Source organism: Mesorhizobium sp. BHbdii (assembly GCF_053848045.1).
Window position 1 is genome coordinate 1 of record NZ_JBSPKX010000003.1, and the last position, 57,540, is coordinate 57,540.

Annotated in this window: 50 protein-coding genes (1 of these 50 only partly in view); 26 read left to right on the forward strand and 24 right to left on the reverse strand. The window is 62.3% G+C overall.

Features of this window, described 5'->3' with window-relative positions; all coding sequences use genetic code 11:
* On the forward strand, positions 1-316 hold a 316-nt coding region (locus tag ACWTU8_RS17045; RefSeq protein WP_455849090.1), incomplete at its 5' end, for a porin.
* Positions 317-714: 398 nt separating this feature from the next.
* Here ACWTU8_RS17045 and ACWTU8_RS17050 read toward each other — a convergent pair.
* Positions 715-2,394: a tetratricopeptide repeat-containing sulfotransferase family protein gene (locus ACWTU8_RS17050; RefSeq protein ID WP_455849091.1), complete on the reverse strand. Its 1,680-nt coding sequence runs from the start codon at positions 2,392-2,394 to the stop codon at positions 715-717.
* Between the two features lie 143 nt (positions 2,395-2,537).
* On the opposite strand from ACWTU8_RS17050, the gene ACWTU8_RS17055 reads away from it, so the two are divergent.
* The 8 genes from ACWTU8_RS17055 to ACWTU8_RS17090 all read left to right on the forward strand — a co-directional run bounded on the left by ACWTU8_RS17055 (position 2,538) and on the right by ACWTU8_RS17090 (position 11,365).
* The gene (locus ACWTU8_RS17055; RefSeq protein WP_455849092.1) at positions 2,538-3,650 is read left to right on the forward strand and encodes a pyridoxal phosphate-dependent aminotransferase; all 1,113 of its coding nucleotides are present in this window, start codon (positions 2,538-2,540) and stop codon (positions 3,648-3,650) included.
* Between the two features lie 294 nt (positions 3,651-3,944).
* The gene (locus ACWTU8_RS17060; RefSeq protein WP_455849093.1) at positions 3,945-4,598 is read left to right on the forward strand and encodes a TetR/AcrR family transcriptional regulator; all 654 of its coding nucleotides are present in this window, start codon (positions 3,945-3,947) and stop codon (positions 4,596-4,598) included.
* A gap of 72 nt (positions 4,599-4,670) precedes the next feature.
* Positions 4,671-5,834 carry an isovaleryl-CoA dehydrogenase gene (locus ACWTU8_RS17065; protein WP_455849094.1) on the forward strand — a complete coding sequence of 388 codons (1,164 nt, stop codon included), beginning with the start codon at positions 4,671-4,673 and terminating at the stop codon, positions 5,832-5,834.
* 1 nt (position 5,835) lies between these two features.
* Entirely contained in the window at positions 5,836-7,443 is a 1,608-nt protein-coding gene (locus ACWTU8_RS17070) for a carboxyl transferase domain-containing protein (RefSeq protein WP_455849095.1), read from the forward strand.
* Position 7,444: 1 nt separating this feature from the next.
* Positions 7,445-7,975 carry an O-acetyl-ADP-ribose deacetylase gene (locus ACWTU8_RS17075; protein WP_455849096.1) on the forward strand — a complete coding sequence of 177 codons (531 nt, stop codon included), beginning with the start codon at positions 7,445-7,447 and terminating at the stop codon, positions 7,973-7,975.
* Positions 7,976-8,499: 524 nt separating this feature from the next.
* Positions 8,500-8,874 carry a hypothetical protein gene (locus tag ACWTU8_RS17080; protein WP_455849097.1) on the forward strand — a complete coding sequence of 125 codons (375 nt, stop codon included), beginning with the start codon at positions 8,500-8,502 and terminating at the stop codon, positions 8,872-8,874.
* Between the two features lie 104 nt (positions 8,875-8,978).
* Entirely contained in the window at positions 8,979-9,284 is a 306-nt protein-coding gene (locus tag ACWTU8_RS17085) for a hypothetical protein (RefSeq protein WP_455849098.1), read from the forward strand.
* A gap of 116 nt (positions 9,285-9,400) precedes the next feature.
* On the forward strand, positions 9,401-11,365 hold the full coding sequence (locus ACWTU8_RS17090; protein ID WP_455849099.1) for an acetyl/propionyl/methylcrotonyl-CoA carboxylase subunit alpha: 1,965 nt from the start codon (positions 9,401-9,403) through the stop codon (positions 11,363-11,365).
* 203 nt (positions 11,366-11,568) lie between these two features.
* Here ACWTU8_RS17090 and ACWTU8_RS17095 read toward each other — a convergent pair whose 3' ends face one another.
* Both ACWTU8_RS17095 and ACWTU8_RS17100 read right to left on the reverse strand, forming a co-directional pair.
* On the reverse strand, positions 11,569-12,690 hold the full coding sequence (locus tag ACWTU8_RS17095) for a branched-chain amino acid ABC transporter substrate-binding protein (RefSeq protein WP_455849100.1): 1,122 nt from the start codon (positions 12,688-12,690) through the stop codon (positions 11,569-11,571).
* Positions 12,691-13,128: 438 nt separating this feature from the next.
* Complete coding sequence (locus tag ACWTU8_RS17100; RefSeq protein ID WP_027152750.1) at positions 13,129-13,395, reverse strand: SEL1-like repeat protein; 267 nt, start codon at positions 13,393-13,395, stop codon at positions 13,129-13,131.
* Positions 13,396-13,866: 471 nt separating this feature from the next.
* Here ACWTU8_RS17100 and ACWTU8_RS17105 point away from each other — a divergent pair, with 471 nt between their 5' ends.
* The 5 genes from ACWTU8_RS17105 to ACWTU8_RS17125 all read left to right on the forward strand — a co-directional run bounded on the left by ACWTU8_RS17105 (position 13,867) and on the right by ACWTU8_RS17125 (position 17,657).
* A complete protein-coding gene (locus tag ACWTU8_RS17105) occupies positions 13,867-14,211 on the forward strand; it encodes a DUF2147 domain-containing protein (RefSeq protein ID WP_455849101.1) in 345 nt (114 codons plus the stop codon).
* 302 nt (positions 14,212-14,513) lie between these two features.
* The gene (locus tag ACWTU8_RS17110) at positions 14,514-14,666 is read left to right on the forward strand and encodes a hypothetical protein (protein WP_165778487.1); all 153 of its coding nucleotides are present in this window, start codon (positions 14,514-14,516) and stop codon (positions 14,664-14,666) included.
* Positions 14,667-14,699: 33 nt separating this feature from the next.
* A complete protein-coding gene (locus ACWTU8_RS17115; RefSeq protein ID WP_455849102.1) occupies positions 14,700-14,888 on the forward strand; it encodes a hypothetical protein in 189 nt (62 codons plus the stop codon).
* A gap of 128 nt (positions 14,889-15,016) precedes the next feature.
* Positions 15,017-16,477 carry an AMP nucleosidase gene (locus ACWTU8_RS17120; RefSeq protein WP_240992499.1) on the forward strand — a complete coding sequence of 487 codons (1,461 nt, stop codon included), beginning with the start codon at positions 15,017-15,019 and terminating at the stop codon, positions 16,475-16,477.
* A gap of 100 nt (positions 16,478-16,577) precedes the next feature.
* Positions 16,578-17,657 (forward strand): endonuclease/exonuclease/phosphatase family protein, encoded by a 1,080-nt coding sequence (locus ACWTU8_RS17125; protein ID WP_455849103.1) that lies wholly within the window; start codon positions 16,578-16,580, stop codon positions 17,655-17,657.
* Between the two features lie 4 nt (positions 17,658-17,661).
* On the opposite strand, the gene ACWTU8_RS17130 is transcribed toward ACWTU8_RS17125, so the two are convergent.
* Positions 17,662-18,267, reverse strand: a complete 606-nt coding sequence (locus tag ACWTU8_RS17130; protein WP_455849104.1) for a DUF922 domain-containing protein — start codon at positions 18,265-18,267, stop codon at positions 17,662-17,664.
* Between the two features lie 306 nt (positions 18,268-18,573).
* Entirely contained in the window at positions 18,574-19,620 is a 1,047-nt protein-coding gene (locus tag ACWTU8_RS17135) for a LacI family DNA-binding transcriptional regulator (RefSeq protein ID WP_455849105.1), read from the reverse strand.
* A gap of 135 nt (positions 19,621-19,755) precedes the next feature.
* Here ACWTU8_RS17135 and ACWTU8_RS17140 point away from each other — a divergent pair, with 135 nt between their 5' ends.
* Positions 19,756-19,998, forward strand: coding sequence for a MoaF-related domain-containing protein (locus ACWTU8_RS17140; protein WP_455849106.1), 243 nt, complete (start codon positions 19,756-19,758; stop codon positions 19,996-19,998).
* Positions 19,999-20,109: 111 nt separating this feature from the next.
* Positions 20,110-21,105 (forward strand): VOC family protein, encoded by a 996-nt coding sequence (locus tag ACWTU8_RS17145; RefSeq protein WP_455849107.1) that lies wholly within the window; start codon positions 20,110-20,112, stop codon positions 21,103-21,105.
* 153 nt (positions 21,106-21,258) lie between these two features.
* On the opposite strand, the gene ACWTU8_RS17150 is transcribed toward ACWTU8_RS17145, so the two are convergent.
* Positions 21,259-22,938: an electron transfer flavoprotein-ubiquinone oxidoreductase gene (locus ACWTU8_RS17150; protein WP_455849108.1), complete on the reverse strand. Its 1,680-nt coding sequence runs from the start codon at positions 22,936-22,938 to the stop codon at positions 21,259-21,261.
* Between the two features lie 248 nt (positions 22,939-23,186).
* Here ACWTU8_RS17150 and ACWTU8_RS17155 point away from each other — a divergent pair, with 248 nt between their 5' ends.
* From ACWTU8_RS17155 to ACWTU8_RS17165, 3 genes are all read left to right on the forward strand, one after another.
* The gene (locus ACWTU8_RS17155) at positions 23,187-23,831 is read left to right on the forward strand and encodes a hypothetical protein (RefSeq protein WP_029354563.1); all 645 of its coding nucleotides are present in this window, start codon (positions 23,187-23,189) and stop codon (positions 23,829-23,831) included.
* Positions 23,832-23,948: 117 nt separating this feature from the next.
* Entirely contained in the window at positions 23,949-24,836 is an 888-nt protein-coding gene (locus ACWTU8_RS17160) for a uracil-DNA glycosylase (protein ID WP_455849109.1), read from the forward strand.
* 95 nt (positions 24,837-24,931) lie between these two features.
* Entirely contained in the window at positions 24,932-25,744 is an 813-nt protein-coding gene (locus tag ACWTU8_RS17165) for a helix-turn-helix domain-containing protein (protein WP_455849110.1), read from the forward strand.
* Here the strand turns inward: ACWTU8_RS17165 and ACWTU8_RS17170 are convergent, their stop codons facing one another.
* Complete coding sequence (locus ACWTU8_RS17170; RefSeq protein WP_455849604.1) at positions 25,745-26,647, reverse strand: DMT family transporter; 903 nt, start codon at positions 26,645-26,647, stop codon at positions 25,745-25,747. It lies immediately after the preceding gene.
* 44 nt (positions 26,648-26,691) lie between these two features.
* Positions 26,692-28,998 (reverse strand): xanthine dehydrogenase family protein molybdopterin-binding subunit, encoded by a 2,307-nt coding sequence (locus ACWTU8_RS17175; protein WP_455849111.1) that lies wholly within the window; start codon positions 28,996-28,998, stop codon positions 26,692-26,694.
* A 155-nt stretch (positions 28,999-29,153) separates the two neighbouring features.
* Here ACWTU8_RS17175 and pepN point away from each other — a divergent pair, with 155 nt between their 5' ends.
* The gene (gene pepN, locus ACWTU8_RS17180; protein ID WP_455849112.1) at positions 29,154-31,799 is read left to right on the forward strand and encodes an aminopeptidase N; all 2,646 of its coding nucleotides are present in this window, start codon (positions 29,154-29,156) and stop codon (positions 31,797-31,799) included.
* Between the two features lie 179 nt (positions 31,800-31,978).
* Positions 31,979-34,306, forward strand: coding sequence for a PAS domain-containing sensor histidine kinase (locus ACWTU8_RS17185; protein ID WP_455849113.1), 2,328 nt, complete (start codon positions 31,979-31,981; stop codon positions 34,304-34,306).
* Positions 34,307-34,399: 93 nt separating this feature from the next.
* Here ACWTU8_RS17185 and ACWTU8_RS17190 read toward each other — a convergent pair whose 3' ends face one another.
* From ACWTU8_RS17190 to ACWTU8_RS17265, 16 genes are all read right to left on the reverse strand, one after another.
* On the reverse strand, positions 34,400-37,360 hold the full coding sequence (locus ACWTU8_RS17190; protein WP_455849114.1) for a bifunctional [glutamine synthetase] adenylyltransferase/[glutamine synthetase]-adenylyl-L-tyrosine phosphorylase: 2,961 nt from the start codon (positions 37,358-37,360) through the stop codon (positions 34,400-34,402).
* Positions 37,360-38,829, reverse strand: a complete 1,470-nt coding sequence (locus ACWTU8_RS17195; RefSeq protein ID WP_455849115.1) for an ATP-binding protein — start codon at positions 38,827-38,829, stop codon at positions 37,360-37,362. The genes ACWTU8_RS17190 and ACWTU8_RS17195 overlap by 1 nt, the downstream gene beginning before the upstream one ends.
* A gap of 1 nt (position 38,830) precedes the next feature.
* Entirely contained in the window at positions 38,831-39,505 is a 675-nt protein-coding gene (locus ACWTU8_RS17200; protein ID WP_455849116.1) for a winged helix-turn-helix domain-containing protein, read from the reverse strand.
* 354 nt (positions 39,506-39,859) lie between these two features.
* Complete coding sequence (locus ACWTU8_RS17205; RefSeq protein WP_455849117.1) at positions 39,860-41,389, reverse strand: DegQ family serine endoprotease; 1,530 nt, start codon at positions 41,387-41,389, stop codon at positions 39,860-39,862.
* Positions 41,390-41,519: 130 nt separating this feature from the next.
* Entirely contained in the window at positions 41,520-41,987 is a 468-nt protein-coding gene (locus ACWTU8_RS17210) for a cytochrome c-type biogenesis protein (RefSeq protein WP_029354584.1), read from the reverse strand.
* Positions 41,984-43,975 (reverse strand): heme lyase CcmF/NrfE family subunit, encoded by a 1,992-nt coding sequence (locus ACWTU8_RS17215; protein ID WP_455849118.1) that lies wholly within the window; start codon positions 43,973-43,975, stop codon positions 41,984-41,986. Before ACWTU8_RS17215 ends, ACWTU8_RS17210 begins: the two co-directional genes overlap by 4 nt.
* A gap of 74 nt (positions 43,976-44,049) precedes the next feature.
* The gene (gene ccmE / locus ACWTU8_RS17220; protein WP_455849119.1) at positions 44,050-44,493 is read right to left on the reverse strand and encodes a cytochrome c maturation protein CcmE; all 444 of its coding nucleotides are present in this window, start codon (positions 44,491-44,493) and stop codon (positions 44,050-44,052) included.
* A gap of 3 nt (positions 44,494-44,496) precedes the next feature.
* Entirely contained in the window at positions 44,497-45,630 is a 1,134-nt protein-coding gene (gene ccmI, locus ACWTU8_RS17225) for a c-type cytochrome biogenesis protein CcmI (RefSeq protein WP_455849120.1), read from the reverse strand.
* A 115-nt stretch (positions 45,631-45,745) separates the two neighbouring features.
* Positions 45,746-46,186, reverse strand: a complete 441-nt coding sequence (locus tag ACWTU8_RS17230) for a hypothetical protein (RefSeq protein WP_029354590.1) — start codon at positions 46,184-46,186, stop codon at positions 45,746-45,748.
* A gap of 177 nt (positions 46,187-46,363) precedes the next feature.
* A complete protein-coding gene (locus ACWTU8_RS17235) occupies positions 46,364-47,815 on the reverse strand; it encodes an ATP-binding protein (RefSeq protein WP_455849121.1) in 1,452 nt (483 codons plus the stop codon).
* Positions 47,799-48,464, reverse strand: coding sequence for a response regulator transcription factor (locus ACWTU8_RS17240; RefSeq protein WP_455849122.1), 666 nt, complete (start codon positions 48,462-48,464; stop codon positions 47,799-47,801). The genes ACWTU8_RS17235 and ACWTU8_RS17240 overlap by 17 nt, the downstream gene beginning before the upstream one ends.
* A 121-nt stretch (positions 48,465-48,585) precedes the next feature.
* Positions 48,586-48,885, reverse strand: coding sequence for a hypothetical protein (locus tag ACWTU8_RS17245; protein WP_455849123.1), 300 nt, complete (start codon positions 48,883-48,885; stop codon positions 48,586-48,588).
* Positions 48,886-49,061: 176 nt separating this feature from the next.
* Positions 49,062-49,472: a DUF3168 domain-containing protein gene (locus tag ACWTU8_RS17250; protein WP_455849124.1), complete on the reverse strand. Its 411-nt coding sequence runs from the start codon at positions 49,470-49,472 to the stop codon at positions 49,062-49,064.
* Positions 49,473-49,607: 135 nt separating this feature from the next.
* Positions 49,608-49,874, reverse strand: a complete 267-nt coding sequence (locus tag ACWTU8_RS17255; protein ID WP_455849125.1) for a DUF1488 domain-containing protein — start codon at positions 49,872-49,874, stop codon at positions 49,608-49,610.
* 13 nt (positions 49,875-49,887) lie between these two features.
* Positions 49,888-50,136, reverse strand: coding sequence for a hypothetical protein (locus ACWTU8_RS17260; protein WP_127313588.1), 249 nt, complete (start codon positions 50,134-50,136; stop codon positions 49,888-49,890).
* 256 nt (positions 50,137-50,392) lie between these two features.
* Positions 50,393-51,946 (reverse strand): trimethylamine methyltransferase family protein, encoded by a 1,554-nt coding sequence (locus ACWTU8_RS17265; protein WP_455849126.1) that lies wholly within the window; start codon positions 51,944-51,946, stop codon positions 50,393-50,395.
* A gap of 181 nt (positions 51,947-52,127) precedes the next feature.
* On the opposite strand from ACWTU8_RS17265, the gene ACWTU8_RS17270 reads away from it, so the two are divergent.
* The 5 genes from ACWTU8_RS17270 to ACWTU8_RS17290 form a co-directional block, all read left to right on the forward strand.
* Positions 52,128-52,766 carry a TetR/AcrR family transcriptional regulator gene (locus ACWTU8_RS17270; protein WP_287112959.1) on the forward strand — a complete coding sequence of 213 codons (639 nt, stop codon included), beginning with the start codon at positions 52,128-52,130 and terminating at the stop codon, positions 52,764-52,766.
* Positions 52,767-52,944: 178 nt separating this feature from the next.
* Positions 52,945-55,104: a transglycosylase domain-containing protein gene (locus ACWTU8_RS17275; protein WP_455849127.1), complete on the forward strand. Its 2,160-nt coding sequence runs from the start codon at positions 52,945-52,947 to the stop codon at positions 55,102-55,104.
* A gap of 113 nt (positions 55,105-55,217) precedes the next feature.
* The gene (locus tag ACWTU8_RS17280) at positions 55,218-55,802 is read left to right on the forward strand and encodes a DUF1214 domain-containing protein (protein ID WP_128344419.1); all 585 of its coding nucleotides are present in this window, start codon (positions 55,218-55,220) and stop codon (positions 55,800-55,802) included.
* Positions 55,795-56,343, forward strand: a complete 549-nt coding sequence (locus tag ACWTU8_RS17285; protein ID WP_128344420.1) for a DUF1254 domain-containing protein — start codon at positions 55,795-55,797, stop codon at positions 56,341-56,343. Before ACWTU8_RS17280 ends, ACWTU8_RS17285 begins: the two co-directional genes overlap by 8 nt.
* A 628-nt stretch (positions 56,344-56,971) precedes the next feature.
* Positions 56,972-57,540 carry the 5' portion of a hypothetical protein gene (locus tag ACWTU8_RS17290; protein WP_455849128.1) on the forward strand. 451 nt of this gene lie beyond the right edge of the window, so 569 of the gene's 1,020 nt are visible here — the first part of the coding sequence; the start codon lies at positions 56,972-56,974; its stop codon lies beyond the right edge, outside the window.

Genomic DNA, 57,540 nt, shown 5'->3' on the forward strand with positions numbered 1-57,540 from the left:
CAACTACACGGATGGCGGCTTCGCAATCCCCGCCGCCGGCCGCGGCATGTACAAGCTGTGGAGCGGCAATTGGGCAGTCTGGGGCGGTGGCACCTACACCATCAACGAGAAGACCTCGTTCAACACCCAGATCTCGTATGACGAGGGCGAGAATCTCGGCGTCGTGGCGAACATCGCCTACGATATCGTCCCCGGCCTGACGATCACGGCTGAAGCCTCCTACTTCCATCTTGGTGATGAGAGCGTCAGCAACTGGACCGGTGCCGATGACGACGACAACTTCGGCGGCCAGCTCCGCTTCCAGCGCTCGTTCTAATCAGCAGTGTTTGACTGAAATCGAACCCGGCGGGCAACCGCCGGGTTTTCTCGTATCGGCGTGGCTGTCAAGGGCGGAATGTATGGCGCGGCCGATGCCGGCCATGGTCGTTCTGTGCTGGATTTTGGTCTGTGATTTCTAATAGGTTGGAAGCCGATCGGCTGCGCACAATGAAAGCAGCAGCGATCCTTCGCGCCCCCTCTGTCCCTCTCGAAAGAATCTGCACCGCAGCAGCGCTTGCCAAGGAACAGAATAGGGAGTTCGTTCCCGCCCTTTTGGGGGAAGACGGCTAGTGGCATTTAGCTGTTCGTTGGGATTGGCGGCTGAAGGTCGGTTGGGAGCAAGCCTATGCGCTTGCCACCCTCGCGGTCCACGCAATGTGGATTGCCGACCTCAAGTCAAATCTCTGCAAGATCGCCCAACGACTGTATAAGCGGCTGAATTTCGTTTTCATAATTCTTCCAGCGCTTGACCGATGATTTGTAAATCGGCTGACGAACCTGCCAGCGACTGGGCGTGTTGACCGAACCATTCCTATCGAAAAAGCGCAGGCAGGCGTCATCCCAAGGCAGCCCGAGATAATCTATGAGGCGGCGTGACTGCGCTTCCTGGTCCTCGACCAGCGTTTCGTAGCGATTTTCGAAGATAAGGCCTGGAAAAACCTTGTTCCAATGCTGCATCAGGCGGTCATACTCGCGATAGTACAGGCCTAGTGTTTTCAGGTCGGTATTGTAGCTGTGCCCCTCGCTAAAATTGAGGACAAAGCAGGAGACGCAATTGTCGATGGCGTCACGACGGCAATGAATGATGCGTGCGTTGGGGAAGAGAAGCCCGACAAGGCCGATCAGTTCAAAATTGTGCGGCATCTTATCCACGACGCGAAGTGCGGCAGGCGCCCGCTCCCGCAAATAGGACAGATGCTCTTCGGCCAGCGTTCTGGACAGGTCTTCCGTGATCGACATGACTGGCTGGTGCAAATCTCCAGCCGATGATGTCTTCAGACCGATCGCATTCGCGACCCGCCTTAGTTTGCTAAGCTCCCCTGCACCATGGACATCGGGATGGCTGGCGCAGATCTGCTCCGTGAGCGTCGTTCCCGAGCGGGGCATGCCAACCACGAACACAGGCACTTCGGAAGGATTTCCATAGCCGGCCCGGGCGGCCAAAAAGTCCGGTGTGAAGGTTTCAATCATCGAATCGATCCACCGACGATACAAGTCGATGTCGAACTTGTAGCCGGAGGCCTGTTTCGCCCTGTTGAAATGATCGAATGCCTCATCATAGCGCTTGATGTCGTTTAGCACCTTGCCGGCGGCGAGATGGAGTTGCTGCGCGGCTTCCGAACCAAGTTTCGGATTACCGAGTTCGCGAAGGATGGATTGGAGCTCCTCTGGCTCCTCGGTGAACTTACGTGTCTGTACAAGGTCGTTGTAGGCAGCCGGCACCCCAATACGGCGATCGATCGCTTCTTTCAGATAGTCGGCGGCTTCATCCATACGCCCTAAGCCGCTGAGCGCGCCGGCCAGCCCGGCTCGCACCTTGGGATGATCGCGGTTGATTTTCAGCGCCTTCTCGTAAAGCGGCAAAGCCATGTCGGGTTTGTCAAACGCCGTGTAGGTGCGGCCCAATGCGCAAAGTGCTTCGATAAGGCCGGGCTGCAGTTCCAAGGCGTACTGCATATGCCTGATTGCGTGCGAATACTCGCTGACCTTCACATAGGCCTCGCCCAGGCTGAGGTGGTAGTAGGGGTTTTTAGGGTCCTCGCCGACCGCCCGTGCGAAATATCGCAAGGCCCTCTCATCATCGTAACCCAAGTATACGGTACCCAAGATGTACAAGGCGAGCGGATGGTTTGGCGTGCGCGCCAGAACCCGAAGGCATAGGTCCTGAGCCTCGTCGAGCCGCTTGGCCTGCTGAAAGGCATATGCCTGTTTCAGCAGCGCGTCGTCGGCCTGCGCACGCGACTGGGCGTTTCCTTTCTGCGGGCTCGCTAAAGGCTTCACTATCGGCACCTTCGCTTTCGGCGCGGGTCCAGGCTTGATGTGCTTTGACCAAGCGGGTGGGAGTCGATTGTTCATAATATCTCGCTAGCAAAAAGAGATTATCTCGCTAGCAAAAAGAGTGGGGAGAATCCAGCATGCTGGTTGCAGCCAAGGCGGGAGCTTGCGCGGCTAACTGTGCCGCGCTAGCAAGAAGGCCCCTTTTCGAACGAGCCTTTGCCATGCGCCAGCGCCCTCCCCTCACGCCGATCGTCAGTGCGCTTCCCTCGACGGTCCCGTTTGTCGGCCCGGAGGCGCAGGAACGTGGTCGGGGTCGTGCGTTTCGCGCCCGCATCGGCGCCAATGAGAGCAGTTTCGGGCCCTCGCCGCGCGTCATCGCCCGCATGGCCGGCCTCGCCCGCGACATGTGGATGTATTGCGACCCCGACAATCACGATTTGAAGGTGGCTGTCGCTGCGCATCTTGGCGTCAGTGCCGAAAACGTGGTGGTCGGCGAAGGCATAGACGGGTTGCTCAGCCTAGTGGCGCGCATGTATGTGGCGCCGGGCGACGCGGTGGTCACATCGCTCGGCGCCTATCCGACCTTCAATTTCCATATTGCCGGCGTCGGCGGCCGGCTGGTCGCGGTTCCCTATGAGAACGACCGGGAAAGCCTCGACGGCCTATTGGCTGCGGTCGCCAGGGAAAATGCGGCGCTGGTCTACCTGTCCAACCCGGACAATCCGATGGGCAGTTGGTGGGAAGCGGCCGAACTCATCCGCTTTATCGAAGCCCTGCCGGAGACCACAATGCTGGTGCTCGACGAGGCCTATGGCGAGTTGGGCCCGGCCTCGGCGCTGCCGCCGATCGATGTCGCGCAGCCGAACGTCATCCGCATGCGCACCTTCTCGAAGGCCTACGGGCTGGCCGGCATACGCTGCGGCTATGCGGTGGCCGAGGCCCAGGTGATCCGCGATTTCGAGAAGATCCGCAACCATTACGGCGTCAGCCGCATGGCTCAGATCGCCGGCGTGGAGGCGCTTGCCGATCAGGACTATCTCCAAAACGTGGTGGCGCGAGTCGCTGCCGGCCGCCGGCGAATCGCCGAGATCGCCGAGGCCAACGGGCTGAAGCCGCTGCCCTCGGCGACCAATTTCGTCACCATAGACTGCGGCGGCGACGGCGCCTTCGCGCTGAACGTGCTGCAGGCGCTGCTGTCGCGCGATGTGTTCATCCGCAAGCCGATGGTGCCGGTGCTCGACCGCTGCATCCGGGTCAGCGTCGGCCTCGACCACGAGCTCGACATTTTTGCTGAGGAAGTTCCGGGCGCGTTGGCGGCGGCACGGGGGAACTGAAAGGCGCTCTTCCTTCTCCCCTTGCGGAAGAAGGTGGATCGGCGCGTAGCGCTGAGACGGTTGAGGGTGTTGGACGGAGTGCCGGCGGTGCCAAGCTGGAACACCCCTCATCCGACCTCGCGGAGCCTGTCCTCGGGCTTGCCGGAGGCAAGACCCGTGGGCGAGGCCACCTTCTCCCACAAGGGGAGAAGGAAGAGCCGCGGCTTGCGCCGTCTCGCCTGCCGGACGTTCGATGTACATCCCTTGAATTAATTGAACGTTCATTTTATTATCACGCTTCTCGATGAGGTGACCATGGCGCGCACGACCGGTTCGGACGGGGAAAAGACCGAAGCTGCGGTCCGCGAGGCGGCGGTCAGCCTGATCGCGCGTCTTGGCTACGAGGCGATGTCGATGCGCCAGCTGGCCGCCGAGGTCGGCGTGCAGGCGGCGGCGCTCTACCGCTATTTCCCGACCAAGGAAGACCTCTTGTTCACGCTGATGCGCGAGCACATGGTAGGGCTGATCGAGGCGTGGGAGGCGGCGCGCCCGGCCGCGGCCGATCCGGCGACGCGGCTCGCCGCCTATGTCAAAAACCACATCGCCTTCCACATCGAACGCCGCCATTCCACCCATGTCTCGAACATGGAATTGCGCAGCCTTTCGCATGATCGCCTGACGCAGATCCTGCGCCTGCGCACGACCTATGAAAAGGAGCTGCGCGCCATTCTGCGCGACGGCGCAGAGGCGGGCGACTTCAGCGTCGAAGACACAGGTCTGACTGCCATGGCGCTGATCCAGATGATGACCGGCGTCATCGTCTGGTTCCGGCCGGGCGAGCGGCTATCGATCTCGGAGGTAACCGCCACATATCTTTCAATGACGATGCGCCTGGTTGGAGCAAAGGCCCACGGCGCGACAAAGACCTACAGCGTCGCAGCCCCTTCCGGCGAGCAAAGGACGTTGTAGCTTTTTGGTTTTGCGCATGATCCACCGCGAAAATCGAATTCGATTTCGGGGTCATGCGCCGGGAGGAACGGCATGTACACGCACACACTTAACTTCGGGCTTGACGAAGACATCGAGGCGTTGCGCGACCTGGTGCGGCGCTTCGCCCAGGACAAGATCGCGCCGATCGCCGCCGAGATCGACCGTTCGAACGAATTTCCGGCGCATCTGTGGGCCGAGCTCGGTGGGCTCGGGCTGCTCGGCATCACCGCCGATCCGGATTTCGGCGGCACCGGCATGGGCTATCTCGCTCATGTTGTCGCTATGGAAGAGATTTCCCGCGCCTCGGCCTCGGTCGGCCTCTCCTACGGCGCCCATTCCAACCTCTGCGTCAATCAGATCAATCGCTGGGCCACGCCGGCGCAGAAGGAGAAACATCTGCCCGCTCTATGCACCGGCGAAAAGGTCGGCGCGCTAGCAATGTCGGAAGCCGGCGCCGGCTCCGACGTCGTATCGCTCAAACTGCGCGCCGAAAAGCGCAACGACCGCTACGTTCTCAACGGCACCAAGATGTGGATCACCAACGGCCCGGATGCCGAAACACTGGTCGTCTACGCCAAGACCGATCCGGAGCTCCATTCGCGCGGCATCACCGCGTTTATCGTCGAAAAATCGATGGCCGGGTTTTCCGTCGCGCAAAAGCTCGACAAGCTCGGCATGCGCGGCTCGAACACCGGCGAACTTGTGTTTGAGAATGTCGAAGTGCCGTTCGGCAACGTGCTTCACGAGGAAGGGCGCGGTGTCGAGGTGCTGATGTCGGGCCTCGATTACGAGCGCACGGTGCTCGCCGGCGGCCCGCTCGGGTTGATGACGGCGTGCCTCGATGTGGCGATCCCCTATGTGCACGAGCGCAAGCAGTTCGGTCAGCCGATCGGCGAGTTCCAGCTGGTGCAGGGCAAACTCGCCGACATGTATACGACGATGAATGCCGCGCGCGCCTATGTCTATGCCGTCGCCGCCGCCTGCGACCGCGGCCAGACGAGCCGCAAGGACGCCGCCGCTTGCGTGCTGTTCGCTGCCGAGAAGGCGACGCAGATGGCGCTCGACGCCATTCAGCTGCTGGGCGGCAATGGCTACATCAATGACTATCCGACCGGCCGGCTTCTGCGCGACGCCAAGCTCTATGAGATCGGCGCCGGCACCAGCGAAATCCGCCGCTGGCTGATCGGGCGCGAAATCATGGCGGAGGGGGTATAAGATGGCTACGCTCCAGTCGCAGATCTCGCCAGCATCCGACACGTTCCGCGCCAATGCCGAGCGCATGCGGGCGTTGGTCGCCGACATTGCGGAAAAGGCGGCAACCGTCGAGCGTGGCGGCTCGGAGGAAGCGCGTGAACGGCACCAGAGCCGCGGCAAGCTTTTGCCGCGCGAACGCCTCGCCCAACTGCTCGACACCGGCTCGCCCTTCCTCGAAATCGGCCAGTTCGCGGCGTGGTCGATGTATGGCGAACACATCTCATCGGCCGGCATCATCGCCGGCATCGGCCGCGTCGAAGGCACCGAAGTCATGGTCGTCGTGAACGACGCCACGGTGAAGGGCGGCACCTATTATCCGCTGACCGTAAAGAAGCATCTGCGCGCACAGGAAATCGCGCTGCAGAACAAATTGCCTTGCGTCTATCTGGTCGACAGCGGCGGCGCCAATCTGCCAAACCAGGACGAGGTGTTTCCCGACCGCGACCATTTCGGCCGCATCTTCTACAACCAGGCCAACATGTCGGCTTCAGGCATACCGCAGATCGCCTGCGTCATGGGCTCGTGCACGGCGGGCGGCGCCTATGTGCCGGCGATGTCGGACGAGACGATCATGGTGCGCAACCAGGCGACCATCTTCCTCGGCGGTCCGCCGCTGGTGAAGGCCGCTACCGGCGAGGATGTCAGCGCGGAGGAACTGGGCGGCGCCGATGTGCACACGCGGCTTTCCGGCGTTGCCGACCATTATGCGCTGGACGACGAGCACGCACTGGCGATCGCCCGCCGCATAGTCAAGAACCTGAATCGAAAGAAGGAGATCGGGCTGGCACTTCGCGATCCGATTCCGCCGCTTCATGCAGCCGATGAGCTCTACGGCATTGTGCCGACCGATCTGCGCCAGCCCTATGATGTGCGCGAAGTGATCGCGCGCATCGTCGACGGCTCCGAGTTCGACGAGTTCAAGCAGAATTACGGCACCACGCTCATCACCGGCTTTGCCCATCTCAACGGCATGCCGGTCGGCATCATCGCCAACAACGGCGTGCTGTTCTCCGAAAGCGCCCTCAAGGGCGCGCATTTCATCGAGTTGTGCTGCCAGCGCAAGATCCCGCTGATCTTCCTGCAAAACATCACCGGTTTCATGGTGGGGCGAAAGTACGAGGCCGGCGGCATCGCCAAGGACGGCGCCAAGCTGGTGATGGCCGTCGCCACGGCGCGCGTGCCGAAGGTGACCATCATCATCGGCGGCTCGTTCGGCGCCGGCAATTACGGCATGTGCGGACGCGCCTATTCGCCTCGGTTCCTATGGATGTGGCCGAATGCCCGCATTTCGGTGATGGGCGGCGAGCAGGCGGCCACCGTGCTGGCCGTCGTCAAGCGCGAGGGGATCGAGCGCAAAGGCGGAGAATGGAGCGCAGAGGAAGAGGCAAAATTCAAGAAGCCGATCCTGATGAAATACGAGCACGAAGGCCACCCGCTCTACTCCTCCGCCCGGCTCTGGGACGACGGCATCATCGACCCGGCCAAGACGCGCGAGGTGCTGGCGCTCAGCCTATCGGCGGCGCTGAACGCCGGGATCGAGGATACACGGTTCGGCGTGTTCAGGATGTGAGATGAGCGAAATCGACCACAGAATTCGCGTTCATACCGGTGACATCACCAAGCTGGCTGTCGATGTCATCGTCAATGCCGCCAACACCTCGCTCTTAGGCGGCGGAGGCGTCGACGGCGCCATTCACCGGACGGCCGGGCCTGAACTTCTGACTGAATGCCGGATGCTAAATGGCTGCAAGGTCGGCGACGCAAAACTCACCAAGGGCTACAGGCTGCCGGCACGCTACATCATCCACACGGTCGGCCCGGTCTGGCAAGGCGGCGACAAGGGCGAAGCCGAGTTGCTCGCCTTCTGCTACCGCCGGTCGCTCGAAATCGCCGCCGCCAAGGATTGCCGGACGGTGGCATTTCCGGCGATCTCGACCGGTGTATACCGATATCCAAAGGACCAGGCGACGCAGATCGCCGTTGGCACGGTGAGCGCCTTCATCGGCCACAACGCGCTTCCGGAAACCGTCACCTTCTGCTGCTTCGACCAGCAGACGGCAGAACTGTACCGGCAGACCGTTGCTGCGCTCGGCGGCGCGTGACCAAAATAGGTAAGAAAACCCCTCGGAAGTTTTCATATTTATTTTCATTCGCCGATCTGGTCAGATGAAAGAATCGCGGCTATTGCTCATTGCTAATACCAATGGGGATTGGGCGAAGATGAGACTGCAGCTTTTTCAGAAAACAACTATGCCGGTACTTGTGGGGTTGCTTATATTAGCGGCGCCTGACCTTGGGGCGGCAGAATCGCTGGCGGGAAGCAAGGGCGACAGCCGCTACCCTGTGTATTTCGCGCCCGGCTCAACGGGAGGCTGTCAGAAGGCATACAAGGCCTATGTGGCGACTGGCAGCCATTCCGCCTATGCGTCGACCCCATTCAATTGGGCGACCGAGTTCATAGTTTGCGCGCGTGCGAATGGATCTTCGCAAAAGGCTGCAGAGGCACTGGCGCTGAAGGACTGCCAATCCGCCCGGAAGCAATACAAGGTCACGACAGCGGGAGTCTGCAGCATAGCCGCCTCCAAGTAGTAATGCCTGTTGGCCTAGTTCTTTCCAGGGGGAAAAAATGAGACCGAGATACGTCCAGAGAACAATTGCATCGATACTTACAGTGTTGCTTATACTCACGGTGCCAGGCGTCGGAGCGGCGGAATCGCTGGCGGGAAGCAAAGGCGACACCCGTTTCCACCCATATTTGCCGCGGAACTCGAAGGATCCGTGTACCAAGGCTTTCAAGGCCTATGTCGCGGCCAGCGGCCATTCAGCCTATGCGACCACCCCATACATGCGGGTGACTTCGTTGTACATCGTCTGCGGCTCGCGCTTGAATGCACCGTCACAGAAAGCTGCCGAAGAACTGGCGCTGAAATCCTGTCAGGCCACCCGCAACAGTTACAAGGTCACGACAGGTGGGGGTTGCGAGGTCGCAGCCTCCAAATAGTCAAATATCTGTCAGTTTTGGGTTCTTCAAATGGGCTGGGCAATGAAATCCATCAAACGAGCGATCATCGGTGCTTGCAGGACTGCTTATGGTCACTGGATCGAATGTCGGCGCTGCGGAATCGCTGGCGGGAAGCAAGGGCGACGTCCGTTTCTATCCATATTTGCCGCCAAGCCCCTGATCGACCGGGCACCAAGGCTTACAAGGCCTATGTAGCGGCCAGCGGCCATTCAGCCTACGCAACCACTCCGTATTCCCGCGTGCGTTCGCTGTACATCATCTGCGGCTCGCGCTTGAATGCGCCGTCACAGAAGGCTGCCGAGGATCTGGCGATGAAATCCTGTAAAGCCACCCGCAGCTATTACAAGGTCACGACAGGCGGAGGTTGCGAGATCGCTGCGTCCAAGTAAGCAGGCCTGGCTTACCGATCCTTTGACAATCGCCGGACTGCACAGCAGGGTGTTGCCACAGCTCGCGTGAGGGAGCATTCGCGCCGTTGGCGGCAAGCTCTGGCTTTGGAGGTCCCATGTTCGCGAAAATCCTGATCGCCAACCGCGGCGAGATCGCTTGCCGGGTGATCCGCACGGCACGCAAGCTGGGCGTGCGCAGCGTCGCCGTCTATTCCGACGCCGACGCCGGGGCTTTGCATGTCGCGATGGGCGACGAAGCTGTGCATATCGGCGCCTCGCCTGTCGGCGAAAGCTATCTGCGCGGCGACAAGATTGTCGCGGCGGCTTTGGCCACCGGCGCGGAAGCCATCCATCCGGGCTACGGTTTTCTGTCGGAAAACCCTAATTTCGTCGACCAGGTGACGGCTGCGGGGCTCTTCTTCATCGGCCCGTCGGCGGCCTCGATCCGCGCCATGGGACTGAAGGACGCGGCCAAGCGGCTGATGGAGACGGCCGGCGTGCCTGTTGTGCCGGGCTATCACGGCGAGGCGCAGGAGATTGTGCTGCTCGCCTCCAAGGCACGAGAGATCGGCTATCCCGTGCTGATCAAGGCGCGCGCCGGTGGCGGTGGCAAGGGCATGCGGCGCGTCGAACACTCCGACGACTTTTCCGAGGCGCTGTCGGGTGCGCGGCGCGAGGCCAAGGCCGCTTTCGGCGACGACCGCGTGCTGGTCGAGAAATATATCGACAAGCCGCGCCACATCGAGGTTCAGGTATTCGGCGATAGCTTCGGCAATGTCGTGCATCTCTACGAGCGCGACTGCTCGGCGCAGCGCCGCCACCAGAAGGTGATCGAGGAAGCCCCTGCCCCCGGCATGACGCCGGCATTGCGCAAGGCGATGACGGAGGCGGCGGTGAAGGCCGCCAAGGCGATCAACTATTCCGGCGCCGGCACGATTGAGTTTATCGTCGATGCCTCGCAAGGGCTGAAGGCCGACCGCTTCTGGTTCATGGAAATGAACACCCGCCTGCAGGTCGAGCACCCCGTCACCGAAATGGTCACAGGCATCGACCTGGTCGAATGGCAGTTGCGGGTAGCGTCCGGCGAAAAGCTGCCGAAGACGCAGAGCGAGATCACGTTCTCCGGCCATGCCTTCGAAGCGCGCATCTATGCCGAGGACGCGGCAAAGGGTTTTTTGCCGGCGACGGGCACGCTGCATCACCTGAAATTTCCGGATTCCGCGCCCGAGGGCACCAGCATGCGGATCGAGACCGGCGTGCGGGCCGGCGATGCCATCTCGCCCTTCTACGATCCAATGATCGCCAAGCTGATCGTGCACGGCAAGAGCAGGCAGGCGGCACTCGAAGCGCTGGGCATAGCCCTTTCGCAGACCGAGATCGCCGGCTCGACCGTCAACACCGCCTTTCTCGCTGCTCTTGCCGTTGATGCGGGCTTTTCGGCAGGCGATGTCGATACCGGCCTGATCGGCAGGCATCAGCAAGCGCTGACCGCAGTCCCGCCGCCGAGCAGCGAGATCGTCGCCGCAGCCGCATTTGCGGCGTCCGGCGCCGGGACTCAGGCGCCGTCCAACGATCCGTGGTCGTCGCTTGCCGGTTATTCGCATTTCCACACTGTTCCGCGGCGCACGCGGCTACGATACGGCGATGATGAGATCGTCGCGCTCGTGTCGGTGCGGCCGGACAAGCGCTTCCAAGTGGCACTGGACGCACCCTATGACAGCGGCAGTCCGCTCGATCTTCGCGCCGCCCCTCGCCTCGCCCGCTGGCCAGGCCATGTCACTGTCTTTTCGGGCGCCATCGGCTACAGCTTCGCGGTGCCGGACCCGCTGGCGAGGGCCGACGAAATCGCTGCCGGCTCTGACAGCCTGCGCGCGCCGATGCCTGGCCTGGTCAAGCTGGTGCGCGCGGCAAGAGGCGAGGCCGTCATCAAGGGTCAGCCGCTGTTGATCCTGGAAGCGATGAAGATGGAGCACACGATTTCCGCGACTCATGACGGGACCATCGCCGAGATCGCAGCGGAAGGCGCACAAGTCACCGACGGGACCGTGCTGGTGCGTTTTGCCGAGGAAGCCCATGTCTGACCGCTGTCCCTTCATCCAAGAGGCGACGTCGAAGACACGCGCCACAAACGCGTGCCCGAAATGAAAATGGCCGGGTCTGCCCCGGCCATCTCCGATTGTCGCTAGGCGCTAAAGCGCGTCTCATGCGACGCGCTTTAGTTCTTGTTTTATGGATGTCGCTATCGCAAAACCGCTGCGCACTTTTGCGCGACATGCATTAGCCATTACGGCTGGATCGGCGCGTATTTGCCGTCGTGCCACTGGTTGATGTCGTAGCTGACGTTCTTGAGGTCGCCCTTTTCATCGAAAGTGACAGGGCCAACGACGGTGCTGATCGGCTCGCCATTCTTCAGCGCTTCGGCAACCTTGCCCGGGTCGTCGCTGCCGGCGCGCTTGATACCCTCGGCAAAGGCCTGGATCACGGCATAGGAGAACAGCGTGAAGCCCTCGGGCACGAAGCCGCCCGCCTTGATCTTTTCGATGGCTTCCTTGGCTTCGGGCTTCGCCTGCGGATCCGACGGGAAGACAAACATGGTGCCTTCGCCGGCCGGACCGGCGACCTGCCAGAATTCCGGCGTGGCGATCGAGTCCGGCATGATCAGCTGATACTTCAGGTTCTGTTCCGCCGACTGGCGCAGGATGAGGCCGGCTTCGGGGTGGTAGCCGCCGAAATAGACCACATCCGCCTTCAGGTCCTTGAGCTTGGTGACAAGCGCCGCGTAGTCTTTTTCACCGGCGTTGATGCCCTCGTAAAGGATCTCTTTGAGACCGTTCTGGTTCATCGTTGCCTTGACGGCGTCGGCGACGCCCTGCCCATAGGCGCTCTTGTCGTGCATGATGACGACGTTCTTGCCGGCATATTTCTTGGCGATCCATGGACCGATGAAAGCGCCCTGCGCATCATCGCGCGTATAAAGGCGTATGATCGTCGGCCAGCCGGCTTTCGCGGCCGCGTCGGTCAGCTCTGGATTCGACGAAGCCGGACTCATCATCAGCGTCCCGGCTTCGGCGTAGACGGCCGAGGCCGGAATGCTCGAGCCCGAGCAGGCATGCCCATCGACGAACTTGACACCGTTGGCAACGATGCGGTTGGCGACCGAAACCGCCTGTTTCGGATCGCACTGGTCATCCTGTACGTCGAGCTTGATCTGGCGGCCTTCGACACCTCCAGCCGCGTTGATCGCGTCGGCGGCGGCTTGCGCGCCCTGCTTGAACTGGTCGCCGATGGTGGCAAGCTGTCCGGTCATTGGTCCGACCACCGAAAAGGTGATGTCTTCGGCGAACGCAACCGGCGCGCTCATCATCAGGCCGATTATGGCCGCGCTCAAAATACCCAACTTTTTCATGGTGACACAACTCCTCCACTCTCGCGCGGCCGCTCCGGCTGCGCCTCTTCCAGAGTGGCCGGGAGAATCTCACCCTTCGCCAAGCCTGTCTAGGCGCATCGGCGGCACTCAATTGGGCCTGCAGCCTTTCTGTTTGACCATGATCTTTTCCAAGAACCGGTTTCCACTTTGGGATCATGGTCAGAAAACGCAAAAGCCGCGCCTGCCTTGTTCCGGCCGGTCGCGGCTTTGTCGATCGAACAATCCCGAACGCTCACGCGCCCGAAAACCGCTCGCCTTCCCTGTCCGTGGCGCAGCCCGGCCGTATCCGGCCTGCCGCGTTCCTGTCATTGTTGGCACGACCGTCTTGCGCGGCCTTGTTCTTGCCGGCCGTCTTGCGCGGCCTCGACCTGAAGCGTCCCTGTCGGTATCTCAGTGCCTGATGAACTCAGGGCCAACTTAGTGCATTGTCATCCATTCGCGGGCTTCGCGCAGAGCCCTGGCGATCTCGACCTTCGACATGGCGGCCGACAATTCCGAGCGCAGTTCCGCAGCGCGGACCGAACCCTTGATCGCAGCTATATTGAACCATTTGTGGGCGGCGACGACATCGGTCTCGCAATCGCGGCCAGTCGCATACATCATGCCCAGTTCGAAAAGAATGTCGGCCTGGGCAGTTGCCCCCATGGCGCCGAAGCCGGCTTCAGGCATTTCAAAACGTGCCATTTCAATCCCCTGTTCTAGCCCCTGTCAGGCTCCCGAGAGCTGCCTCGTTCTGTCCCTTGGTATCTGTTGATAAACCTTGGGGGTGGCCGCTCTTTCTATGTTTTCGAGAATGAACCGGAGGCTTGAATCCGTCGTTAAGTGGCGTGCTTAATTTGAGGAAAACAAAGCTAAAACAAGAGGTAAACGCGAGAATTCGTTAAGGATGCAAAGCCAGCAATTTCGCCGGTTTGCATGAAATTTGACGAAAATTTGCGAGGCGAAGATCAAGACTCCGCTAACCACGGGAGACAAAGACGGAGTTGCGAACGTTTCATTTCTCACCGATGAGACCGCTTCGGGCGACCCGAAAATCCTGAAGTCTTCCGCAGCGGCACCGCTTTTGTTTTGTCGGGACGTGAATTAGCTTACGTTTGCGTAAAAGGCAGACCGGCGGGCGGAACATCCGGCCGGATTTCCACGGGGAGGACAAACATGTTTCGCAAAATCAGCATGGCCTTGGCGGCCACATTGATGATGGCCGGCACGGCTTGGGCCGATCCGATCGAGGGCAACTGGAAAACGCAGGCCGGCGCGACCGCCGTCATAGCCGGCGGCGGGGGAGCATTTTCCATCACGCTCAAATCAGGCAAATTTTCCGGCAAGCGCATTGGTTCGTTCAAGGTGTCCGGCGCCAATAAATATACCGGGACCATAACCGACCCGGAGACCGACAAGACCTATTCGGGCAAGGCCTCCGTCTCGGGCGCTTCGCTCAAGATGAGCGGCTGCGTGCTCGGCGGGCTGATTTGCAGGAGCCAGACCTGGCACAAGCTCTGATCATTCGACTGCCACAAATTGAAAACGGGGCCGCGAAGGCCCCGTTTTGTTTGCGCCGTCTGTTTGAGACACCGGATCGATCGGACGGGCCGCGCCTTCTGCGCGCTAGCTAACAGCAATTTTTGTGCATCGTTCGTCGCTGTCACCAAGATTTGGGGGGCAGCAAGACTGCGGGCCGGACCGCGCGGTGGCGGCGGGCACTCAACATTCCGTCGATAAATTTGAACCGCAGATGAACGCCGGGATCAGAACCGGTTCAGTTGCATCAGGGCATTCTCATGCGTGTTGAAGGAGACCACGCAATGTTCGCTCGCCGCTTCACCATCGTCTGCCTGCTGATGGGCCTGTTCGGCATGTTGTTCGCCATCCTGGTTGCCGAGGCCGGCCGCCCGGCCCGCTCCTGGGACCAGGCCAATTCCTGCCGGTTCGGTTGCCCGAGCCACCTTCGCCATTGAAGCCGGCAAAAACCAAGAGAGAAGCAACATACCATGAACCGCATCGTCGCCAACGCCCTCAAGGCCCTTCGGCTTGTGCCGCGGGCGACGCTCATCCTGACGGTTCTTGCAGCGCCGGTTCTGGCCGTCCCCACGATGCGCGCCGATGCCGGCTCGACGATCGAAGCGTTGAAGAAGAACGGCGTCGGCTTTGTGCTGTTGGTCAGCCTGCGGCGCGGCTAGGCCAATCGGCCTCATTGAATCCATTCAATAATGAAAACGATCCTTTGGCCCCTCCCAACCGTATGGCCAAGCCTCTATATTGGGTCATGGAAAAGCGAATCTATCCCCAAGCCATAGACTCAGTCGTGATGCCCGAGCCGTTTGGCCGGCAGATCTTCAATGATGCCGGAAAGGCCGTCGCGGCCCTGCAGGCCCTCTACGACCGCAACACCAAATTCCTGCGCGATTCCTTTACGGCGCTCGCCGCAGGCGGCGACAACAACAAGCGCTACCGGGCCTTTTACCCCGAGGTCGGCGTCACCACGACTTCGTTCACCCAGATCGACTCGCGGCAGGCTTACGGCCATATGCCGACGCCTGGGCATTTCTCGACCACCATAACCCAGCCCGCCCTTTTCGAACGCTATCTCATCGAACAGCTTCGCCTGATCATGCGCAATCACGGCGTTCCGGTCACGGTTTCGGAATCGACGACGCCCATCCCGCTGCATTTCGCGTTCCTGGAAGGCTCCCATGTCGACGGCGCGGCAGCCGAGCGCATCAGGCGGCCGATCCGTGACCTGTTCGACGTGCCGGATCTCGACGGCACCGACGACCAAATCGCCAACGGCACGTTCGAAGTGGCTTTAGGCGAAGCCAGGCCGTTGGCGGCGTTCACGGCGCAACGCATCGACTACTCGCTGCACCGGATGTCGCACTATACGGCGACCAGTCCCCAGCATTTCCAGAATTTCGTGCTGTTCACCAACTACCAGTTCTACATCGACGAATTCGTCGCCCGTGCGCACGAGTTGATGGCGAAAGGCGGCGGCGGATACGTCGAATTCGTTGAGCCGGGAAATGTCGTCACCAAGGCTGGACAAAGCGCGCCTTGCCATGGCGTGGCGCCGCCGCGCCTGCCGCAGATGCCGGCCTATCATCTGAAGAAGCCGAACCATGGCGGCATCACGATGGTCAATATCGGCGTCGGCCCCTCCAACGCCAAGACGATCACCGACCACATTGCGGTGCTCAGGCCGCATGCCTGGGTGATGCTCGGCCATTGCGCCGGGCTGCGCAACACCCAGGCACTGGGCGACTATGTGCTGGCGCATGCCTATGTGCGGGAAGACCATGTTCTGGACGATGATCTTCCGGTCTGGGTGCCGATCCCGCCGCTGGCCGAAATCCAGGTGGCGCTGCAGGAGGCGGTCGCCGAAGTCACCGGTCTTTCCGGCTACGACCTCAAGCGTATCATGCGCACCGGCACCGTCGCCACCATCGACAACCGCAACTGGGAGCTGCGCGACCAGCGCGGGCCGGTGCAGCGGCTGTCGCAGTCACGGGCGATTGCGCTCGACATGGAATCGGCGACGATCGCGGCCAATGGCTTCCGTTTCCGCGTGCCTTATGGCACACTGCTTTGCGTGTCCGACAAGCCCCTGCATGGCGAATTGAAGCTGCCCGGCATGGCGACCGAGTTCTACAAGCGCCAGGTGGCACAGCATTTGACCATCGGCATCAGGGCGATGGAAAAGCTGGCTGAGATGCCGATGGAACGGTTGCACTCGCGCAAGCTCAGAAGCTTTTCGGAAACGGCATTCCAGTAGCACAGATCGATCGACCGGAGCATGGCCGGAGCTTGGTAAGAGCGCAGCAGGGCATTTCGCCATCTTGATTGGGCCGCATTTCTACCGATAAGCAAAGTAGATGGCACGCGTTCGAAACATGATGACATCGGCGGCATTCGTCGCAATGCTCGGCTGCTCGGTCGCGCTGGTGGCTGGGTTTTTCGGAACGCTGCATCCGGCCTTCGATTCCTTCGCTCATTTCCGCGTTCATCTTGCCGTGCTGATGGCGCTTTGCGCGCTGCCCTTGCTCGTGACCTCGTTTCGCCTGCAGGCCGCCACAGCGCTGCTCTTTGCGGGGGCTGCCTTTGCCACCACGTCGAACATCCTGCCAGTGCCCCGCCTATGGCCAGTCCAGGCAGCCTTCGAAGCCAACCCCGGCGACCAGCCCGTTTACCCCGGCGACCAGTCGGCTTATCCCGGTGACAAGGCGGTCTATCGCCTGCTGCAGATGAACCTGCGGTTCAACAACCCAACGCCTGAAAAGGTACTGTCGCTGATCGGCCGGACCCAGCCTGATGTGATTACCCTCGACGAGGTATCCGACATGTGGAAGGCAAAGCTTGGACTGCTGTCCAGCGCCTACCCCTACCGGATCCTCTGCCCTTACCCAAATGGCGTGTTCGGCGTTGCGCTGCTGTCCAGACGGCCGTTTGCCGCCGGCACACAACCACGCTGCGACAGGCGCGGCGCGATTGCCATCGCGACAGTCGATTTAGGCGGAACCGACGTCGACGTCGCAGCCGTGCACCTCACCTGGCCATGGCCGTACAACCAATCACGGCAGATCGGCGGATTGTCGGAAGAGTTCGCATCGCTTGGCGAGACATCGATCATGGCAGGCGACTGCAATGCAGTGCCGTGGAGCGCCGCCGTCCGGCGCGTCGCAGATCTTGGCAAGCTGACCGTGGCGCCTTCGCCGGGGCCGACCTGGCTCTACATCAATCTGCCGGATTTCCTGCGCTTCGCCGGATTGCCGATCGACCAGGTTTTCAGCAAGGGCGCGGTTCTTATCCATTCGGTGTCGAGGCTGGAAGGCACCGGCTCCGACCATCTTCCGCTGATGGTGGAATTCTCGCTCAGGCCGGAACAGAAAAAGCCGGTCGATGAAGATGAAACTGCGACCGCATCCGTGACACAGCACGGCAGGACTCGAGGCTGAGCGCCTACTGCTTGCGCAACAGGGCACCGATGAGGCGTTCGACATGGCCGCCGTGGCGATGCTCGCGCGCGTCGAAGGCGTTCTGTTTCGCCTCGTATTCGGCATAGACGGACTTGATCCGGCGCCTCGCCTCGCGGTGCGTCTTGCTGCAAACCCAGTTGTCGGCGAACTCCAGTCCCGTGATCGATCTTTCGGTCGCCCGCATCATTGTCCTGGCGATGCGGCCATGGTTATGCTCGTGAGCACGAACGCCGGCGAAGAACCGCTTCCAGCGCTTCTGAAGCGCCGGTGTCGCGGCTGAGACCATGCGGGGTAAGGTGTAGGTGAGATCGAGTGTCCCATTGGCCTGCCGCAGCCGACAGACGCCACCCTCCCTGCTGATCTCAAGGTCCCAACTTACGGTATAGGCGGTCAGCGCGATGGCGTGCGTCATAAAGCCGTGCCGCTTCGGACCGTTGCGGTCCATGGCCTCGATCAGGGCGGCGCCCGTGGTTCCTGATATGTCGTACGTCCGGGTCTTGACCAGCACCTTCGTGTCAGCCGATGCCGACGGTGCGTAGCCGCACAAGCCACCAATCGCCACAAGGCACGTCAAAATCGCCAGGCGCATGGTCATCATCTCCGGTCAGAAGGGAAAGGAACCACAAGCGCCGCGCCGCTTCAATGTTTTTTAGAGGCCGCAAAAATAGCGAGCTTTCATTTTGGTCGAGGGTCCCGGTGGGCTTCACACGCTGACGTTGTGTTCTATTGATCCATGCATGACAGCGGCGTATTCGATCGTACGTTAAACGGGCGAGCTTCTGACCGGAACGACCCTCGACTCAGAAGCGGACTGCCTGCGCTTCCGGGCACTCGACGCGCCATGCGTTCGGCAGGGCGCCGCCTTGCGCGCCAATTGCGATCCTTGCGGAATTTCTCAACGCGGCGGGCCCGTCGATCCGCGGACCACCAGTTCAACCGACATGATGATCTGCCTCGGCTGGCCGTTTTCAAACACCATCTGGGCAGCAAGGCGACCCTTCCCGACGATGTCATGCGTGACAGTGGTGAGTGGGGGCGTGGTGCGTGCCGATTCCGCGGTGCCATCGAAGCCCACAACCGACACGTGCTCGGGTATGTTAATGCCGCGACGAACCGCTTCGTCGAGCACGGTGATTGCCTGCCAGTCCGACATGGTCAGGATTGCCGTTGCTTCTGGAAATCGATCGAACACGACAGCTCCGGCCGAAGGGTCGCCAGGGGTGGTTTCGATGATCGGAAAATCATCGACCGACAGATTGACCTCCGTCAAGCCTTGGGCGAAGCCATCAAGCCTTTCATAGTCGAGTTGAAAGCCCGCGGTAATCTTGCCCTTGCCCGGCATGTGGACAATCGGTGGTCCGGATGTGCGCCGGATGGAGAGGATCACAAAATGCCGGTGCCCGAGAGCAGCCAGGTGCCCGACAGCCATCAGCGCTCCGCTCCTGCCGTCGATCCGGATCGAATTGATATCCGGGCCGGCATCGCTTTCGAGGATGACGAATGGCAAGCGCCGGCGCTGCGCCGAGGTGATCAGGTCGATGTCTACGCTATGGCCCAAAATGAAGCCGTCAACCAACGCCTCCCGGATGGTGGAGGTGCGCGTTTCTTCCGTACCGTTGACTAGGCTCAGCGTCGCCCCGGCCTCGTCGCACGCAAGCGAAACGCCAAGCACCAGTTCTCGTCCATATGGGCTTCTAATCACGTCGGCAATGGCATAGGCGCCCGGCGGCATAAACCCGATGGCGTTGAATTTGCCATTACGCAGTACTCGCCCCCTAGGGTCGGGACCATCATAACCAAGCTGGCGCGCCGCAGCTTCGACGCGCTCGCGCACGTCGGACCGCACCAGGTCCGGGTGATTGAAGACATTGGAGACAGTGCCGCGGGAGACCCCGGCAACTCTCCCGACATCCGCGAGGGTCGGCGTTTTGGAATGGTTCACCCCTTCAGTTAAACACTTTTTTGGAGCGCTCCAAGTTTATTCTTGACTCGTCATCATAAAAGGCAGACTCTGCATTGGAGCGCTCCAATAAGCAGAAATAGCAGTTTTGTAAGCATTCTGTGCCAACGAAGGCTCGTGGCGCCGACAGAATTGCATGTACAGGCGACGATCGGCGCTACTCAGATCGACGAGGTCGTGAAGAGCGATCTGACAGGCGTCCGCCCTGATCTGTTCATAATGAGCTGGACGGAGCAGAGCGGTAACTTCGTCGTGCAGGTTCAGGATCACGAGACCAAAGTCGTTCATAATTATGCGCGGCTGGCCGACGGGCAACTGTTCTGTGCGCAGGGAGTCATTCAGCCGGTACCGGCGGCCTGACAGGGTATCACACCGCGCCGCGCGAACTACGCGAACTGTTGTGCGGCCGCTTGACGAATACAGGAGTACATTTCCCTCAAAATAGACCCGTTCACCTTCAGGAGTGTCGTTATGAACACCCTTTCAGAACCAATCTTCGATGTCGCCCAGCTCGCGCATGTCGAACTGCTGACGCCCGATCTCGATGGGACGTTACGCTTCTTCATGGATTTCATGGGCATGCAGGAGACCGAGCGGCGCGGCCAGTCGGCCTATCTGCGCGCCTATGAGGAGCAGTATCACCACTCCCTGAAGGTGACCGAGGCGCAGCACGCCGGACTGGGGCACGTTGCTTGGCGGACGGGCAGCCCACAGGCGCTGGAGCGCCGGGTCGCAGCGGTAGAGGCGACTGGCCTCGGGCGAGGCTGGATCGACGGTGATGCCGGCCATGGCCGCGCCTTCAGGTTCGAAACGCCAGAGGGACACCCGATGGAGCTGCTGTGGGACGTCGACTATGTCAGCATACCGCCGGGGCAGGCTACGAAATTGCTTAACCGCCCGCAGAGACGTCCGCTCAATGGCATTCCGGTTCGCCGAATTGACCACCTGAACCTGATGGCCGCCAACACCGGCGCCTGCCGCGATTTCATGGTTGACGTGCTAGGCTTTCGCGAGCGCGAGCGGGTCGTCGGTGACAACGGGCCGGTGATCGCGAGCTGGCTCAGCGTGACCAACCTTTCGCACGATATCGCAATCGTCCCGGAGCCGACGGAGATGCGTGGACGCTTCCACCACGTCTGTTTCCACTACATTTCGGTTCAGCATCTCTTCGATCTGGCGGAGCTGGCAAAAGAAGCCGGCATTTCGATTGAGCACGGGCCGGGCCGGCACGGTATCGGCGGGGCAACGTTCCTGTACATGCTGGAACCAGGGGGCAATCGCATCGAGGTGATGGGCGATCCCGGCTACATGATCTTCGATCCGGCATGGAAAACCGTGGTGTGGGAGGCGTCCAAGATCGCCGATGCCGTGGTCTGGAGCGGCTCTCCGGTTCCGGATTCCTTCTGGGTCTATGGAACGCCGGTGCCGCAGCCTGTGGAGGATAAAACTATCGCTGCCGTGGCGTAGATTCGGTATTTGCGCAAAGATCAGAACGGCAATTTTCTAGCATCCAATACGCTCGCTAGATGTGCTCGGCATCGCGCGATCCCACGTCGAGTGCAAGATGTGCCAGCAGTCTTTTCGCTCGTTCTGTCAGTTAGTAATGGATGATATACGACGTTACATGTTCTGGTAGACTGGTCCCTCACCACCTTGTGGCGGCACCCAGGTTATGTTTCGGTTCGGATCCTTGATGTCGCAGGTTTTGCAGTGGACGCAGTTCTGCGCGTTGATGACGAAGCGCACGTCCTTCGCCTCGGGATCGGCGGCGGCGTTGCCATCCTTGTCGACCCATTCGTAGACGCCGGCCGGGCAGTAGCGTGTCGAGGGCCCGGCATAGACATCGTGTTCGGAACGCTGCTGCAGGTCCATATCCGCGACCAGCAGGTGGACAGGCTCGTTTTCCTCGTGGTTGGTGTTTGAGAGAAACACCGAGGACAGGCGGTCGAAGGTGAGCACGCCGTCCGGCTTCGGATAGGCGATCTTCTTATGCTTAGCGGCCGGTTCCAGCGTCGCATAGTCGGCCTTGCCGTGCTTCAGCGTGCCGAAAGGCGAGAAGCCGAACAGCGAATTCAGCCACATGTCGAGGCCGCCAATGCCGACGCCGACGACGGTGCCGAAGCGCGACCACAATGGCTTGACGTTGCGCACCTTCTTCAAATCCTTGCCGATATCGGTCGCCCGCCATGCCGCCTCGTAAGTAGCCAGTTCGTCATTGGCACGGCCGGCGCCGATCGCCTCGGCGACGTGCTCGGCCGCCAGCATTCCGGAGAGCACGGCATTGTGCGAGCCCTTGATGCGCGGCACGTTGACGAAGCCGGCAGCACACCCAATCAGCGCGCCACCGGGGAAGGACAGTTTCGGCACTGACTGCCAGCCGCCCTCGGTGATGGCACGGGCGCCATAACCCAGCCGCTTGCCGCCCTCGAATGTGCCTTTGATCGCCGGGTGGGTCTTGAAGCGCTGGAATTCATCGAACGGCGACAGATAGGGGTTCTTGTAATTGAGGTGGACGACGAAGCCGACCGCCACCTGGTTGTCTTCCAAATGGTAGAGGAAGGAGCCGCCGCCGGTCTTCATGTCGAGCGGCCAGCCGAAGGAATGCTGGACAAGGCCTGGCCGGTGGTGCTCCGGCTTGATCTGCCAGAGCTCCTTGAGGCCGATGCCGTATTTGCCGGGCTCGCGGCCGTCGGAAAGATGGTATTTGGCGATCAGTTGCTTGGCCAGCGAGCCGCGCGCGCCCTCGCCGATCAGCACATATTTGCCCATCAGCGCCATGCCCGGCGCGAAGCCCGGGCCATGCGTGCCGTCTTTCTCGACGCCCATGTCGCCGGTGACAACGCCGGTGACCGCGCCCTCGTCGCTGTAAATGAGGCCCACCGCGGCAAAGCCCGGGTAGATCTCGACGCCCAGCGCCTCGGCCTTGGTCGCCAGCCAGCGGCAGACATTGCCGAGCGAAACGATGTAGTTGCCGTGGTTGTTCATCAGCGGCGGCATCAGGATGTTGGGCAGACGGAACGAACCGGCAGGGCCGAGGACCAGGAAATGGTCTGCCGTAACCGGCGTCTTGAACGGATGTCCCTCTTCGTCACGCCAGCCCGGCAGCAGCCGGTCGATGCCGATCGGGTCGACTACGGCGCCAGACAGGATGTGGGCGCCGACTTCGCCGCCCTTTTCCAGGACGACGACGGAAAGCTCGGGATTGATCTGCTTGAGACGGATCGCCGCGCCGAGGCCGGCCGGACCAGCGCCGACGACGACCACGTCGAATTCCATGCTTTCGCGTTCGATCTCGCTCATCAACCCCTCACTGGCTGCCGCATTTGCGCATCTTGCTGGCTTATCCGCTGCATACCGCATCAATTCGCGACGCGAAACCGGCGCTGACGTGACAATGCCGATTTCGTCAAAAAGTCGCGCATCGTACTACAAAATCACGGTTTGCGGTCCACCGGAACATCGATCCCGGCCAGGCCCCATTTCAAGAGAGCCGGCGCCCTGACGTTTTTAATTGTTCGACGGCTTGCTTATCGGCCATACTTCGCACCATGCGCATATACGGGCCAATTGGCTTTTCATCGACGCGCTTTTTTTCCGCGCCCGGACGGATTTGCCGGGCGCTCGTTTTGGCCCTTTTGCCGCTGACGCCCGTTGGCGCCCATGCCGAGCCGCAGAGGGTCTGGGCGGCCGGAGCCTACTCCTTTTCCGACGAGCTGGGCGGCTTCCGCATCACCAGCGCCTCGGGCATCGGGACAAAGGAGGACCCGCTTGTTATCACCGAAGAGCTGAACTCGGCAACACCGGTGACACTGACTATTCGCACGACGAAGCCGATCCATCCCTTCGGTACCGCGGGCCAATTTGCGAACGGCCTCATGTATATGCGCATCGACGTGCTCAACAACAGCGGCCAGGCCTGGGTCGAGTTCCAGTTCGAGCTCCAGGAGGTGCTCCACCGGCCGAGCGTGTTCGGCGACGGCCTATCATTCGACCAGCGCAACAAGACGCCTGACAACATCTGGTCGAGCAGCTTTGCCGATTTCGATCGCGACTTCGAACCCTATGATCGGCTGCTGTTCAAGAGTGGCAAGATCGACCCGCTGACGACAGCAAAATTCGATTACCTGATCACCGACTACACGCCGCGCTGGACGTTCTATCTGGTGCAGGATCCGCGTATACCGTCGAGCTAAGGGTCCTGTTTATGTCGTTCCCAAAACCGCTATGCACCTTCGGGTCAGGCCCGAGGGCATGCTTTCGGGCGACATGCATTACTTGCAAATTCTTGCTGCGCGGCCGAATGTGAAAGCATGACTGCCGTTTCCCGAGACAACCGACCTGCTATCGCCGACCTGCTGGCCTTTTACGCCAGCGCCGGCGTCGATGAAGCGCTCGAAGAGGAGCCGCTGAATAGGTTTGCCGAGGCTGCGTCAAAGTCGCCTGAGCCGGCGCCAGCGACAGTTACGCCGACAACTGGTGAAAACGCCGCACTGCCACGCTCGACAAGCCTGTCACGCGCCGGAATGGGCGAAAGGCAAGCTGCGGCACCGGCGGTGCGCGCCCCGTCCGGTGCGGCGACGGTGCCCGATGAGCAACAAGCGGCATTGGCGCGGCAATTGGCAACGACGGCGACGAGCCTGGACGAGCTTCGCCAGCACATGGCGGCATTCGACGGCTGCAATCTCAAATTCACCGCCAAGAACCTGGTGTTCGCCGACGGCAATCCGAATGCCGCGGTGATGCTGGTCGGCGAGGCCCCCGGCCGCGACGAGGACCTCGAGGGATTGCCGTTCGTCGGCCGCTCGGGCCGGCTGCTCGACCAAATGCTGGCCGCGATCGGACTCGACCGGACCTCGGCCTACATCGCCAATGTCATTCCCTGGCGGCCGCCGGGCAACCGCACGCCGACACCGCACGAGACCGAGATTTGCCGGCCATTCATCGAACGGCAGATCGAGCTGGTCAAGCCGAAGGTGCTGGTCAACCTGGGCGGCCCCTCGGCAAAGACCTTGCTCAACACCACCGAGGGCATCCTGCGGCTGCGCGGCAATTGGCGCGTACACACGACCGCCTCCGGTATTGCCATTCCCGCCATGCCGACCCTTCACCCGGCCTATCTCTTGAGAACCCCCGCTCACAAGAAGCTGGCGTGGCGGGATTTCCTCGAGGTGAAAGCGAAGCTGCGGGCGCTCGGTTGACGACCAGCGTTTCCTCGCCCGCAAAGAGGGGAGAGGAAGCGCTATAACCTGCCCGGTAATTGAAATACATCCGCTGCCGGCCTAGTCATGCGCTCATGACAGCAACCCAGACTTCCGCCGGCAGCCTTATTCGCGAATGGCGCACGCGCCGGCGCATGAGCCAACTCGATCTCGCCATGGAAGCCGAAATCTCGCAACGGCATCTGAGCTTCGTGGAAAGCGGCCGCGCGGCGCCCTCGCGCGACATGGTGCTGCATCTGGCCGAGCAGCTGTCGATCCCGCTGAGGCAGCGCAACCAACTCCTGCTGGCCGCGGGCTTTGCCCCTAGCTTCAGCGAGCGTCCGCTCACCGATACCTCGCTGGCGCCGGCGAGGGCAGCCGTCGAGATCGTGCTCAAGGGGCACGAACCCTTCCCAGCGCTCGCTGTCGACCGGCACTGGAACCTGGTATCGGCAAACGCCGCCATCGGCCCATTCCTCGCCGACGTCGCCGAGGCGTCCTTGCTGACGCCGCCGGTCAATGTGCTGCGGCTCAGTCTGCACCCCGGTGGCGTCGCGCCGCGCATCGTCAACCTCGCCGAATGGCGCGCGCATCTTCTCGATCGGCTGAAACGCCAGAACGACGCTACTGGCGATCCGGTTCTGGTCGAACTGGAGCGCGAGCTTCGGACCTATCCGTCCGGCCTGAACCGCGCGCGGCCGGTGCCGGTCGAGCCGAACGCGATCGTGCACCCGCTGCGGCTCGCGCATGGCGATGCCGTGCTGTCGTTCATCAGCACCATCACCGTGTTCGGCACGCCGCTTGACGTGACGCTGTCGGAACTGGCGATCGAATCCTTTTTCCCCGCCGACGAACAAACGCGGACGGTGCTGGTGCGATTGGCGAAAGACCGGGCCGAGCTGCCCTGATCATCCTTGCGGCGGGGTCGCCTGGCGGGTGCGGGCACGTTCGAGGCCAAGCTGGCGCTCGCGCCAGATGATGAAGATGCCAGCGGCAACGACGATCAGGCCGCCGATGAGCATATGGATCGTCGGGACGTCGCCGAAAGCGAGGTAGCCGACGACTATGCCAAGCAGCATCGACGTGTATTCGAAGGGCGCCACGACCGAGGCCTCGGCGTGGCGATAGGCTGCCGTCATCAGAATCTGAGCGACCCCGCCGCAAAAGCCTGCAGCAATGAGCAGGCCCGCCTGGACCGGGCTCAGCGCCTGCCAGCCGAACGGCAGCGACAGCAACGCCAGGACGCTCGCCGTCACCGAAAACCACAGCACGATGGTTGCCGTAGGCTCGCTCTGGACGAGATTGCGCACCAGCAGCATGGCGACAGCCGAGATCGCTGCCGCGACCAGGGCGGCGATGACGCCGAGCACCTCCTGATCGCCGAGTGCTGCGCCCGAACCCAGCAGCGTCAGTTCCGGCCATGAGATGACCAGCACCCCGACCAGTCCAACCGCAACCGCGCTCCAGCGATAGACGCGGATCGCTTCGCCGAGGAAGATCGAACTGAACACCACCACCAGCAGCGGCTGTGCGTAGTTCAGCGTGATCGCTTCCGGCAGCGGCAGCCGTATCAGCGCGAAGAAGCCAAGCCCCATGGCGCAGACGCCTACAACGCCGCGCGCAATGTGGTTGAGCGGGCGCTTGGTCGAAAACGCGGTGCCAAGCTTTCCCTGGAAGGCCAGGAAGACGACGATCGGAAAGATGGCGAAAAAGGAGCGGAAGAAGACGATCTGGCCGGCCGGCACAGTGCCCGCCGCCTTGATGCAGGACGACATGGCGACAAAGACCGCCACCGACACGATCTTGAGCATGATCCCGGTCAGCGTGTTGTGCCCGCCGGGATGGTCCGTCGGGTTCACTTAGCAGCTGCTTCCTGGATCGCTGCCCAGATGCGCGCCGGCGTTGCCGGCATGTCGATATGCCTGATGCCGTAGGCGCGATAGAGCGCATCCGTCACCGCGTTGAGCGCGGCCGGCGTTGCTCCGATCGTGCCCGCCTCGCCTGCTCCCTTGATGCCAAGTGCATTGGTGGTCGAGGGCACGTTGCGGGTCTCGAAATGGAAGAACGGGAAATCGTCGGCGCGCGGCATGGCGTAATCCATAAAGCTCGCCGTCAACAGCTGCCCGTCGTCGTCATAGACGGTGTTCTCCGTCAGCGCCTGGCCGATGCCCTGGACGACGCCGCCATGCACCTGGCCGGCCAGCAGAATCGGGTTCACGGTGACGCCGAAATCGTCGACGATCGTATAGCGGACAATCTCCGTCATGCCGGTGTCGGGATCGATCTCGACTTCGCAGATGTGGGTGCCGTTCGGATAGGTGCATTCGTCCTGCGCGAATTCGCCAAAGCCCTTGAGATCGTCCGGGTTCTTGGCGGCCATGGCGATGGCCGAAAAATCGATCATGCGGTCGGTGCCGACAATGCGGGCAACGCCGTTGGACAATTCGATGTCGCCGGCCGAGGCTTCCAGCTCATCCGCTGCGATGCGCTTGATCTTGTTGGCCAGATCCTCGCCCGCGCGAGAAGCTGATACACCGCCAAGGGGTATGGAGCGCGAGCCGCCGGTGCCGCCGCCGGCTTTCAGTTCGTCGGTGTCGCCCTGGCGGACATGGATCTTGTCGATGTCGAGATGAAGCTTTTCCGAGAGGAACTGCGCATAAGCCGTCGCGTGCCCCTGCCCGTTGGTCTGGGTGCCGATCTTCAGCGTCACCGTGCCGTTGACGTTCAATTCGACAAAGGCCGGTTCAGAGCCCGGAAAGGCACAGGCCTCGATATAGGTCGCCATGCCGATGCCGCGGATTTTGCCGGCCACCTTCGACTGCGCCAGCCGCTCCGGAAACGCCCGCCACTCCGCCTCTTCGATGGCGCGGTCCATATGGCCTGCGAATTCGCCGGTGTCATAGAGGCGGTCCGTCTGCGTGCGATAGGGAAACTGCTCAGGCCGAATGAAATTGCGCCGGCGGATCTCTTCGACTGGCAAGCCCAGATCGTGGGCGCAGGCGTCGACGAGCTTTTCCAGGAGGAATGCTGCTTCCGGGCGGCCGGCACCGCGATAGGCATCGACCGGGCAGGTATTGGTGTAGAGGCCGGTCACCGAAACATCGAGCGCCTGGATGTCGTAGGCGCCGGTCGACATGGTGACGCCGATATAGGGGATGAATGGGCCGTATTGCGAGACATAGGCGCCGATATTGGCGAGAAGATCGACCTTCATGCCGAGGAAGCGGCCGTCCTTGTCCATTGCCATCTCAGCGGTCACGACATTGTCGCGGCCTTGCGCATCGGTGAGGAAATGCTCGGTGCGGTCGCCGGCCCATTTCACCGGGCGGCCAAGGCGCCTGGCGGCCTCGAGCACCAGCGGATGTTCGCGATAGACGAAGCTTTTCGGTCCGAAGCCGCCGCCGACATCAGGCGTGATGACGCGCAGCTGGTCCTTCCTGATCTTGAACACATCGGCCAGGATGTACTGCATGGAATGCACGCCCTGCGAGCCCGTGGTCAGCACGAAGCGATTCTCTTGCGTGTTCCACTCGCCGATCGCCGAGCGCGGCTCGATGTAGTTGCAGACCAGCCGGTTGTTGATGAACTCTATGCGGGTGACATGCGCCGCCCTGGCGAATGCCGCCGCGGTCTTCGCCTGGTCACCGATGTGGTAGCTGAAGGCACGGTTGGAGCCGAGTTCCGGCCAGACCAGCGGCGTGCCTTCGTCAAGCGCCGTGGCGGTGCCGGACGCGGCATCCTCGGCCTCGTAATCGACCTCGATCAATTCGGCCGCGTCCTGCGCCAGGGTGCGGCTGTCGGCGACGACGAAGGCAACGGCGTCCCCGACATAATTGACTCGGTCGCAGCAAAGGACTGGAATGTCGCGGGTCGGCGCCTTGGTGCCGTCCGGCTGCCTCTGCATGACGCCGGATTTCAGCTTGCCGAGATGAGCAAGATCCGCACCAGTCAGCACCAGATGGACGCCAGGTGCCGCCTTGGCCGCCTCGGTCGAACCGATGGTGAAGCTTGCCTTGGCCACCGGCGATCGCAGGACGTAGCCGTGCAGGAGGCCAGCCGGCTGGATGTCGTCCGTGTAGCGACCGAGACCCTTGATGAAGGCTTGGTCCTCGCGACGCAGCACAGAGGCGCCCATGCCGAATTTCGGTGTGACGACAGTCATGAATGCCTCGCGATGATGATGGGAGAACGAGTGCCTGAAATAGGCGCTGCGCCAGTTTTGTCGAGTGACGGTTTCGTGTAAAGAGCGCGTGCTTCAAATTTCTTAGACCAGCGGACCCACCTGCCGCTGCGGGAATCGACAGGAAACCCCACGGAATGCGCACGGACACCGGCCAGGTCTTCAAGCTCGAAGACTATCGCCCCACCGATTATCTCATTCCGGAAACCGGCCTGACTTTCCGCCTGTCGCCAGAAGCCACGCGCGTCATGGCCGTGCTGACGGTCGAACGCCGCGACGGTGTCGCGGCGTCAGTGCCGCTGGTGCTGGACGGCGATGGATTGACGCTCAGCCGCCTCGCAATCGACGGCCGGACACTCACGCCGGCAGATTTTCTTGCCACGCCCGATCAGCTGACGATCACCACGCTGCCCGCAGCATCCCGCTTCCAGCTCCTGATCGAAACCGAGTTGGCGCCGGCGCACAACGAAGCCCTGATGGGCCTCTATCGCTCCCGCAACGTCTATTGCACGCAATGCGAGGCCGAGGGCTTTCGGCGCATCACCTATTTTCTCGACCGTCCCGATATTCTGTCCGTCTATACGGTGCGCATCGAGGCGCGGCACCACGAGGCGCCACTGCTTCTTTCCAACGGCAACCCGGCTGGCAGTGGCGAACTTGCCGACGGCTGGCATTACGCAGTCTGGCACGACCCCTTCCCCAAGCCGTCCTATCTGTTCGCCCTGGTGGCGGGCGCTCTCGGCAAGGTCGCGGACAGCTTCGTCACGTTGTCTGGCCGGAAGGTCGAGCTCGGCATCTATGTCGAGCCGGGCAAGGAGGGGCTCGCCGGCTATGCCATGGACGCCCTGAAACGGTCGATGAAATGGGACGAGGAGGCGTTCGGCCGCGAATACGACCTCGACGTCTTCAACATCGTCGCCGTATCCGACTTCAACATGGGCGCGATGGAGAACAAGGGCCTCAACATCTTCAACGACAAATATGTGCTGGCCGACCAGGAGACCGCCACGGACGCCGATTTCGCCAATATCGAAGCGATCATCGCGCATGAGTATTTCCACAATTGGACTGGCAACAGAATCACTTGCCGCGACTGGTTCCAGCTTTGCCTGAAGGAAGGGCTGACGGTCTTCCGCGATCACGAATTCTCCGCCGACCAGCGCTCGCGAGCGGTGAAACGCATTGCCGAAGTGCGCACATTGCGGGCACATCAGTTTCCCGAAGACCAGGGACCGCTGGCGCATCCTGTGCGGCCGCGCCGCTACCGCGAGATAAACAATTTCTACACAGCGACAGTCTATGAAAAGGGCTCGGAAGTGGTGCGCATGATCCGTACCATTCTCGGCAGCGAGACGTTCCGGGCCGGCATGGATCTCTATTTCGAGCGTCATGACGGCGAGGCTGCGACGATCGAGGACTTCATCAAGGTGTTCGAAGATGTGTCCGGCCGCGACCTCTCGCAATTTTCGCTCTGGTACCATCAGGCGGGCACGCCCAATCTGACGATCAGTTCGACGCACAATGCGGCAGCGCAGGAGTTCACGCTCGAGATCGAGCAGTCGGTGCCGCCGACGCCGTCCGAAAGCCGCAAGCGGCTGATGCATATTCCGCTTGCCTTCAGCCTAGTCGGCACCGACGGCAAAGCGGTAGCCTATAGCGGCGTCGAGGGCGCCAGCGTCGAGGACGGCGTCATCCATATCCGCAGGCGCCGGCACATGGTGCGCTTCTCGGGCGTTGGCGAGCGCCCGGCGATGTCGCTCAATCGCGGCTTTTCGGCGCCGGTGACGCTTTCCGTCGAGCAGAAGGCCGACGATCAGTTCTTCCTTGCCGGCCATGACAACGATACCTTCTCGCGCTGGCAGGCGTTCAACACGCTTTTGACCGAGGCGCTGATATCAGCCTTCCGCCAGGTCCTTGACGGCCAGCAGCCCGGTTTCGCATCACGGTTGACCGGGCTTGCCGGCAAAATAGCCGGCGACGAGACACTCGAACCGGCGTATCGGGCGTTGGCTGTGGCGCTTCCGAGCGAAGCCGATATCGCCCGCGACATCGGCAAGAACATCGATCCCGATGCCATCTTCTCCGCCCGCGAGGCGCTGACGGCCGCGATCGCCGAGGCCAACCGCGAGATATTCTCCGACCTCTACCATCGACTGGCCGACAAGGACGCTTTCAGTCCGGATGCGACGAGCGCCGGGCGCCGGGCGCTGCGCAACATCCTGCTCGACTATCTCTCGCTGCTGCCGGGAGGTGCGGCGCTTGCGGCCCGGCATTTCCAGTCCGCGACCAACATGACGGACCGCGCCGCCGCACTGACCGTGCTTGCGCTCCGCCACAGCGGTTCGCCCGAGACGGTCAAGGCGCTGGCCGACTTCGAAGCGAAATATACGACCGATCCGCTGGTGATGGACAAATGGTTCCAGATCCAGGCCAGCGTGCCCGGCCCGCAAACCATTTACGCGGTGCGCGCCCTGACCAGCCATCCGGCCTTCTCGATGGCCAACCCGAACCGGGTGCGCTCGCTCGTCGGCACGTTTTCCAGCGCCAACCAGACCGGCTTCCATCGCGCCGACGGCGAAGGCTACAGGTTTTTCGTCGAAACGGTCCTGCAGGTCGAAAAGCGCAATCCGCAGTTGGCCGCCCGGCTGGCGACAGCACTCAGATCATGGCGCTCGCTCGAACCTGCCCGGCAGGCCAAGGCAAGGGAAGCGCTGCTTTCGATCTCCAATGCCGAGAACCTATCGGCCGATTTGCGGGACATCGTCGAGCGCACGCTGGCGTGAGGTTTCCCCTCCCCCTTGAGGGGAGGTGGACAGTCGGCGCCGAACTATTTTAGTCGATTTTTAATCTTTTTTCGCCGCGCCTATGGACAAGCCGAATCACCTTTGATTCTTTAGCTGAAGATTCGGAAGTGCGGCGTCGCCGGATCATCAAGCAGATTTAAAATCGGGGAGAGCCATTTATGGCGAAGGCGGACGCGTGTGGCGCGCCCGGAGGGACAGCTTTTGAGCGGCGTGAGGCGAGAAGCGATGGTCTCGCCGGCAACGCGCGGCTCATCGCCGAACCCGCCTACCGACGGCTTCTGGCAGCCGAGCCATTGTTGCGCCGATCGATACCGGCCCTCATCATCATTTTCCTGGTCGTCATCGCGGCGCTGCGGTTCCTGTCGCTGATGAACGAGCGTGACGGCGTGGAACGCGACGCCAAGGCGATCCTCTCGCTCGCGGCGGGCCAACTGGCCAGTTCGATTAGCGCGGATGCGAACTTGGGCTCAACGCCTGGCGCGACGCAGGACCTGTTGGAGGGCATCAGCCGTCAGGGCGCGATGGGCCGAAGCCACGTGCTTGCGGTCACCGACAGCGCGTTCAAGATCGTTGCCGTGACACGGCAATCGACGGGCTGGGAAGGGCGGTCGCTCGACGCCATCGCCCAGGGCGGTCAGCCGCTGTTCATGTTCGGCGACCGCGCCGGGGTGATGGAGGTCAGAATCGGCGGCCAGGACTGGTACGCGGCGGTGAGCCTGACAAACGGCAGGAACGGTGCTGCCGCAGCGCTCGTTCCGCAGGATGCGGTCTTCGACACCTGGCGCAAGACCGTTTCGCTCAACGTCACGCTGTTCGTGCTGACAGCGGGCGTGCTGATCGTCATCCTCTACGCCTATTTCGGCCAGGCGGCGCGCGCCCAGGCGGCCGACCGCATTTATCTCGAAGCGCACCAGCGCATCGACATGGCGCTGGTGCGCGGCCGCTGCGGTCTGTGGGACTGGGACATGGTGCGCGGCAAGATGTACTGGTCGCGGTCGATGTACGACATGCTGGGCTATGAGCCCTGTGACGCAATGCTGTCGTTCGGCGAGGTCGACGAGATCATCCATCCCGAGGACGGCGACCTGTTCCAGCTCGCCAACAGAATCGTCGCCCGCGAGATCGATCACATCGACCAGGTGTTCCGGATGCGCCATGCCGACGGGCAATGGGTGTGGATGCGCGCAAGGGCGCAGGTGATCGACCCGGAAGCGCCGGAGATCCAGCTGATCGGCATCGCCGTTGACGTCACCGAGCAGCGGCACCTGGCGCTGCGCTCCGAGGCCGCGGATCTTCGCCTGCGAACGGCCATCGAAAACATCAACGAGTCCTTCGTGCTCTGGGATTCCGCCCAGCACCTGATCATGTGCAATTCCAAGTACCAGCAGGACAACGGTCTGTCGGATCGCGACGTGATGCCAGGCGCCTCGCGCGCCGTTCTCGAAGATCGCATGCTTGCCTTCGCTTCGGAGCGCCGGCTTGCCAACACCAACGGGCAGCAAGGCGGCGTGACCTTCGAGCGGCAGCTTGCCGATGGCCGCTGGCTGCAGGTGAACGAGCTGCGGACCAGGGACGGCGGCACCGTCTCGGTCGGCTCCGACATCACCCAGATCAAGCTGCACCAGGAGAAGCTGGTCGACAGCGAGCGCCGGCTGATGGCGACGATCCACGATCTCAGCCTTGCCCGCCGGGCGGAGGAAGAGCGGTCGCGCGAACTGGTCGAGCTCAATCGCAAATACATGAAGGAAACCGAGCGCGCCGAGGCGGCGAACCGGGCCAAATCCGAGTTCCTGGCCAACATGTCGCATGAATTGCGCACGCCGCTCAACGCGATCATCGGCTTCTCGGAGCTGATGGAACAGGCGCTGTTCGGGCCCTTGGGTTCGCCGCGCTACGAGGAATATGCCACCGACATCAACGGCAGCGGCAAATATCTTCTGGGCGTCATCAACGACATCCTCGATATGTCGAAGATCGAGGCCGGCCAGTTCTCGATGGATCAGGAGGAAATCGACCTCTGTCCGCTGATGAGGGAAACGGTGCGCGTCATCTCGCTGCAGGCAGCGGAAAAGTCGATCACCGTCGAAACGCGCATCCCCGATTCACTGACGCTGTTCGCCGACCGCCGGGCGATCAAGCAGATCATTATTAACCTGCTGTCGAATGCGGTGAAATTCACCGGCCAGGGCGGCCGCATTGCGGTAAGGGCCCGCAACACGTCCAGTGCTCTGGTCCTGACGATCGAAGACAATGGCTGCGGCATCCCCAAGGAGGCGCTGAGCAAGCTCGGACGGCCGTTCGAACAGGTGCAGAACCAGTTTTCCAAGAGCCATGCCGGTTCCGGCCTTGGCCTTGCCATCTCACGCTCGTTGGCCGAGCTTCAGGGCGGCGCCTTGAAAATCCGCTCCACCGAAGGCACCGGCACGATCGTGTCGGTGCGCATTCCGATCAAGAAGTCGACGCAGCCGGTCAGGGCCGCCGCCTGACTCTCTGTTGTCGTGAAGCGGTTGGAACTTTCGGAAACGCCGAATGGACAGCGCGCCCGATGCTTTTCGAAACAGGCGTTTGGCGTTGTGACGTCATGATCGTTTCGCACGAAGCAAAAGGTCGAAATCCTTTCTGACCTTTTGCGCTGTCTCCTTGAGGTGCGCTTCCAGCACACCAAAATCCGGCAGGTCGGTAACCGCCAGAAGCAGATCCGAAAGCCCCGGCGGAACGTCGTCCCGTTCGAATACGCCGGTGATGCAGAGCCGCGTCATCTGGGTCAGCGCCAGATAAAGCGCATAAGCATCACAAAGCTCTTGCCTGACCTGGACCTCAGCGAAATCCGGCGCCAGCCTCGACAGGACTTCCGCCGTCCCGGTGATTCGGCGGCCGGCTTCGATCTTTCCCGTGATCACCGCCACCTGCGCGATGAATTCGAGATCGATGAGACCGCCCGGAATCAGCTTGATGTCCCAGAGATCGCGTGGCGGCTTCTCCTTCTCGATCATCGTGCGCATCTCGGACGCCTCGGCCATCACCTTGGCGCTGTCCCGAGGCAGGGCAAGCACCGCCGCCACCTCGGCCTCGGCCTCGGTGCACAGCGTTTGATCGCCACCGATCGCGCGAGCCCTGGACAGCGCCATGTGTTCCCATGTCCAAGCGTCCTTGCGCTGGTACTTCTTAAAGGCATCGACATGGGTTGCCACCGGCCCCTTGTTGCCGGACGGCCGCAAGCGAAGGTCGAGCTCGTAGAGAACGCCCTCGGCGGTCGGCGCGGACACGGCTGATATCAGCCGCTGCGTCATCCTGCTGTAATAGTGGGATGGGGCGAGCGGCTTGTCGCCATCGGATTCTTCGGCATCGGTGTCGTGATCATAGAGCAGGATAAGGTCGACGTCGGAGCCGGCCGTCAATTCGCGACTGCCGAGCTTGCCCATGCCGAGCAGCGCAACGGTGCCGCCGGCGATGCGACCGTGGCGCAGCGCGAACTCGGCGATGACCGCCTGCAGCGCCGCTTCGATGGTGAGATCGGCCAGATCGGAAAAGGCGCGGCCGGCGCGGGCCGGATCGATCGAGCCGGCAAGCAGCCTGACGCCGATCAGGAATTTTTGCTCGGACGCAAAGATGCGCAAGCGGTCGAGCACGTCCTCATAGTCTCTGTCGCCTTCGAGAAAGGCGGCGAGACGGCCGGACAGATAGGCGCGGTCCGGCAGTTCGGTCAAAAGGGCCGGATCAAGCAGGCCGTCAAACACGTGCGGCCGGCGCGTGATGATGGCGGCCAACCGGGGGGCCGCGCCCATGATCGTCGCCAGCAGCTTCAGCAGAGCCGGATTGGACTGGAGCAGTGAGAAGAGCTGGATGCCGGCGGGCAGGCCGGCGAGGAATTCGTCGAAGCGCATCAACGCCTCGTCCGCCCGGCGCGTCTGACCGAAGGATTGCAGCAGCGCCGGCGTCAGTTCGGTCAGCCGCTCGCGCGCCTCGGCCGACTGGGTGACGCGATAGCGGCCGAAATGCCAGCCGCGGATAACCCGGCAGATGTCGCTCGCCCGCTGAAATCCCAGTCTCTGCAGGGTCTGCAACGTATCGGGGTCATCGACATCGCCGGTAAAGACCAGATTGCCGATGCCGGCCGAAAGCTCGGGCGCGGTTTCGAAAAGCGCTGCGTAGTGACGTTCGACCTGATGGAGTGCGGCGCGGAAGGCCTCGGCAAAGACGGCCGCATCGGCAAAACCGAGCATTCGGGCAATGCGTTCGAGCCCTTCGTCATCTTCCGGCAGTATATGGATCTGCTCGTCGGCGACCATCTGGACGGCATGCTCGACACGGCGCAGGAACCAGTATTGCCGAGCGAGCGCGTCGCGCGCATCGGCCGTAATCCAGCCGCGTGCCGCAAGCTGGCCAAGCATCGGCACGGTCTCGCGGCCGCGCAGCTCGGGGAAGCGGCCGCCGGCGATGAGCTGCTGGGTCTGGACGAAGAATTCGATCTCGCGAATGCCGCCGCGGCCGAGCTTGACGTTGTGGCCCTTCACCGCGATCTCGCCGTGGCCCTTGTGGGCGTGGATCTGGCGCTTGATCGAATGGACGTCGGCGATCGCCGCGTAGTCCATGTATTTGCGCCAGATGTAGGGCTGGAGGTCCTTCAGGAACGCAGCACCAGCGGCGAGATCGCCGGCCACCGGACGCGCCTTGATCATGGCCGCGCGCTCCCAGTTCTGGCCACGCGCCTCGTAGTAGCGCAGTGCCGCCTCGACCGGGATCGCCAGCGGCGTCGAACCGGGATCGGGACGAAGCCTGAGGTCGGTGCGGAAAACATAGCCGTGTTCGGTGCGGTCCTGGAGAATGCGGACCAGCCGGCGGGTCAGGCGCGAAAACAGCTCCGTCGCATCGAGCGGATCGACGACGGCTAGCGCCTGCGGGTCGAAGAAAACGACGAGGTCGATGTCGGAGGAGAAGTTCAGCTCATGCGCGCCAAGCTTGCCCATGCCGAGCAGGATCCAGCCCGACCGGCGCGCCGGATCCTCGGGGTCCGAAAGTTTGAGCTTGCCCTGTCCGTGCGCGTCGCGAAGCAGGAAGTCGACAGCAGCGCGGGTGCAGGCGTCGGCAAGATCGCTCAGCCGCCGTACTGTGATTGCAGTTTCAGCCTCGCCTGAAAGGTCGGCCAGCGCGATCAGGATATGCGCTTCCGCTTTCCATTGCCGCAGCTCCATCATCAGGCTGTTTTCAGAAATGCCTTCCGCCCGCCCCGCCTTGTCGATCGCGGAGCCGATCGACGCCAACCGGGTCTCGACGGTCTCATCGAAAAGCGCACCAAGGATCTGCGGGCGGCGGCGCACGGTGCCCCGCAGGAATGGCGACAGATCGAACACTGCCGCGAGGAACTCCTGACTGGCGCCCTTGCCGGCGAGAAATTTCGCGAGCCGGGTAAGCCCGTCTTCCTGCGCGGCGGAAGTGATTTCCGACAATTCCCGCCTGGCGCGGTTCTGATCCAGGGGAGCGAGCTTTGCCGCCGGCTTCAAAAGCCAGTTGGTCTGTTCCCCAGCCGCCCTCACCGCCATCAGCGATCCTCCCGTTCGGGAAAACTCATGACGACGGACAATCCGGGATCGGCGGGCAGAAGATCAAGCCGTCCATTGTGGAATGTCATGATTGCCTTGGCGAGGCTGAGGCCCAGGCCGGAACCCGGCTGCGAGCGGCTTTTCTCCAGCCGCACGAAACGCTCGGTTGCCCTGGCGCGATCGGCATCGTCGGGAATGCCCTGGCCGTTGTCTGTGACGGAAAGCCTGATTTCCCTGCCGACGCGATCGAGCGCCACGCGGACGGTCGGCTTGCAGGTCGAATCGGTCGAATATTTTATAGCGTTGTCGACGATGTTCGATAGCGCCTGGCCGATCAGCTCGCGATTGCCTTCGACGGCGAAGCCATCCTGACCCGAGGTCTCGAGTGTCACCCCCGCCTCCTCCGCCACCGGCTCGTAGAGCTCGACGACATCGTGCACGGACGCAGCCAGATCGACCCGGCTGGTGCTTTCGGAGGAGTAGCCCGCCTCCAACCTGGAGATCATCAGGATGGCGTTGAAGGTCTTTATCAGCTGGTCGGACTCGGCGATCGTCCCTTCCAGCGCCTGGCGGTAGTCGGTAGTGCTGTGCTTGCCGGAAAGCGTCGCTTCGGCACGGTTGCGCAACCTGGTCAGCGGTGTCTTCAGATCGTGGGCGATGTTGTCGGAGACCTGCTTCAGCCCTTCATTCAGCGTGGCGATCCTGGCCAGCATGGAATTGAGGTTTTCCGACAGCCGGTCGAACTCGTCGCCGGCCCCGGTGACCGGCAGCCGGCCGGAGAGGTCACCGCCCATGATACGGCGGCTGGCTTCCGATACGATGTCGATGCGCTTCAGCGCTGCGCGGCCGACAAAGAACCAGATCAGGAGCCCGCCGAGCGCCATCATGCCGAGCGCCAGCATCAAGGCGCGACGGATGACGGCGCGGAACCGCTCAGGCTCGCCGAGATCGCGGCCGACGAGCATGATCATCTGGTTTGGCAGGCGCAGCACCAACGCGATGGCGTTGTGGCCCTTCTCGCCTTCGACCTGGACTTCGCTCTGACTGGGTTTGTTTGGGTCGGCCACCGGGTTGCGTTGCCGCTCGAGCTCGCCCTCGCCGAAGCGCCGGTAGGAAAACGGCTCCGTCGTCCAGCCCTCGGCTTCGAGAACGCCAGGCTCCAGGCTCTGAACGTTTCCGGTCAGGATCTGGCCGTTGGTGTCGGCAATCAAATAGAGATTGGCGCCGGGCTGGCGGGAGCGCTGCTCGACCACGCGGACCAGCAGCGGCAAGCCGCCGCGCTGGTAGGCCCGGGCGAGGCCGAGCACTTCGTCGTTGATGGTCTCTTGCGTTAGGCCGGTCAGCATGCGTGCAGAGAGCGAAGTCATGTAGAAGACGAGCAGCACCGCGCATATGGCGAACAGCAGGAGATAGAGCGCCGAAAGCCGCGCTGCCGTCGTCTTCATGATGGCCGGCATGGAAAGAGCCATGCTACCCGCTCTTGAGCATATAGCCGGCGCCACGAACCGTGTGCAGGATCGGCTTGTCGAAGCCCTTTTCGATCTTGCCGCGCAGCCGCGAGACGTGAACGTCGATGACGTTGGTCTGCGGATCAAAATGATAGTCCCAGACATTTTCCAGCAGCATGGTGCGCGTCACCACCTGGCCGGCATGGCGCATCAGATATTCCAGCAGGCGGAACTCGCGCGGCTGCAGCGTGATTTCGCGCGCCGCGCGCCGCACCGAATGAGAGAGCCTGTCGAGCTCGAGATCGCCGACCCGGTAGAGGGTTTCGGCTTCCCTGGCGCTGGCGCGCCGGTTCAGCACCTCGACCCGGGCCAGAAGCTCGGAAAAGGCATAGGGCTTGGTCAGATAGTCGTCGCCACCGGCGCGCAAGCCGGTGACCCGGTCGTCGACTTCGCCGAGCGCCGACAGGATCAGCACCGGCGTCGTGTTGCCCCTGGATCTCAGACCGGCGATGACCGACAGGCCGTCGCGGCGCGGCAGCATGCGGTCGATGACCATCACGTCATAGTCGCCGGAGTCAGCGAGCGCGAAGCCGGTTTCGCCGTCGCCGGCGACATGGGCGGTGTGTCCGGCCTCGGTAAAGGCTTTCTGGAGGTAATCGGCCGCTTCGCGATCGTCTTCTATGACGAGAATCTTCATGGGACCGTTATACGCGATTTCGCTGGAAGATTGAGTGGCCGGCATATGTATCGTGGCCTTCATCAGGGCGTTCGCGAACAAAGTGATTCAAGGATGCGCAGTAAGTCTTTGTTTTGGAATGTCGCTGACGCCGAGCCGCCGGCACCCTCGGATCAAGCCCGAGGCGGGCTTTTGGGCGACCTGGTTTGTTGTTTGACATGCCGTCATGCTTTGTTCGAGCGGCAGCGGGCTCCCATCGCCCGCTGCCGCTGGGGCGGAACACGATGACTGACTAACTAATGTATTCAAGCCCCGTGCTTTCCCGTGCGGCGGCTCGGGGGTGTTTGAAACCGCCGCACCGGAAAAGTGTGGACGTCAGCCCTTTGCGACAGGCAGCGCGACGAAGCGGTTGCTATCGTCGCGGGTGATCTGCATCAGCACCGCCTTGCGGCCCGACTTCACCGCATCGGCCATGGCCTTGGCGACGTCGTCGGTGCCATTGACCTCCGTCGAATTGACCGAGGTGATGACGTCGCCGGGCTGGATGCCGCGATCGGCGGCATCGCTGTCGGGATCGACATCGGTTACCACAAGCCCTTTGCCATCGTCGGACCTGGTGACGGTGAGACCGAGATCGGCCAGCGTATCGGCCTTTGCCGGAGCGGAAGGCTGCTGGTCGGCCGAAGCCTGCTTGTCGCTCGAAGGCAGCGTGCCGAGATCGACCTTGACGGTCTCACTCCTGCCGTCACGCCACAGCGTGACGTCGACGGGCTTGCCGGGCTGGTAAGCGCCGATCAGACGGGCGAGTTCCTTTGGCGAAGCGACGTCCTTGCCGTCCACCTGAGTGATGACGTCACCGGCGGTGATGCCGGCCTTCTTGCCGGGACCATCCTCCTGCGCGCTGGAAACGAGCGCACCCTTATCGGACTTCAGCCCGAGCGATTCGGCGATTTCTGAGGTGACCGGCTGGATCTCGACGCCAAGCCAGCCGCGCTGGACGGTGCCGTCCTTCATCAGATCCTGCACGACCTGTTTGGCCGTCGAGGCGGGAATGTCGAAGGCAATGCCCACGCTGCCGCCGGACGGCGAGAAGATCGCGGTGTTGATGCCGACAACCTGACCGTTGAGGTTGAAGGTCGGGCCGCCCGAATTGCCGCGGTTCACCGAGGCGTCGATCTGGATGAAGTCGTCATAGGGGCCGGCGCCGATATCGCGGCCACGGGCCGAGACGATGCCGGCGGTGACCGTGCCGCCGAGGCCGAACGGATTGCCGACAGCCACGACCCAGTCGCCGACGCGAACCTTGGAATCGTCGGCGAAGTCGACATAGGTGAACTTGCCGTCGCCTTCGACCTTGAGCACAGCGAGGTCGGTGCGCGGATCTGTGCCGACCAGCTTGGCGTCGAGTTCCTTGCCGTCATGCATCACCACCGTGAAGGACGAGCCGTCTCCGACGACATGGTTGTTGGTGACGAGGTAGCCATCCTCGGAGATGAAGAAACCGGAACCCTGGGCGACCGGCCGCGGCTGGCGGTCACGGCGTTCGAAACGCCGCATTCCATCCCGGCCATCCTGATCGCCAAAGCCACGGAACTCCCTGAAGAAGCGGCGCAATTGCGGATCGTCGGGAAGATCGCCGAAGGCGTCGGGCAGGTCGGAGCCGTCGTCGGCGGTCGTTTCTATCTTGGCTTTGACGCGGACACTGACGACCGCCGGCGAAACGCGCTCGACCACGTCGGCGAAGCTCGGGACCTGCGGTGCCTCGACACGCACCGCCTCGGCCAGGACCGGGGCTGTCCCGGTGGCAACCGCGCCGAAGCCGATCGCGCCGGCAATGGCCACTGAAGCGGCGGCAGCCAACAGGCGTTTGCGGGTGCGGGGATTTGAATTGGGGGCAATATTCATGGGTCTCGTATCCTCTTTCAAGGGATGCGCTTCGGTCGGCATCCTCGGGCAAGAGAGATAGGGGCGCGCACATTACGGCGCCATTTCCGGTGCATGAAACTTTTGTAATGTTTGCGGGCCGCCGCCGCCTTCAGTCCCGGTGCAAAATAGTGTCCAGCTCCGCCTGCTCCTCGGCGGTCAACGCATTGGTTGCCGTCGAACGGCGCGACCGGGCGGTCAATACTATGAAAATCCCGCCGGCAAAGAGCAGAAACACCGGCGTACCCCACAACAGCGCATTGCGCAGGCTGAAGCGCGGCTTCAACAGCACGAACTCGCCGTAGCGGGAAACGATGTAGTCTATCACCTGCCGGTCGGTGTCGCCGGCGACGAGGCGCTGGCGCACCAGCACGCGCAGGTCGCGGGCAAGGTCGGCATCGGATTCGTCGATCGACTGGTTCTGGCAAACCATGCAGCGCAGCTGCTCCGAAAGCGTCCGCGCCCGCGCCTCGAGCGCCGGGTCGGCCAGAACCTCGTCGGGCTTCACCGCAAGTGCGGCGCCGGCAAACAACAGCGTCAGCAGCAAGACTAGGGAGGCCAGTGAAAATCTTGCGGTCATAGCAGGCTCGCGGAAGGTACGGCGCCCGCCGTCTTGCGACGGCGGGACGGTGCCCCGACGCGCAGGCGCCGGTCCATGAGCGACATCGCGGCACCCGCCATCATGACAAGGCCGCCACCCCAGATCAGCGTCACCAGCGGCTTCCACCACAGCCGCACCACGACGGAACCGTCGGTCCCCTCGTCGCCAAGCGAGAGATAGAGCTGGCTGAAACCGATCGTCTTGATACCGGACTCGGTCGTCGTCATCTGTCGGACCGGATAGGAGCGCTTGGCGGAGGTGATTACAGCGGTAGTGCTTCCATCGGCGCCGAGCAGAGCGAAGCGGCCGCGATCCTCGCTATAGTTAGGTCCCTGGGCCGGATAGAGCCCTTCGAAACGCAGCGTGTGGCCGGACAGTTGCACGGTCTCGCCAGCATGCATCGACAGGATCTTCTCGGTGCCGAAGCAAAGCGTGCCGACGATGCCCAGCGTCGTCAGCCCGAGGCCAAGATGGGCGAGTGCGGTGCCGAAGACCGAACGCGGCAGGCCGGCGAAGCGCCTGAGCATGACGCCGGGCGCGACAGTGCCGAAGCCGGACTTGACGGCAATATCGGTGAGCGCGCCGCAGATCAGCCAGAAGGCCAGGCCGACGCCAAGTGCCGCGAACACCGAGGCGCCATCGATGAACAAGGCCGTTACCAGAACGGCCAGAAGCGCTGCGGCGAAGGCCGCCATCAGGCGCTGGGCGACGGCGAAGATGTCGCCGCGCTTCCAGGCCAGCAGTGGTCCGAACGGGACCACGACCAATAGCGGCACCATCAGCGGTCCGAATGTCAGGTTGAAGAACGGCGCGCCGACCGAAATTTTATCGGCTGAAACGGCCTCCACCGCCAACGGATACAATGTGCCGATCAGCACGGTGGCAGTGGCCGTGGTCAGGAACAGGTTGTTGAGGACCAGCGCTCCTTCGCGCGAGATCGGATGAAACAGGCCGCCGGCCGTCAACCTCGAGGCGCGCAGGGCGAACAACGCCAACGATCCGCCGATGAACAGTGTCAGGATGCAGAGAATGAACACGCCTCGCGTCGGATCGGTGGCGAAGGCGTGGACGGAAGTGAGCACGCCTGAGCGCACCAGGAAGGTGCCGAGCAGCGACAGCGAGAAGGTCAGGATCGCCAGCAACAGTGTCCATATCTTCAGGGCCGAGCGCTTTTCCATGACGATCGCCGAATGGAGCAGCGCCGTGCCCCCCAGCCAAGGCATGAAGGAGGCGTTCTCGACCGGATCCCAGAACCAGAAACCACCCCAGCCAAGTTCGTAATAGGCCCAGTAGGAACCCATAGCGATGCCGCCGGTCAGGAACATCCAGGCGACCAGCGTCCATGGCCGCACCCAGCGGGCCCACGACGCGTCGATGCGGCCTTCTATGAGGGCGGCGACCGAGAAGGAAAAGCAAATCGAGAAGCCGACATAGCCGAGATAGAGCAGCGGCGGATGGATGGCGAGGCCGAGATCCTGCAGGATCGGATTGAGATCGCGGCCCTCGATCGGCGCCGGATTGAGCCTGGCGAACGGGTTTGACGTCGCCAGGATGAACAGGAAAAAGGTGGCGCCGATCGCCCCTTGCACGGCCAGCACATTGGCTCGAAGGGTCGCGGGAAGATTGCGGCCGAAAGCCGCGACGAGGGCGCCGAAAAAGGTCAGGATCAGCACCCAGAGCAGCATCGAGCCCTCGTGATTGCCCCAAGTGCCGGTGATCTTGTAGATCAGCGGCTGCAGCGAATGCGAGTTGTCCCAGACGTTGGCCACCGAAAAATCGGACGTCGCATAGGCTATGGCCAGCGCCGCGAAGGACAGAGCGGTCAAGGTAAAGCCGGTCACCGCGACCGGACCGCCGACGGCCATCATCTTCTGGTTGTTCATGTGCGCGCCGAACATCGGCACCAGCGTCTGCACCAAAGACAGCGCGAACGCCAGGACCAGCGCGAAATGTCCGGTTTCAACCATTGTGGCGCCCGCCAGGTTTTTGTTTTGCCACAGGTTCTTGCCGCAAAACCGTGAGACACTTTTGCGGAACCTGCTTAGTCACTCTTGCTCTCCTGCCACACGCCCTTGGACTTGAGGCCGTCGGCCACCTCCTTAGGCATGTAGTTCTCGTCGTGCTTGGCCAGCACGCTGTCGGCGACGAAGACGCCGTCCGGGCGAAACATGCCTTCTGTGATGACGCCCTGCTCCTCACGAAAAAGGTCGGGAAGAATGCCGGTGTAGGTGACCTTGACCTGCTTCTGGTTGTCGGTCACCGAAAAAGCGACGGTAGCCCCCTGACCGCGCTCGATCGTGCCTTTTTCGACGAGGCCGCCGAGCCTGATACGCTGCCGAGGCTGCAGGTTGGCGGTGGTCAGATCGGCGGGCATGTAGAAGTAGGAGGCCTTCTGGCCGATCGCGTAGAAGGTCAGGCCGGTGGCGGCACCGAGGAAGGCCAACCCTCCGGCGATCACCGACAGTCTTTTCTGCTTGCGCGTCATGTTCTACTCCGTCGCCGTCAGGCCGAGCGAGACGGCAAAGGCGGTGAATTTCTTCGCTTCCTCACTATCTGAGCCAAAAACGGCGATACCGCGATTGAGCGCGTCGCGTGCTTGATCGGCCTTGCCCAGCACGACATAGGAACGAATAAGCTGCATCCATCCTTCCGCATCGCGCGGGTTTTGCCGAAGTCTTTCATCAAGTCCCGCAACCATGGTGTTGATCATCGCTTCCCTGTCCTGCGGCGACATCGACGAGGCTGCATCGACATTCGCGGCGTCCGGGCCTTTTGCAGGCACTCCCGACGCGACGTTCTGCTTGGCGGATTCGGCCAGTGCCTGCTCGACGGCGCCGCGCCAGGCTGAGTCCTGCGGCAAGGCCGCAAGCATTTTCTGCCAGACAGCTGTGGCCTCCTCAGTGCGGCCTTCCTGCGCCATGCCCATCGCCAGATAAAAGCTGGCCTTCGGGTTTGCCGGATCGAGCTTCAGCGCCGCCTCGAAGGCGGCCTGAGCGTCGGCCGAGACTATGCCGCCCGCTGCGCTGGCGATCGCCTCGCCGAGGCCGGCCTGGCGGGCAGCACTGTCGCCGTCTAGGCGAATGGCGTTCCGGTACGCCGTCACCGCGTCGGAAAACCGCTGCATGCGCAGATAGACCGGCGCCAGAACGCCCCAACCCCTGCCATCGGACGGATTCGCGGCAAGGTGAGCCTCGGCGCGTGCCACCAGTTCCTCCACCGAACTGTCGGCGGGATTCTTGGCCAGTCGCTCGCTGAGCGGCTGCGACGGCAGATCGGGCGAGCCGAGCTGGCTGTACAAGCCCCAACTGACCAGCGGAACCGCCAGGACCGCGGCCGTCGCAACCAGCCTGGTCGCCATTGACGGCTGCCGCGCCGCTGACTTGTCGGCGGCATTGTCAAGTCGAAGGATGCGGCGGGCGATCTCCGCACGCGCCTCTTCGGCCTCCGCCGGCTGGATCAGGCCACGCGTCACGTCCAGGTCAAGCTCGGACAACTGGTCGCGATAGACTTCAAGGTCATGATCGCTGCTCGCCGAACCACCCTTCGAGCCGCTGGCCAGCGGTATCAGAACCGCCAGGCTTGCACCCAGTGTGAGAATGGCAGCTATGACCCAGAACAGCATGCTTATTCCAATAACGGCAGAGCCCTGCCCTGCCAACACAGGGGTCCTGCGACGCTTTGACGGCAGGAGCGTCGCATGTCCTTGATTGATGTCAACCGGAGCATTCGACCGGTCGTTATGTCAGTGGCGTCCAGCTGCCATCGGCGTTGCGGCAAGCGGTTCCGCGCGCGGTGGTGCCGGCGGCGCCGGTAAAGACTGTATGGGTGTATTGCCGGCAGTCCTGCGAGCCGACACGATAGGGCTGGGCGGGCACGACTTCACCGTAATGCGCCGACCGATCGCTCTTCCACCTCACCTTCTGGCCGCTCGCGGTGTACTCCAGCGCCCTGTATTCCGCTTCCAGCGCCTTGCGCTTTTCGGGATCGCTCAAACCGGTACCGATCGATCCGCTGACGAGGCCGCCCCCCATGGCGGAAATGATCGTCGTCGCGATCTTGCCGTCACTTTGCGGCGTGGCGGCCGGCTGCGGCGCCACCGTGGAGCCAGGGCTCCTGCCCAGCGTCGTGCAGCCGGAAACGGCCAGCAGTGCGGAAACGAGCGCGACGCGAATCTTCATGCCAACAACCAGTTTTCTTGAGTTAGAGCTGGGCCGCGCCATCGGGGGAAGTCGGCGTGGCCATAGTGTCGATGTTTGTCGGAAATTTGGCCACGGCCGACGGCTCCGGGACCAGTCGACATGCCGCAATATCACGCACGGTCGATCAATGTCGACTAGCCCAGCAAAAGCATAAGTCTAGTGAAGGCTCCGCAATCGAACCACCGCCTTCAACCCGCCCATGCTCGACCGTTCCAGAGCCAGAACGCCGCCATACTCGTTGACCAGGTCGGCGACAATGGCAAGTCCAAGCCCGGTCCCCGGCTTTGTCTCGTCGAGCCGCCGTCCGCGCTTCAGCGCCTCGCGCGCCTTGTCTTCGGGAATGCCCGGGCCGTCATCTTCGATGCTGATCTCGAACAGATCGACAGCACCCTCCTTGCCGACGCCACCCTTCTTGCCGGAGATCGGCGCCACCGACACGGCGACCGCGCTCTTTGCCCATTTCATGGCGTTGTCGAGCAGATTGCCAAGCAATTCTTCCAAATCCTCGCGTTCGCCGGCAAAGACGATATCGACTGCGGGCAGCGACAGCGAGAGAGCGGTCTGCGGGTTGAGTTTTTGTAGCACGCGGACCATGCGCTGGACCAGCGGCGCCACCGGCGTGCGGTAGACGACGCTGTCGCGTTGTGCCGCAACGCGGGCGCGCTGCAGATAATGGTCAACCTGCTTCTGCATCGAGGCGGCCTGCTCGGCTATGAGCTGGCCCTTGGCGCCGCCGAGCGCCCGCCCCTCATTGATCAGCACCGCCAGCGGCGTCTTCAGCGAATGGGCGAGGTTGCCGACCTGCGTCCGTGAGCGCTCGACAATACGCTTGTTGTTTTCGATCAGCGCGTTGGTCTCGTTGGCGAGCGGCTCGATCTCGGCCGGGAAGCGACCGTCGAGCCTTTGCGCGGTTCCTTCGCGCACCATAGCGAGAGCGTTCCTGACCCGGCGCAATGGCTGCAGGCCCAACAGGATCGCGATGGCGTTGATGGCGATCATGCCGACGCCGAACAGGGAAAGATAGGTCAGCAGGCGACGCTGGAAGGCGCCTATTTCCTGCTCGAGCTCGGTCTTGTTGCCCATGACACGGAAGCGCGCTGCGCGATTTTTCGCGTCGAGAACGAATTCGCTCTCGAACACTTCCAGTTCCTCGCCATCGATGCCTTCTGTCGCATAGCTGCGCTGGAAGCTGGCATTGAAAGGAACCTCGGCGACGCTCGGCGACAGGATCGCCTCGGTCATCGAGGAGGAGTGCAGCTCACCGCGTACGCCTCCCGACGCAGGCTCCACCGACCAGTACCAGCCGGAATTCGGCTCCGAGAACCGGAGGTCGCCAAGGTCGGGAGCGCCGGTCAGCGAACCGCCTTCGGACACGCCGACCGAGCCGATCAGATTGAACAGATGCGCCGACAACAGGCTGTCGAAACCGCGCTCGCTCGCCTGGCGATAGAGGGTCGTGATCAGCGTGAAGATGACAATCAGGGTGAGTATCGCCCAGACCGTGGAAAAGGCAATCACCCGGAACGCCAGCGAACGCGGCCAGAACCGCAATGAAAGCGGCGTTCTTGCAGTCTGTTTGAGCGGTTCCGCCTTACGCCTCCGGCTCACGCATTCGATAGCCCATGCCGCGAACGGTTTCTATCATGTCGATGCCCATCTTCTTGCGAAGCCGCCCGACAAAGACCTCGATTGTGTTGGAATCGCGGTCGAAATCCTGATCGTAAAGATGCTCGACCAGTTCGGTCCGGGACACGACCTCGCCCATATGGTGCATCAAATAGGCAAGCAGGCGGAATTCGTGCGACGTCAGCTTCAGCGGCACACCGTCGACATCGGCCTTGGAGGCCTTGGTGTCGAGCCGCAACGGCCCGCAGGTCAACTCGGACGACGCATGGCCGGCCGCGCGCCGGATCAGCGCTCGGACCCTGGCCAGCACCTCTTCGATGTGGAACGGCTTGGTGACATAATCGTCGGCGCCGGCGTCGATGCCGGATACCTTGTCGCTCCAGCGATCGCGCGCCGTCAGAATCAGGACCGGCATCTTGCGGCCGCCGCGCCGCCAGCGCTCGACCACGCTGATGCCGTCCATCTGCGGCAAGCCAATGTCGAGCACGACGGCATCATAGGGTTCGGTGTCGCCGAGGAAATGCCCCTCCTCACCGTCGAAAGTTCGGTCGACGACATAGCCGGCATCGACCAGCGCGTCCGATATCTGCCGGTTAAGATCCTTGTCATCTTCGACAACGAGTACGCGCATGCGGGGATCATACCTGTTGAAGAACTGGCCTGTTGAAGAGCTGCCCTATTTGGGAGGCTGCCCTGTCGAGAAACTGGGCGTCATCTATAGGCCGATTCCAGCGCCTGGGAAACGGCAGGGATCAGTTCAGCGGAACGACGATCTCGGTGCGGCGCGGACGCTGCCCGTCCTTGCCCGGGACCAGCACGACGATGACGCAGACCGGCTGGCCACCGCGCGTCGACTGCGACGCCTTGGCCAGCGTGCCGCCATTCTGCTCGGCAACCTGCTGACCGATCGCGTAGCAGTCGGAGGCAGCCAGGACGATCGGCCGGTTCTGCTCGGGCACGACGACCGGCAGCGCCGTCGCCTGCGACGCAAACAGACCGGCAGCGCAGAGCGCCAGTGTCGCGGTTCGGAAATGGGAGCGAAACGTTTTCATGATCAGCGTCCTAACGCATCGGTGCTGAACGTGAAATGAACAGTGAACGCCTGCAACACATGCCTATCTCACCCCCCTGAAACGCGAGACAACCGACCCCTATGATTCGCCGCCCTAACCCGGCAAACTCATCCAAGTGCCAGTCTAGACTGTGTTGCAGCCATATTGAAAGCGCGTCAGGCGTTTTCTTCCGTCACGGCGCGAAAGCGCAGCAGCCCGTGACAGGCTGAAAGATCCTCGTCGTAACGGGCCTCGGTGAATTCGAGCCTGAGATTGGCGCGGTGATGTTCGTCGAGCGCGAGCGCCGCATCCTGGAGGCGTGTGCTGACTAGGTCCATCGCATCGAGCATTTCTTTCCTGGCCTCGGACTTCGACCAGAAATGCAGCGTGAAAAGCTGCTCGGCATCGTTCTCCATGCCTGTTGTCCAGTCGTAGACGCTGGTCCGGCCGTAGGTGACATAGGGAAACGGAACGTTTTCCGGGACATGGTCAAACAGTTTTGCGCCGCCCAAGGCCGCTGACAGAAAACCGTCACCGTTCAGCGCTTCGAACAAGGCCTTCTGCAACGCGGCAGCCGGCGCGGTCATTGTGTTCTCCCCTCGCCCGTCACGGCTGAACAGGCCTTTGTGCCGTCAGCGATTCCTGCTTGCAACGTAGCCGCGTTGAATTTCTGGCGCCAGATCACGGGATTTCCAAGGCCCCGATCGCGCGGACCGTCGGAATTATCGAAAATCGGCTGCGGTCAGCACATACATGCTTTTGCCCGTACGGGCATAAGCATTCCTTGCGACGTCATGTATGGGACCGACGGCCGAATCGAAAGCGGCGAGATATGTGACTTCGGCTGTCGCCGTCCCAGGCGGTGCCGTCGAGATGGCGGCTGCATCGACAAAGAAAGAAATCTGGGATATGCCGTCATAGCCGACGAAGCGGATCCGTCGGCTCGCCTCGTCGTAGCTTCGGCTTAGGTTTGGAAATGTCAGGCTCATGACTTGACTGCCGTTAAGCGGCTCCTGCCTTCTTGACTGCCGCCCGCTTTTTCTTGGGAGCGACGGGATTGAGGGCTTCCGCCGCGCGGTCGGCCTCTTCCTTGGCCAGCCGCAGCGCCCGCAACCTTTGGGTCTTAATGGTCCTGGCCTTGGCCTCGGAAACATATTCGGCCGTAGCCTGGTTTCGCTCCGCAGTTTTCTTCTGCTTCTCCATGAAGCGCGCTTCAGCCTTTTCTGTGATACTTTGATTGAATTCCGCCATCGATAAAATATCCCTTTTTGACCGAGGTGATGAAATTGCAATTCCCTCCTAAAATAGGAGCTCTGAGCAAAAAATTCAATTTCCGAGCTATCTTTGATCGCCCAGATTCGTAAAAATAAACTGCGGAATAATACTATTCGATAGTTTCCACCAGCCTATGAACATTTTTGAGCCATCGGCTCTGAAGAGGTGAGCGGTGGCACCTCACGTGCGCTGGCAGCAACCGCGTCCCCTTTGACGCAGTTACTGAATTAGATCACGACACCGGTGCTGCGCCACCCTCTTCCGTGCGCCGCGCGATGAATTCGTCGAGAACACCTGATGTAGCAGCGGCGGAAGCCGGCGGCCGAAAATCGGCAAGCAGCCGTTTCCAGATGCCGGTCGCGCGCTCCGTGGCGGTTCTTGACCCGGCCTGCGTCCAGTTGCCGAAATTCGACCAGTCGGCGACCAGCGGCTCGTAGAATGCGGTGCGGTAGCGCGCCATTGTGTGCCCGGCCGAGAAGAAATGCCCACCCGGCTGCACTTCAGCGATAGCCTCAAAGCCGATCGCGTCCTCGTCGCCGGGCGTCGCCGCGCAGAGTTCGGCGACCGTCTGCAGCGCCTCGACATCGGTGATCAGCTTCTCGAAAGAGACGCTCAAGCCGCCTTCGAGCCAGCCAGCGGCATGGATGCAGACCGTTGCACCCGCAAGCACCGAGCCCCACAGCGCGAACTGCGTTTCGTGGGCCGCCTGCGCGTCCGATATGTTGGCGGCGCTGCCGCCGCCGGACCGCCAAGGAAGACCGGTGAAGCGAGCAAGCTGACCGGCGCCGAGCGTCGCCTTGACGTGCTCCGGCGTGCCGAACGCCGGCGCCCCCGACTTCATGTCGACATTGGAGGAGAACGAACCATAGACGACCGGCGTACCCGGCCGCACGATCTGGGCCAGCGTCAGCCCGGCCAGCGCTTCGGCGTGCTGCAGCGTAAGCGCGCCGGCCACAGTGATCGGCGCCATCGCGCCGGCCAGGCAGAAGGGCGTGATGATCAACACCTGCCCTGCCCTGGCAAAGTCGATGATGCCTTGCGCCATCGGAATGTCGAGCTGGCGAGGCGAATTGGTGTTGATGACGGTGTAGCAATGAGCGCCCGAACGGAATTCGTCCTCCGACAGGCCGCGCGCCAGCCGTAGCATCTCGAAGCCGTCCTCCACCTGCGGCGTGCCGCGCGCGAAGACGAACGGCAACTTGTCCGACAGCGTCAGCTGCGCGCGGTTGACTGCATAGTGGCGGAAGCGGTTGTCGATGTCCTGCGGCTCGATGCAGGGTCCCAGCATGTGCAGCACGTCGAAATGCTGCACCAGGCGGATGAAATCCTCGAAAGCGGCAAGCGTTCCCGGCCGCCGGCCGTGCTCTAGATCGGTGACGTTCGGCGCCCCGGATCCCGCCAGAAACGTCATCGAGCCGAGCTCGAGCGTCAGGTCGCGGGCACGGTCGCCGGCGTGGACACGGATCGATTTCGGCGCCGAAGCTAGTGCCGCCGCGACGATATCGCGGCCGATGCGCACCATCTGGTTGTCCTCGTCGACCAGCGCACCGGCACGAGCAAGAATGGTGCGCGCCTCCGGCAGCAGCACCTTGACGCCGAGTTCCTCGAGCACGCGCAGCGCCGTGTCGTGGATCGCGGCGACCTGGCCGACCGAAAAGATCGGCTGCGGCAGGAACGGGTTCTTCAGCGAACGATAGTCCGGTCGGCGGCTGGTCTCGCTGCCGGCCTCGCCGGTTCGTCCGCGCCTGCGTTCGCGCCTGAGATCACGTGCGGCGTCATCGATCATGGCGGATACTCCTCATTGCCGTACGCTTGCAGTATTGCCCTGCCTTGGGGATCGTAGGGAGAAGCCGCGATGACGCGCGCCGGCCGCTCGGCCCAGTTCGTTGGAGCGGGCAGGATACTTGTACTGTACATATGTGTCTAGTACGATTGTATGCAGCTCGCCTCATGCCTATTGTGCGGCCATGATCATGATTGCTCCGCAGGACGAGCCGGCGCCCGGCAACATCAAGGTGACGCGCTGGGACTGGATCAATCTTGCGCTCCGGACATTGATTTCAGACGGCATCGAAAGCGTGCGCGTGCTGCCGCTCGGCCAGAAGCTCGGTGTTTCGCGCTCAAGCTTCTACTGGTACTTCGAGAGCCGTCAGGATCTGCTCGACCAGTTGCTTGCCCATTGGCGGGACACCAACACCAGGGCGCTCGTCGAACGCGCGCAGCGGCCGGCCGAAAGCATCATCATGGGCGTCATGAACGTGTTCGAATGCTGGGCGGACGAGCGCCTGTTCGATCCCAGGCTCGACTTCGCCATCCGGGAATGGGCGCGTCGCTCCGACGACGTTCGCCGGGCCATCGACCAGGCCGACAATGACCGCCTCGGCGCGATCCGCGACATGTATCGCCGGCATGGCTACGATGATGAGGATGCCTTCATCCGCGCCCGCGTGCTCTACTACATGCAGATCGGTTACTATGTGCTCGACCTCAAGGAACCGGTCGAGGCGAGAGTCAGTCATCTCGCTGCCTATCTGCGCAGCTTCACCGGCCAGGAGCCAAGCGACGCCCATGTGGCGCATTTCATGCGCTTTATCGCCGCGCGGTAATATTGAAAGCGGTGCGAGTGGCAAGCTCTAATCTCGTATCGACGAACTGTACCGCGAAAGCCTCACTCGCTCTTGTGAGCCGGGCCAAAATGGACGAATAGTCTTGGCTGGCGCGCCGCCCTGAAATTGCCCGCAAGCAGTTTCTCAGTGGGAGGCGTAGCCGCAGCCGGATTCTGGAATGGCCAGTCCTTTGAAACCACGCAAGAGAAGAGGTCCGATTGCCGCACGACTGTTGGCGGCAGATGCGTGGTTCGATTCCTCGCTCTATGAGATCGGCTTCAAGGCACGCCGGTTCTGGGAAGCGGCCACCATTTTTTTCCGGCGCTTCCGCGTCTCCGGCTGGCGCCGCGGCATCATCGAACTGTTGAGCGAAGGTTTCACGCTCGGCGCCGGCGGCATCGTCGTCATGCTGGCGCTTGCCTTGCCGGCCTTCCAGGAAACCGCTGGCGATTGGCGTGCCCAGGGCGATTTCGCCGTCACCTTCCTCGACCGCTATGGCAACGAGATCGGCCAGCGCGGCATCATCCAGCGTGATTCGGTGCCGGTCGACGAGATGCCCGACCAGGTCATCAAGGCGGTGCTAGCCACCGAGGATCGGCGTTTCTTCGATCACCACGGCATTGATGCGCTCGGCCTTTCGCGCGCGATCTTCGCGAATGTGCGGGCGAATTCCGTGGTGCAGGGCGGCTCGAGCATCACCCAGCAGCTGGCCAAGAACCTGTTCCTGACCAACGAACGGACGCTGGAGCGCAAGGTCAAGGAAGCCTTCCTGTCGCTGTGGCTTGAGGCAAATCTGTCGAAGAAGGAGATCCTGCAGCTCTATCTCGACCGCGTCTATATGGGCGGCGGCACCTTTGGCATCGAAGCGGCCGCCGATTTCTATTTCGGCAAAAGCGTCAAGGATCTGAACCTCGCCGAAGCAGCTATGCTGGCCGGCCTGTTCAAGGCACCGACCAAATATGCGCCGCATATCAACCTGCCTGCTGCCAGGGCGCGGGCCAATGTGGTGCTGTCCAATCTCGTCGAGGCAGGCTTCATGAGCGAGGGTCAGGTGCTGCAGGCGCGGCTGCATCCGGCCGAAATCGTCGACCGCGGCGAGCAGAAGAGCCCGGATTACTACCTCGACTGGGCATTCGAAGAGGTCAAGAAGATCGCGGCGAAGTCCGGCCAGCATTCGCTGGTCGCTCACACCACTTTCGATGCCAACATCCAGAAGGCGGCGGAAGAATCGATGGAGTTCCATCTCCGCCAGTTCGGCAAGGAATACAACGTCACCGAAGGCGCCATGGTCGTCATCGAAACCAACGGCGCAGTCAGGGCGATCGTCGGCGGCCGCGACTACGGTGCCAGCCAGTTCAACCGCGCAACCAAGGCGCTGCGCCAGAGTGGCTCATCGTTCAAACCTTATGTCTATGCGACGGCGATGGAGCACGGCTTCACGCCGGACTCCGTCGTTTCCGGCGGGCCGATCTCCTGGGGCGGCTGGTCGCCTCACAATTACAATGGCGGATCGGCCGGCAATGTCACGCTGATCACGGCGATGGCCAAATCGATCAACACCGTGCCGGTGCGGCTGGCCAAGAATCATCTCGGTATCAAGCCGATCAAGGCGATGGCGGAAGCCATGGGCGTCGAATCGCCGCTCGAATCGCACAAGACGATGGTGCTCGGCACATCGGGCATGACCGTGATGGACCAGGCGACAGGCTATAGCGTGTTCGCCCAGAACGGCTTTGTCGGCTCTCGGCATGGCGTCACCCAGCTGGTTACTCGTACCGGCGAGGTGGTTTACGATTTCGCCAAGGATGCGCCGCCGCCGCACCGTGTGCTCTCGGAACAGGCGCTGAAATATATGAACACCATGCTGGCGGCGGTGCCGGTGATGGGTACGGCGCGGCGCGCTGCCCTTCCCAATATCGTTTCGGCCGGCAAGACCGGCACCACGCAGTCTTACCGCGACGCCTGGTATGTCGGCTTCACCGGCAACTACACGGCTGCCGTGTGGCTCGGCAATGACGACTTCACCACGACCAACAACATGACCGGCGGCTCGCTGCCGGCGATGGTTTGGCAGCGGCTGATGGTCTATGCGCACCAGAATATCGACCTCAAGCCGATCCCCGGTCTCGATCACCCCTTCGTCGACGAGGAGATCGCCGCCAAGGCCGAGGAAGCGGAAAAGAAGAATGCCGAGCAGGCAGCGGCCGACGCCGCCTCCGAGCGCCCGCCGGTGCTGTCCAGCCAAACCACGCGGGCGCTCAGGGACATCACAAGATTGTTCCAGTCGGCGCCCGTCCTCCAGGCGCCTGCGACGCCGGAGACCATGTCGGCGCTTTGATGCCGGCACACGGGCCAGGCCACCCTCGCGCCGGCAATTCCACAGAGGTCCGCTTGCCATGGCCCCCTCCCCCGCGATATCCCCGAGCGCACTCCTTTTTCCCCCGGCTCTTCATGCTCAAGAACGCATTCCTGACGCTCCTCGCGCTTGCCATAGCCATCGGCGGCGGCGGCGGCAGCGTCTGGTACGCTCTCAAGACGCAGGATGGCATCGGCGCGATCAGGATCGGCCCATGGACGGCGTTCCCCGATATCGGCACGCGGGCGGCGGATCCTTATTCGAAAGCGCGCGTGGCGCGCGAGGGTGTCCTTGCACTCGGGCAGACAGAAGGCCTGTCCTTTATCGCCGAACGCGATTCCGGCGGCGAACAATTGAAACGCCAATGCGCCTATGAGATCGAAGGCGGATTTCCCACAGCCCGGTTCTGGACCCTCTATGCCGCCGATGAATCGCTCGGCGTGATCGAGACCGGAAAACCAAGGCTTGCGGCACTTCAATCCTACCAGGTGCTGCGCCAGCCCGACAATTCGGTGGCGATTTCCGTCAGCAACCGCCCCGCACCAGGCAACTGGCTGCTTTCCGACGGCTTCGGCCGGATGTATTTCGTGTTGACATTCTACGACACGCCGGTCGCCAGCAGCACGGGTCTTTCGGATATCACGTTGCCGCAGATCCTGAAGGTCGGCTGCAATGCGTAGGCTGCTACACGCGATCCTGCTCGGCCTGCTTGGCGCCGGCATCGTGCACATCGTCGTGCTGCTGCTCGTTCCGGAATTTTCCGAACGTGATGCGTGGTCGCGGCTGGCCATGGCATCGGACCTCTATAAGATGACCAGGCTGGATGCAGAGGCCGGCGGGACGCCGGTGGTGAAATCCGTCGATCCGCTGTTTTATGCTGCGGCTTGCCGGTTCGATCTGTCCGAAGGGATGGTTCGGGTGAAGGCACCGGGAAACGTCCCGTTCTGGTCCGTATCGGTCTATGACCGCAGCGGACATAACATCTATTCCTTCAACGACCATAGTGCGACCGGAAGGGTGCTGGACAGTATCGTACTGACGCCGGCCCAGATGATCGAGATCCGCAAGGATCTCCCGGAGGAATTGCAAGGAGCAATCTTCGTCGAGGCGCCCATCGACGAAGGCATGTTCGTCATCCGCTCGTTCGTGCCCGATGACAGCTGGAAGCCGATCGTGTCGCGGTTTCTCGAGCGGAGTTCCTGCGAACTGCAGGGCTACTGACGTCAACCGAAGTATGCGGCGGCCGGTTTCCAGCCTGCAGCGATTCAAAGTTAGAGCCTCTTGTACGCGCCGAACAGGGCGCGCGGCGCGCTTTCAAAGTGTTAGAGCATCCTTTGCGCGTCGGACCGGGCCGCGGCGCTCATTCAAGGTGTTTCCTTTGCGCGCGCCCAGCAGGGCGCGCGGCGCTCTAATGATGCGGAACAGGCATCGTCCCCGACGATCCCGGCATCGTCCTCGACGAGCCCGGCATCGTCCTTGACGAGCCCGGCTTGTCCGGATCGGCGCCTGGCCGCATTTCGCCCGTCCGTGGCTCGTAGCGGACGCCGGGGAAAATGATCACCGCTGCCGGCGTTCCGGTGTTTCGTTCTGCTCGATTGGTTGCCGCCGTTCGCGGCACGAAAGACAGTACCATGCCCATGGTTCGTGCATTCCTCTCGGTTGCCCCGGAGCACAACGCAACGCCTCCAATCTGATTAAGGACGGTAGTAGGTTAACGGAACGCTAACGGATCGCCGCTAATTTGATGTTTGTTCTGAGGTCAGGAATTCCTGACCCGAGGCAAATGCGAAACCGACACAGTCCCGGTCGAGCATGGTCCAGATTGTGTCGAGTATCGGGCGTATCCTTCGTGTCAGCTTCGGATTTCAGGCAAATCGCTATACGGGCTGAATCGGGAAAGGCCGAAAGGCTGTTCCGCGCCGCGGTGTCGGCGTTCTGTTCGCTCACCCGCCCTTCGCGCCGGGAGATCGCGCAACTTGAGGATTTGACGCTTCCGCTTTTCGCCAATGTGTCGATCGAATCGCGCCGCTACGTCGCCGCCGCCCTTTCCGAATGCGAATATGCGCCCGCTGCGCTAGTCCGGCGGCTTTGCGAGGAGCCGGTCGACGTTGCCGCGCCATTGCTCATCCGCTCGTGCGCGCTCAGCGATATCGACCTGATCGCGCTGATCGGACGGCACGGCCTGCCGCATGCGCGCGCCATCGCGCGCCGCAAGGATCTGAACCCGACCATCGCCCAGCTGATCAGGGCGCTTGAAAAGCCGACGCTGGTGAGCGTGCGGCAGCCGGAGGCAATCGCCAAGACGGCGCCTGAAAGCGCCGAGATCGTCGCGCCCAGCCCCGACAGCCAGCAGGTGCCCGGCGCCGCCGCCGAGAATGCACGGCGCCGGCTGCGGTCGTTGATGCGTGCCGATGCTGA

Bases quoted from the DNA above. Each gene is read 5' to 3' on its own strand.
- ACWTU8_RS17115 (WP_455849102.1), top strand. From the start codon at position 14,700: ATGAACCGCATCGTCGCCAACGCCCTCAAGGCCCTTCGGCTTGTGCCG.
- ACWTU8_RS17125 (WP_455849103.1), top strand. From the start codon at position 16,578: ATGGCACGCGTTCGAAACATGATGACATCGGCGGCATTCGTCGCAATG.
- ACWTU8_RS17065 (WP_455849094.1), top strand. From the start codon at position 4,671: ATGTACACGCACACACTTAACTTCGGGCTTGACGAAGACATCGAGGCG.
- ACWTU8_RS17205 (WP_455849117.1), bottom strand. From the start codon at position 41,389: ATGAATATTGCCCCCAATTCAAATCCCCGCACCCGCAAACGCCTGTTG.
- ACWTU8_RS17085 (WP_455849098.1), top strand. From the start codon at position 8,979: ATGTCGGCGCTGCGGAATCGCTGGCGGGAAGCAAGGGCGACGTCCGTT.
- ACWTU8_RS17280 (WP_128344419.1), top strand. From the start codon at position 55,218: ATGCTCAAGAACGCATTCCTGACGCTCCTCGCGCTTGCCATAGCCATC.
- ACWTU8_RS17080 (WP_455849097.1), top strand. From the start codon at position 8,500: ATGAGACCGAGATACGTCCAGAGAACAATTGCATCGATACTTACAGTG.
- ACWTU8_RS17050 (WP_455849091.1), bottom strand. From the start codon at position 2,394: ATGAACAATCGACTCCCACCCGCTTGGTCAAAGCACATCAAGCCTGGA.
- ACWTU8_RS17210 (WP_029354584.1), bottom strand. From the start codon at position 41,987: ATGACCGCAAGATTTTCACTGGCCTCCCTAGTCTTGCTGCTGACGCTG.
- ACWTU8_RS17095 (WP_455849100.1), bottom strand. From the start codon at position 12,690: ATGAAAAAGTTGGGTATTTTGAGCGCGGCCATAATCGGCCTGATGATG.
- ACWTU8_RS17190 (WP_455849114.1), bottom strand. From the start codon at position 37,360: ATGGCGGTGAGGGCGGCTGGGGAACAGACCAACTGGCTTTTGAAGCCG.
- ACWTU8_RS17195 (WP_455849115.1), bottom strand. From the start codon at position 38,829: ATGGCTCTTTCCATGCCGGCCATCATGAAGACGACGGCAGCGCGGCTT.
- ACWTU8_RS17240 (WP_455849122.1), bottom strand. From the start codon at position 48,464: ATGCGCGTACTCGTTGTCGAAGATGACAAGGATCTTAACCGGCAGATA.
- ACWTU8_RS17255 (WP_455849125.1), bottom strand. From the start codon at position 49,874: ATGAGCCTGACATTTCCAAACCTAAGCCGAAGCTACGACGAGGCGAGC.
- ACWTU8_RS17250 (WP_455849124.1), bottom strand. From the start codon at position 49,472: ATGACCGCGCCGGCTGCCGCGTTGCAGAAGGCCTTGTTCGAAGCGCTG.
- ACWTU8_RS17265 (WP_455849126.1), bottom strand. From the start codon at position 51,946: ATGATCGATGACGCCGCACGTGATCTCAGGCGCGAACGCAGGCGCGGA.
- ACWTU8_RS17090 (WP_455849099.1), top strand. From the start codon at position 9,401: ATGTTCGCGAAAATCCTGATCGCCAACCGCGGCGAGATCGCTTGCCGG.
- ACWTU8_RS17055 (WP_455849092.1), top strand. From the start codon at position 2,538: ATGCGCCAGCGCCCTCCCCTCACGCCGATCGTCAGTGCGCTTCCCTCG.
- ACWTU8_RS17175 (WP_455849111.1), bottom strand. From the start codon at position 28,998: ATGACTGTCGTCACACCGAAATTCGGCATGGGCGCCTCTGTGCTGCGT.
- ACWTU8_RS17145 (WP_455849107.1), top strand. From the start codon at position 20,110: ATGAACACCCTTTCAGAACCAATCTTCGATGTCGCCCAGCTCGCGCAT.
- ACWTU8_RS17275 (WP_455849127.1), top strand. From the start codon at position 52,945: ATGGCCAGTCCTTTGAAACCACGCAAGAGAAGAGGTCCGATTGCCGCA.
- ACWTU8_RS17285 (WP_128344420.1), top strand. From the start codon at position 55,795: ATGCGTAGGCTGCTACACGCGATCCTGCTCGGCCTGCTTGGCGCCGGC.
- pepN (WP_455849112.1), top strand. From the start codon at position 29,154: ATGCGCACGGACACCGGCCAGGTCTTCAAGCTCGAAGACTATCGCCCC.
- ACWTU8_RS17060 (WP_455849093.1), top strand. From the start codon at position 3,945: ATGGCGCGCACGACCGGTTCGGACGGGGAAAAGACCGAAGCTGCGGTC.
- ACWTU8_RS17230 (WP_029354590.1), bottom strand. From the start codon at position 46,186: ATGAAGATTCGCGTCGCGCTCGTTTCCGCACTGCTGGCCGTTTCCGGC.
- ACWTU8_RS17215 (WP_455849118.1), bottom strand. From the start codon at position 43,975: ATGGTTGAAACCGGACATTTCGCGCTGGTCCTGGCGTTCGCGCTGTCT.
- ACWTU8_RS17185 (WP_455849113.1), top strand. From the start codon at position 31,979: ATGGCGAAGGCGGACGCGTGTGGCGCGCCCGGAGGGACAGCTTTTGAG.
- ACWTU8_RS17105 (WP_455849101.1), top strand. From the start codon at position 13,867: ATGTTTCGCAAAATCAGCATGGCCTTGGCGGCCACATTGATGATGGCC.
- ACWTU8_RS17245 (WP_455849123.1), bottom strand. From the start codon at position 48,885: ATGAAAACGTTTCGCTCCCATTTCCGAACCGCGACACTGGCGCTCTGC.
- ccmE (WP_455849119.1), bottom strand. From the start codon at position 44,493: ATGACGCGCAAGCAGAAAAGACTGTCGGTGATCGCCGGAGGGTTGGCC.
- ACWTU8_RS17120 (WP_240992499.1), top strand. From the start codon at position 15,017: ATGCCCGAGCCGTTTGGCCGGCAGATCTTCAATGATGCCGGAAAGGCC.
- ACWTU8_RS17130 (WP_455849104.1), bottom strand. From the start codon at position 18,267: ATGCGCCTGGCGATTTTGACGTGCCTTGTGGCGATTGGTGGCTTGTGC.
- ACWTU8_RS17155 (WP_029354563.1), top strand. From the start codon at position 23,187: ATGCGCATATACGGGCCAATTGGCTTTTCATCGACGCGCTTTTTTTCC.
- ACWTU8_RS17075 (WP_455849096.1), top strand. From the start codon at position 7,445: ATGAGCGAAATCGACCACAGAATTCGCGTTCATACCGGTGACATCACC.
- ACWTU8_RS17270 (WP_287112959.1), top strand. From the start codon at position 52,128: ATGATCATGATTGCTCCGCAGGACGAGCCGGCGCCCGGCAACATCAAG.
- ACWTU8_RS17100 (WP_027152750.1), bottom strand. From the start codon at position 13,395: ATGGCACGTTTTGAAATGCCTGAAGCCGGCTTCGGCGCCATGGGGGCA.
- ACWTU8_RS17150 (WP_455849108.1), bottom strand. From the start codon at position 22,938: ATGAGCGAGATCGAACGCGAAAGCATGGAATTCGACGTGGTCGTCGTC.
- ACWTU8_RS17070 (WP_455849095.1), top strand. From the start codon at position 5,836: ATGGCTACGCTCCAGTCGCAGATCTCGCCAGCATCCGACACGTTCCGC.
- ACWTU8_RS17170 (WP_455849604.1), bottom strand. From the start codon at position 26,647: ATGCTCAAGATCGTGTCGGTGGCGGTCTTTGTCGCCATGTCGTCCTGC.
- ACWTU8_RS17200 (WP_455849116.1), bottom strand. From the start codon at position 39,505: ATGAAGATTCTCGTCATAGAAGACGATCGCGAAGCGGCCGATTACCTC.
- ACWTU8_RS17110 (WP_165778487.1), top strand. From the start codon at position 14,514: ATGTTCGCTCGCCGCTTCACCATCGTCTGCCTGCTGATGGGCCTGTTC.
- ACWTU8_RS17260 (WP_127313588.1), bottom strand. From the start codon at position 50,136: ATGGCGGAATTCAATCAAAGTATCACAGAAAAGGCTGAAGCGCGCTTC.
- ACWTU8_RS17160 (WP_455849109.1), top strand. From the start codon at position 23,949: ATGACTGCCGTTTCCCGAGACAACCGACCTGCTATCGCCGACCTGCTG.
- ACWTU8_RS17165 (WP_455849110.1), top strand. From the start codon at position 24,932: ATGACAGCAACCCAGACTTCCGCCGGCAGCCTTATTCGCGAATGGCGC.
- ccmI (WP_455849120.1), bottom strand. From the start codon at position 45,630: ATGCTGTTCTGGGTCATAGCTGCCATTCTCACACTGGGTGCAAGCCTG.